This is a genomic window from Marinomonas ostreistagni (assembly GCF_016461785.1).
Classification (GTDB): Bacteria; Pseudomonadota; Gammaproteobacteria; order Pseudomonadales; family Marinomonadaceae; genus Marinomonas; species Marinomonas ostreistagni_A.
On record NZ_JAEMUH010000007.1, the window covers coordinates 1 to 57671 of the forward strand.

At 45.0% G+C, this 57671-nt stretch carries 60 protein-coding genes (1 of these 60 running past the window's edge); 13 read left to right on the forward strand and 47 right to left on the reverse strand.

Features of this window, described 5'->3' with window-relative positions:
* Nucleotides 1-75: 75 nt before the first annotated feature.
* The 17 genes from accA to rpsB all read right to left on the reverse strand — a co-directional run bounded on the left by accA (nt 76) and on the right by rpsB (nt 18708).
* A complete protein-coding gene (accA, locus tag JHD44_RS08290; protein WP_199462292.1) occupies nt 76-1023 on the reverse strand; it encodes an acetyl-CoA carboxylase carboxyl transferase subunit alpha in 948 nt (315 codons plus the stop codon).
* Between the two features lie 113 nt (nt 1024-1136).
* Complete coding sequence (gene dnaE, locus JHD44_RS08295) at nt 1137-4607, reverse strand: DNA polymerase III subunit alpha (protein ID WP_199462293.1); 3471 nt, start codon at nt 4605-4607, stop codon at nt 1137-1139.
* 5 nt (nt 4608-4612) lie between these two features.
* Nucleotides 4613-5221 (reverse strand): ribonuclease HII, encoded by a 609-nt coding sequence (gene rnhB, locus JHD44_RS08300; RefSeq protein WP_199462294.1) that lies wholly within the window; start codon nt 5219-5221, stop codon nt 4613-4615.
* Nucleotides 5214-6350, reverse strand: a complete 1137-nt coding sequence (gene lpxB / locus JHD44_RS08305) for a lipid-A-disaccharide synthase (protein ID WP_199462295.1) — start codon at nt 6348-6350, stop codon at nt 5214-5216. The genes rnhB and lpxB overlap by 8 nt, the downstream gene beginning before the upstream one ends.
* Before the next feature lie 69 nt (nt 6351-6419).
* Entirely contained in the window at nt 6420-7196 is a 777-nt protein-coding gene (gene lpxA, locus JHD44_RS08310) for an acyl-ACP--UDP-N-acetylglucosamine O-acyltransferase (RefSeq protein WP_199462296.1), read from the reverse strand.
* Nucleotides 7197-7634 carry a 3-hydroxyacyl-ACP dehydratase FabZ gene (gene fabZ / locus JHD44_RS08315; protein WP_199462297.1) on the reverse strand — a complete coding sequence of 146 codons (438 nt, stop codon included), beginning with the start codon at nt 7632-7634 and terminating at the stop codon, nt 7197-7199.
* A 7-nt stretch (nt 7635-7641) separates the two neighbouring features.
* A complete protein-coding gene (gene lpxD, locus JHD44_RS08320; RefSeq protein ID WP_199462298.1) occupies nt 7642-8676 on the reverse strand; it encodes a UDP-3-O-(3-hydroxymyristoyl)glucosamine N-acyltransferase in 1035 nt (344 codons plus the stop codon).
* A 3-nt stretch (nt 8677-8679) separates the two neighbouring features.
* Nucleotides 8680-9174 carry an OmpH family outer membrane protein gene (locus JHD44_RS08325; RefSeq protein ID WP_199462299.1) on the reverse strand — a complete coding sequence of 165 codons (495 nt, stop codon included), beginning with the start codon at nt 9172-9174 and terminating at the stop codon, nt 8680-8682.
* Nucleotides 9175-9191: 17 nt separating this feature from the next.
* Nucleotides 9192-11501: an outer membrane protein assembly factor BamA gene (gene bamA / locus JHD44_RS08330; protein ID WP_325097063.1), complete on the reverse strand. Its 2310-nt coding sequence runs from the start codon at nt 11499-11501 to the stop codon at nt 9192-9194.
* A gap of 10 nt (nt 11502-11511) precedes the next feature.
* Nucleotides 11512-12858 (reverse strand): RIP metalloprotease RseP, encoded by a 1347-nt coding sequence (gene rseP, locus JHD44_RS08335; protein ID WP_199462301.1) that lies wholly within the window; start codon nt 12856-12858, stop codon nt 11512-11514.
* Nucleotide 12859: 1 nt separating this feature from the next.
* On the reverse strand, nt 12860-14032 hold the full coding sequence (gene ispC, locus JHD44_RS08340; RefSeq protein ID WP_199462302.1) for a 1-deoxy-D-xylulose-5-phosphate reductoisomerase: 1173 nt from the start codon (nt 14030-14032) through the stop codon (nt 12860-12862).
* On the reverse strand, nt 14029-14832 hold the full coding sequence (locus tag JHD44_RS08345) for a phosphatidate cytidylyltransferase (protein ID WP_199462303.1): 804 nt from the start codon (nt 14830-14832) through the stop codon (nt 14029-14031). Before JHD44_RS08345 ends, ispC begins: the two co-directional genes overlap by 4 nt.
* A gap of 5 nt (nt 14833-14837) precedes the next feature.
* Nucleotides 14838-15566 carry a polyprenyl diphosphate synthase gene (gene uppS / locus JHD44_RS08350; protein WP_199462304.1) on the reverse strand — a complete coding sequence of 243 codons (729 nt, stop codon included), beginning with the start codon at nt 15564-15566 and terminating at the stop codon, nt 14838-14840.
* A 48-nt stretch (nt 15567-15614) separates the two neighbouring features.
* Nucleotides 15615-16172, reverse strand: coding sequence for a ribosome recycling factor (gene frr / locus JHD44_RS08355; RefSeq protein WP_199462305.1), 558 nt, complete (start codon nt 16170-16172; stop codon nt 15615-15617).
* 7 nt (nt 16173-16179) lie between these two features.
* Nucleotides 16180-16902 (reverse strand): UMP kinase, encoded by a 723-nt coding sequence (gene pyrH, locus JHD44_RS08360; RefSeq protein WP_199462306.1) that lies wholly within the window; start codon nt 16900-16902, stop codon nt 16180-16182.
* 119 nt (nt 16903-17021) lie between these two features.
* On the reverse strand, nt 17022-17882 hold the full coding sequence (gene tsf, locus JHD44_RS08365; protein WP_199462307.1) for a translation elongation factor Ts: 861 nt from the start codon (nt 17880-17882) through the stop codon (nt 17022-17024).
* A gap of 91 nt (nt 17883-17973) precedes the next feature.
* Nucleotides 17974-18708: a 30S ribosomal protein S2 gene (rpsB, locus tag JHD44_RS08370; RefSeq protein WP_199462308.1), complete on the reverse strand. Its 735-nt coding sequence runs from the start codon at nt 18706-18708 to the stop codon at nt 17974-17976.
* 324 nt (nt 18709-19032) lie between these two features.
* Here rpsB and map point away from each other — a divergent pair, with 324 nt between their 5' ends.
* From map to JHD44_RS08395, 5 genes are all read left to right on the forward strand, one after another.
* On the forward strand, nt 19033-19890 hold the full coding sequence (gene map, locus JHD44_RS08375) for a type I methionyl aminopeptidase (protein ID WP_199462309.1): 858 nt from the start codon (nt 19033-19035) through the stop codon (nt 19888-19890).
* A 29-nt stretch (nt 19891-19919) separates the two neighbouring features.
* The gene (gene glnD, locus JHD44_RS08380) at nt 19920-22619 is read left to right on the forward strand and encodes a [protein-PII] uridylyltransferase (RefSeq protein ID WP_199462310.1); all 2700 of its coding nucleotides are present in this window, start codon (nt 19920-19922) and stop codon (nt 22617-22619) included.
* Between the two features lie 5 nt (nt 22620-22624).
* Nucleotides 22625-23818 carry a succinyldiaminopimelate transaminase gene (gene dapC / locus JHD44_RS08385; RefSeq protein ID WP_199462311.1) on the forward strand — a complete coding sequence of 398 codons (1194 nt, stop codon included), beginning with the start codon at nt 22625-22627 and terminating at the stop codon, nt 23816-23818.
* Between the two features lie 27 nt (nt 23819-23845).
* Complete coding sequence (gene dapD, locus JHD44_RS08390) at nt 23846-24883, forward strand: 2,3,4,5-tetrahydropyridine-2,6-dicarboxylate N-succinyltransferase (RefSeq protein ID WP_199462312.1); 1038 nt, start codon at nt 23846-23848, stop codon at nt 24881-24883.
* A 91-nt stretch (nt 24884-24974) separates the two neighbouring features.
* Nucleotides 24975-25322 (forward strand): ArsC family reductase, encoded by a 348-nt coding sequence (locus JHD44_RS08395; protein WP_199462313.1) that lies wholly within the window; start codon nt 24975-24977, stop codon nt 25320-25322.
* A gap of 2 nt (nt 25323-25324) precedes the next feature.
* On the opposite strand, the gene JHD44_RS08400 is transcribed toward JHD44_RS08395, so the two are convergent.
* Complete coding sequence (locus tag JHD44_RS08400) at nt 25325-25537, reverse strand: hypothetical protein (protein ID WP_199462314.1); 213 nt, start codon at nt 25535-25537, stop codon at nt 25325-25327.
* A gap of 65 nt (nt 25538-25602) precedes the next feature.
* Here JHD44_RS08400 and dapE point away from each other — a divergent pair, with 65 nt between their 5' ends.
* The 4 genes from dapE to panD are packed head-to-tail and all read left to right on the forward strand — an operon-like array spanning nt 25603 to nt 27821.
* Complete coding sequence (dapE, locus tag JHD44_RS08405; protein ID WP_199462315.1) at nt 25603-26742, forward strand: succinyl-diaminopimelate desuccinylase; 1140 nt, start codon at nt 25603-25605, stop codon at nt 26740-26742.
* A gap of 7 nt (nt 26743-26749) precedes the next feature.
* Nucleotides 26750-27025, forward strand: coding sequence for a hypothetical protein (locus JHD44_RS08410; protein WP_325097064.1), 276 nt, complete (start codon nt 26750-26752; stop codon nt 27023-27025).
* 4 nt (nt 27026-27029) lie between these two features.
* Nucleotides 27030-27404, forward strand: coding sequence for a hypothetical protein (locus tag JHD44_RS08415; RefSeq protein ID WP_199462316.1), 375 nt, complete (start codon nt 27030-27032; stop codon nt 27402-27404).
* A 36-nt stretch (nt 27405-27440) separates the two neighbouring features.
* Entirely contained in the window at nt 27441-27821 is a 381-nt protein-coding gene (gene panD / locus JHD44_RS08420) for an aspartate 1-decarboxylase (RefSeq protein ID WP_199462317.1), read from the forward strand.
* A 70-nt stretch (nt 27822-27891) separates the two neighbouring features.
* Here the strand turns inward: panD and tpx are convergent, their stop codons facing one another.
* Both tpx and JHD44_RS19085 read right to left on the reverse strand, forming a co-directional pair.
* Nucleotides 27892-28389, reverse strand: coding sequence for a thiol peroxidase (tpx, locus tag JHD44_RS08425; protein WP_199462318.1), 498 nt, complete (start codon nt 28387-28389; stop codon nt 27892-27894).
* 40 nt (nt 28390-28429) lie between these two features.
* Nucleotides 28430-28858: a cold-shock protein gene (locus JHD44_RS19085; RefSeq protein WP_199462319.1), complete on the reverse strand. Its 429-nt coding sequence runs from the start codon at nt 28856-28858 to the stop codon at nt 28430-28432.
* A 287-nt stretch (nt 28859-29145) separates the two neighbouring features.
* Here JHD44_RS19085 and JHD44_RS08435 point away from each other — a divergent pair, with 287 nt between their 5' ends.
* Nucleotides 29146-29367, forward strand: coding sequence for a SlyX family protein (locus tag JHD44_RS08435; protein ID WP_199462320.1), 222 nt, complete (start codon nt 29146-29148; stop codon nt 29365-29367).
* Here JHD44_RS08435 and JHD44_RS08440 read toward each other — a convergent pair.
* From JHD44_RS08440 to cysM, 10 genes are all read right to left on the reverse strand, one after another.
* Nucleotides 29364-30152, reverse strand: coding sequence for a class I SAM-dependent methyltransferase (locus tag JHD44_RS08440; protein WP_199462321.1), 789 nt, complete (start codon nt 30150-30152; stop codon nt 29364-29366). The two genes, JHD44_RS08435 and JHD44_RS08440, sit on opposite strands and share 4 nt — an antisense overlap.
* Complete coding sequence (locus JHD44_RS08445) at nt 30139-30426, reverse strand: hypothetical protein (RefSeq protein ID WP_199462322.1); 288 nt, start codon at nt 30424-30426, stop codon at nt 30139-30141. The genes JHD44_RS08440 and JHD44_RS08445 overlap by 14 nt, the downstream gene beginning before the upstream one ends.
* A 3-nt stretch (nt 30427-30429) precedes the next feature.
* Nucleotides 30430-31239 (reverse strand): undecaprenyl-diphosphate phosphatase, encoded by an 810-nt coding sequence (locus tag JHD44_RS08450; RefSeq protein ID WP_199462323.1) that lies wholly within the window; start codon nt 31237-31239, stop codon nt 30430-30432.
* A 3-nt stretch (nt 31240-31242) separates the two neighbouring features.
* Nucleotides 31243-31950 (reverse strand): tRNA (adenosine(37)-N6)-threonylcarbamoyltransferase complex dimerization subunit type 1 TsaB, encoded by a 708-nt coding sequence (gene tsaB, locus JHD44_RS08455; RefSeq protein ID WP_199462324.1) that lies wholly within the window; start codon nt 31948-31950, stop codon nt 31243-31245.
* Nucleotides 31951-31957: 7 nt separating this feature from the next.
* Entirely contained in the window at nt 31958-32614 is a 657-nt protein-coding gene (gene adk, locus JHD44_RS08460; protein WP_199462325.1) for an adenylate kinase, read from the reverse strand.
* A 226-nt stretch (nt 32615-32840) separates the two neighbouring features.
* Complete coding sequence (gene ppc, locus JHD44_RS08465; protein ID WP_199462326.1) at nt 32841-35474, reverse strand: phosphoenolpyruvate carboxylase; 2634 nt, start codon at nt 35472-35474, stop codon at nt 32841-32843.
* Between the two features lie 42 nt (nt 35475-35516).
* Complete coding sequence (mazG, locus tag JHD44_RS08470) at nt 35517-36329, reverse strand: nucleoside triphosphate pyrophosphohydrolase (RefSeq protein WP_199462327.1); 813 nt, start codon at nt 36327-36329, stop codon at nt 35517-35519.
* The gene (gene relA, locus JHD44_RS08475) at nt 36326-38572 is read right to left on the reverse strand and encodes a GTP diphosphokinase (RefSeq protein ID WP_199462328.1); all 2247 of its coding nucleotides are present in this window, start codon (nt 38570-38572) and stop codon (nt 36326-36328) included. The genes mazG and relA overlap by 4 nt, the downstream gene beginning before the upstream one ends.
* A gap of 24 nt (nt 38573-38596) precedes the next feature.
* A complete protein-coding gene (gene rlmD / locus JHD44_RS08480; protein WP_199462329.1) occupies nt 38597-39925 on the reverse strand; it encodes a 23S rRNA (uracil(1939)-C(5))-methyltransferase RlmD in 1329 nt (442 codons plus the stop codon).
* 63 nt (nt 39926-39988) lie between these two features.
* Nucleotides 39989-40879, reverse strand: coding sequence for a cysteine synthase CysM (cysM, locus tag JHD44_RS08485; RefSeq protein WP_199462330.1), 891 nt, complete (start codon nt 40877-40879; stop codon nt 39989-39991).
* A 141-nt stretch (nt 40880-41020) separates the two neighbouring features.
* On the opposite strand from cysM, the gene JHD44_RS08490 reads away from it, so the two are divergent.
* Both JHD44_RS08490 and JHD44_RS08495 read left to right on the forward strand, forming a co-directional pair.
* Nucleotides 41021-41245, forward strand: a complete 225-nt coding sequence (locus JHD44_RS08490) for a hypothetical protein (protein ID WP_199462331.1) — start codon at nt 41021-41023, stop codon at nt 41243-41245.
* Between the two features lie 29 nt (nt 41246-41274).
* Entirely contained in the window at nt 41275-44124 is a 2850-nt protein-coding gene (locus tag JHD44_RS08495) for an ATP-binding protein (RefSeq protein WP_199462332.1), read from the forward strand.
* Here the strand turns inward: JHD44_RS08495 and acpS are convergent.
* From acpS to lepA, 6 genes are read right to left on the reverse strand one after another with little or no spacing between them, the layout of a single operon-like run.
* Nucleotides 44063-44446 (reverse strand): holo-ACP synthase, encoded by a 384-nt coding sequence (gene acpS, locus JHD44_RS08500; RefSeq protein WP_199462333.1) that lies wholly within the window; start codon nt 44444-44446, stop codon nt 44063-44065. The genes JHD44_RS08495 and acpS overlap by 62 nt on opposite strands.
* Nucleotides 44443-45201, reverse strand: a complete 759-nt coding sequence (gene recO / locus JHD44_RS08505) for a DNA repair protein RecO (protein ID WP_199462334.1) — start codon at nt 45199-45201, stop codon at nt 44443-44445. Before recO ends, acpS begins: the two co-directional genes overlap by 4 nt.
* A 3-nt stretch (nt 45202-45204) precedes the next feature.
* Entirely contained in the window at nt 45205-46119 is a 915-nt protein-coding gene (era, locus tag JHD44_RS08510; RefSeq protein WP_199462335.1) for a GTPase Era, read from the reverse strand.
* On the reverse strand, nt 46120-46797 hold the full coding sequence (gene rnc / locus JHD44_RS08515) for a ribonuclease III (RefSeq protein ID WP_199462336.1): 678 nt from the start codon (nt 46795-46797) through the stop codon (nt 46120-46122).
* Between the two features lie 14 nt (nt 46798-46811).
* The gene (gene lepB, locus JHD44_RS08520; RefSeq protein WP_199462337.1) at nt 46812-47636 is read right to left on the reverse strand and encodes a signal peptidase I; all 825 of its coding nucleotides are present in this window, start codon (nt 47634-47636) and stop codon (nt 46812-46814) included.
* Between the two features lie 52 nt (nt 47637-47688).
* On the reverse strand, nt 47689-49491 hold the full coding sequence (lepA, locus tag JHD44_RS08525) for a translation elongation factor 4 (protein ID WP_199462338.1): 1803 nt from the start codon (nt 49489-49491) through the stop codon (nt 47689-47691).
* Between the two features lie 223 nt (nt 49492-49714).
* Here lepA and JHD44_RS08530 point away from each other — a divergent pair, with 223 nt between their 5' ends.
* Complete coding sequence (locus JHD44_RS08530) at nt 49715-49984, forward strand: hypothetical protein (RefSeq protein WP_199462339.1); 270 nt, start codon at nt 49715-49717, stop codon at nt 49982-49984.
* A gap of 33 nt (nt 49985-50017) precedes the next feature.
* Here JHD44_RS08530 and JHD44_RS08535 read toward each other — a convergent pair whose 3' ends face one another.
* The 11 genes from JHD44_RS08535 to JHD44_RS08585 form a co-directional block, all read right to left on the reverse strand.
* Nucleotides 50018-50833: a DNA adenine methylase gene (locus JHD44_RS08535; protein ID WP_233401930.1), complete on the reverse strand. Its 816-nt coding sequence runs from the start codon at nt 50831-50833 to the stop codon at nt 50018-50020.
* Entirely contained in the window at nt 50769-51092 is a 324-nt protein-coding gene (locus JHD44_RS19090; protein ID WP_325097065.1) for a Com family DNA-binding transcriptional regulator, read from the reverse strand. The genes JHD44_RS08535 and JHD44_RS19090 overlap by 65 nt, the downstream gene beginning before the upstream one ends.
* 36 nt (nt 51093-51128) lie before the next feature.
* Nucleotides 51129-52169, reverse strand: coding sequence for a contractile injection system protein, VgrG/Pvc8 family (locus tag JHD44_RS08545; protein WP_199462342.1), 1041 nt, complete (start codon nt 52167-52169; stop codon nt 51129-51131).
* Nucleotides 52160-52372 carry a tail protein X gene (locus JHD44_RS08550; RefSeq protein ID WP_199462343.1) on the reverse strand — a complete coding sequence of 71 codons (213 nt, stop codon included), beginning with the start codon at nt 52370-52372 and terminating at the stop codon, nt 52160-52162. The genes JHD44_RS08545 and JHD44_RS08550 overlap by 10 nt, the downstream gene beginning before the upstream one ends.
* Nucleotides 52356-52745, reverse strand: coding sequence for a phage tail protein (locus JHD44_RS08555; protein ID WP_199462344.1), 390 nt, complete (start codon nt 52743-52745; stop codon nt 52356-52358). The genes JHD44_RS08550 and JHD44_RS08555 overlap by 17 nt, the downstream gene beginning before the upstream one ends.
* Before the next feature lie 20 nt (nt 52746-52765).
* Nucleotides 52766-54919 carry a hypothetical protein gene (locus JHD44_RS08560; RefSeq protein WP_199462345.1) on the reverse strand — a complete coding sequence of 718 codons (2154 nt, stop codon included), beginning with the start codon at nt 54917-54919 and terminating at the stop codon, nt 52766-52768.
* 120 nt (nt 54920-55039) lie between these two features.
* Nucleotides 55040-55354 carry a phage tail assembly protein gene (locus JHD44_RS08565; protein ID WP_199462346.1) on the reverse strand — a complete coding sequence of 105 codons (315 nt, stop codon included), beginning with the start codon at nt 55352-55354 and terminating at the stop codon, nt 55040-55042.
* Nucleotide 55355: 1 nt separating this feature from the next.
* A complete protein-coding gene (locus tag JHD44_RS08570; protein ID WP_199462347.1) occupies nt 55356-55859 on the reverse strand; it encodes a phage major tail tube protein in 504 nt (167 codons plus the stop codon).
* Complete coding sequence (locus JHD44_RS08575) at nt 55859-57073, reverse strand: phage tail sheath subtilisin-like domain-containing protein (protein WP_199462348.1); 1215 nt, start codon at nt 57071-57073, stop codon at nt 55859-55861. The genes JHD44_RS08570 and JHD44_RS08575 overlap by 1 nt, the downstream gene beginning before the upstream one ends.
* A gap of 95 nt (nt 57074-57168) precedes the next feature.
* The gene (locus JHD44_RS08580; RefSeq protein ID WP_199462349.1) at nt 57169-57567 is read right to left on the reverse strand and encodes a hypothetical protein; all 399 of its coding nucleotides are present in this window, start codon (nt 57565-57567) and stop codon (nt 57169-57171) included.
* Nucleotides 57564-57671, reverse strand: partial view of a DUF4376 domain-containing protein gene (locus JHD44_RS08585; RefSeq protein WP_199462350.1) — the 3' end only. It continues 465 nt past the right edge of the window; 108 of the gene's 573 nt are visible here — the last part of the coding sequence; its start codon lies beyond the right edge, outside the window; it ends in the stop codon at nt 57564-57566. The genes JHD44_RS08580 and JHD44_RS08585 overlap by 4 nt, the downstream gene beginning before the upstream one ends.

Consider the following 57671-nt stretch of genomic DNA (forward strand, 5'->3'; position numbering starts at 1 on the left):
TCCATGGCCCTGAAAGCAAAAAGCCCGCTACTTATACAAGTAGCGGGCTTTTAAAGTCCATGCCATACAGTTTAATTATAGGCCGTAAGACATTAATCGACTGTAACGTCGCTCTAGAAGCTCATCAGTTGAAAGGGCTTCTAGACGATCAAGAACTTCTAATACACCTTCTTTATAGCGCTCAGCCATAAGATTGTGATTGGTGTGCGCGCCACCAAGTGGTTCTTCAAGAATGGTATCCACAAAGCCAAGCTCTTTTAAACGATCTGCAGTAATACCCATTGCTTTCGCAGCGTCTGATGCACGCTCAGCACTCTTCCATAAGATGGAAGCACAACCTTCAGGAGAAATTACCGAGTAAGTTCCGTACTGAAGCATCATTAGCTCATCACAAACACCGATTGCTAATGCACCACCAGAACCACCTTCACCAATAACGGTAGAAATGATTGGGGTTTTAAGTCGAGACATAACAGCTAGGTTATAAGCAATCGCCTCACTTTGACCGCGTTCTTCAGCACCGATACCAGGATATGCCCCAGGAGTATCGATTAAAGTAACAATCGGCATTTTAAAACGCTCTGCTGTTTCCATCAATCGAAGTGCTTTGCGGTAGCCTTCTGGACGAGGCATACCAAAGTTACGCATGACCTTTTCTTTAACTTCACGTCCCTTTTGATGGCCAATTACCATTACTGGACGACCATCAATGCGAGCGACACCACCAACAATAGCACGATCATCAGCATAGTGACGATCTCCGTGCATTTCTTCGAAGTCAGTGAACACATGCTTAATATAATCTAGTGTATAAGGACGTTTAGGGTGACGTGCCAACTGAGATACTTCCCACGCGCCCAAGTTGCTGAAAAGGCTTTGCGTTAGAGTAATCTTTTTCTCTTCAAGTCGGCTGATCTCTTCACTAATGTTCAGATCATTATCGTTACCAACAAGACGTAACTCTTCAATTTTTTGTTCGAGCTCAGCAATTGGCTGCTCAAAAGGTAAGTAATCTAGATTCATTTTTTACACGCTGCTATTTAGTTGCCTGATTATTCTACAGAAAGTTCTAGCTTCGAACATCCCATCGCGCCGTTCCATTGACGATACGCGAGTGTAAGAATGATAAAATGGCGCTAAGTATACACTAACTGCACCTTTTGTTTACCGTATTGTTTTTGAAGTTCATGAATTAATTCGTCATCTGGTCGAATTTTCCATTGTGGTCCAAGTTTGACATCTCCTGTCGCTTGATTTGTCTCAAACCCAATTACTACATCACAACCATCACCCCGATAAGGAGCTATATGGTTTGCCAATGCATCAATATTTTGCTGTGTAACTTCTTCTTCCTGCCAATCAATACGTAATGCTTCAACATACCGAATGCGAGCTGTAGCCATATCCAATACATTGCGAGCGGATACTTTTTGTCCGCCGCGAAATTCATCGATACTAATTTCCCCTTCGACGACCACCACCTGATCTTTCACCAAGTACTGCTTTACGTTTTCAAACACATCAGTAAAGACTGCTACTTCAATTCGAGCAGATCTGTCATCTAAAGTAATAAAAGCAATGTTTCCACCACGTTTACTCTTAGTGATTCGCATCTCAACAATCAAACCCGCCATGACTTGAGTTTCACGCTTGGGCTGAAGATCAACAATTCGCTGACGAGCAAAACGACGAATCTCTTTTTCATAGTCGTCAATTGGGTGACCCGTTACATACAGTCCTAAAGTATCTTTCTCACCATCAAGACGCTTACGGCCATGCCATTCAGATACAATGCCAATTTCATCGTAAGCATTCTCAGTCGACTCCTCGACCGCAATACCAAACAAGTCCATCATCCCAGCATCTTCATTCTTAGCATTTTGATCTGCGCGTTTAAGTGCCTCATCAATACTGGCAAATAACGTCGCACGATTTGGCCCAACCGTATCAAATGCACCGGAGCGAACCAGCGCTTCCATCACACGCTTATTAACCTTACGACCAACACGTTCACAGAAATCAAAAATATGCTTAAAGGGCCCCTCTTTACGCGCCTCAACAATGGCTTCAATTGGACCTTCACCCACGCCTTTAATCGCACCTAATCCATACACAATGGCGCCTTTACGATTAACCGCAAACTTGTAGACTGACTCGTTAACATTCGGCAGATCCACGGTGAGGTTCATGGCACGACACTCTTCTACGAAAATAACGATTTTGTCAGTATTCTGCATATCGGCAGACAATACCGCCGCCATAAATGGCGCTGGGTAATGATGCTTCAACCAAGCAGTTTGATAAGATACCAAAGCGTACGCGGCAGAGTGGGATTTGTTGAAACCGTATCCCGCAAACTTCTCCATCAAATCAAAGATATTGCCCGATAGGTCCTTATCAATATTGTTCTTCGCAGCGCCTTCCATGAAGATCAAACGCTGCTCTTGCATAACCTCTGGTTTCTTCTTACCCATAGCACGACGAAGTAGATCGGCCCCACCGAGGGAAAACTTCGCTAACACCTGAGCGATTTGCATTACCTGTTCTTGGTACAAGATAATACCGTAAGTTGGTTCCAGCACAGGAATAAGGTCATCGTGTTGGTAATCTGGATGAGGAAAGGCAAGCTCAGCACGACCGTGCTTACGGTTAATAAAGTCATCCACCATGCCTGATCCTAACGGACCTGGACGGTAGAGAGCTACCAAGGCGATGATATCCTCAAAGCGAGAAGGCAATAGCTTCTTTATCAATTCTTTCATACCACGGGATTCAAGCTGGAATACCGCTGTAGTTTCTGCTCGCTGAAGGAGGTCAAATGTCGCTTTATCTTCTAAGTCAATCAGGGCAATATCTAGTGGATCTTTCCCTTCTCGGGCATGTATTTCATTGATGGTTTTTAACGCCCAGTCAACAACCGTAAGCGTTTTCAGACCCAAAAAGTCAAATTTAACTAAGCCTGCTTCCTCAACATCATTCTTATCATATTGTGTAACAAGGCCTGTCCCGTCTTCTTCACAATATAACGGCGCGAAATCCGTGAGCTTTGTTGGCGCTATTACGACACCACCAGCATGTTTACCAAAGTTACGTACCGTCCCCTCTAATGAGAACGCCATGTCCATGACTTCAGCGGCCGCTTCGTCACCTTCGATGAACTCAACCAAAGCCGGCTCCACTTCAAGCGCCTTTTTAAGGGTCATCCCGATTTCGAATGGAATCAACTTGGAGAGCTTGTCACCTAAGCTGTAAGATTTGCCCTGTACTCGCGCTACGTCTCGCACTACCGCCTTAGCGGCCATCTGTCCGAAAGTAATAATCTGAGAGACAGCATTTCGACCATAACGACGCGCCACATAATCGATTACTCGATCACGGTTGTCCATACAGAAGTCGATATCAAAGTCAGGCATGGAAACACGTTCGGGGTTCAAGAAACGTTCGAAAAGCAGATCATATTCAAGCGGATCTAGGTCCGTTATTTTCAAGGCATAGGCCACCAATGAGCCTGCACCAGAACCACGCCCAGGCCCCACTGGAATATCATTATCTTTTGACCATTGAATGAAATCCATCACGATCAAGAAGTAACCAGGAAAGCCCATCTGGTTAATAATATCCAGTTCGAAATTTAGGCGATCAATATATTCTTGGCGACGAGCGAGTATGCGCTCTCCGTCTTTTTTAACGAGGATCCCAAAGCGCTCTTCAAGCCCCTTATGGGATAGTTCGCGAAAATAATCTTCCATAGTCATTCCTTCCGGAACAGGAAAGTCCGGCAGGAAGTATTTACCCAATAGAACATCAACGTTACAACGCTTGGCTATTTCAACTGTATTTTCAATCGCTTCAGGCAGATCAGAAAACAGCTCAGCCATTTCTTCAGAGGATTTAAAGTACTGCTCTTCGGTATATTTATGCTCTCGTCGAGGATCTTCTAAGGTTACACCGTCGTAGATACAAACACGGGCCTCATGAGCTTCAAAATCCTCTCGTTTGATGAAACGAACGTCATTTGTTGCAACAACTGGACAGTTAAATTCAGCTGCGATTGGCACCATTGCATGGATATAGTCCTCTTCACCCGCTCTAAATGTTCGTACAACTTCAGCATAATAACGCCCAGGAAAAGTATCCATCCAACGTTTTAAGTAGTCCCGTGCTTCAACCTCATGCCCTTTTGCCAAAAGCACACCTACATCGCCATTTACACCACCAGAAAGCGCAATGACGTCCTCATTGTGTTCTGCCACCCACTCACGTTTGATGATCGGCCTACCTTCTACCTGGCCTAACTGGTATCCCTTAGAAATGACTTCGATGATATTTTTATAGCCAAGGTTCGACATCGCTAAAAGTGTCATTCGTGTACGCTGTTCGAGCAAGCCTTCTGCTTCAAGAACAATATCCGCACCACAAATAGGCTTAATACCTTTGTCCATCGCCCCTTTATAAAAGCGCACAAAGCCACATAGATTATTCTCATCAGACATCGCTACTGCTGGCATTTGCATTTTTTCAGCTTGCCCGATCAGACCTTTGATTTTGACCAAACCATCAACAAGGGAGAATTCTGTGTGGACTCTAAGGTGGATAAAGGAAGACATGGAGATTAACCTTCTAAAATTCGTTTAACTGGCCCAAAGCTACGACGATGGATGTCGCACACACCGTACTTTTGTATCGCTGCCAAGTGTACAGCGGTTGGATACCCCTTATGCTTTGCAAAATTATATTGTGGGTATTTCGCATCAAGGGCAACAATTTCTCGGTCACGCGTGACTTTTGCCAATATCGATGCTGCTGCGATTGCAGCATGACGCGCATCACCTTTCACAACCGCTTCGGCCGGACAAGATAATTCTTTGGGTATCCGGTTACCATCAATAAGTACGTGCTCCGCAGAAATTGGTAGCGAATCAATCGCTCGCTTCATCGCCAACATACTGGCATGAAGGATATTGATCTCATCAATTTCTGCAACGGACGCACGAGCGATACTAAACGCTAAGGCTTTTTGCTGAATTTCAGCGAATAGAGCTTCACGCTTTTTTTCAGATAATTTTTTTGAATCGTTTAAACCTACAATAGGCTTTTCAGGATCTAAAATTACTGCTGCGGCAACAACGTCACCCGCCAAGGGCCCACGACCAGCTTCATCAGCCCCTGCAATCAAATTGCCTTTATATTGCTCACTAATGAAAGGCTCTAATTCAGTCATGAGCTACCTCTAAAGCAATAGCACTTGCTGCAGCTTCGCCTGCATTTTTGCGCAACATTTTGTGTAACAATAAAAACGTTTCCTGCATTTGTGTGTCTTGTTCATAATCCTGCCACACAGATACTATCGTACTAGCAAGCTTCTCAGGTGTCGCGTCGTCTTGCAGTAACTCTGGCACTAAACGTTTTTTTGCCAGAAGATTGGGCAACGAAACGTAAGGTACTCTTATCATGCGTTTCATAATGGCATAGGTAAGCTTTGTAAACCGATACGCAACTACCATTGGACGTTTGACTAACATAGCTTCTAAAGCAGCGGTGCCGGATGCTAATAAAATCGCCTCACCTGCCGCCATCACATCACGAGATTGCCCATCAACCACTGTTGCCTGCACATTTTTTTCGAGCAAAATAGCCTCAATCTGTACTCGGCGTTCTTCATTTGCAGCAGGTACCACAAATTTGGCATTAGCGACTCTTTCCTGAATGAGTTTCATCGCCTCAGCAAATACAGGCATCAAACGACTCACTTCACCACCACGCGACCCTGGAAGAACCGCAAACCAATTCTCATTAGTAGAAATCCCTAATCGCTGTCTCGCCTGTAGTTTATCACTTGATAAGGGCACTTCATCAGCCAAAGTGTGGCCGACACAAACTGCTGGCACCTGATGCTCTTGGTAAATTTCCAGTTCAAATGGAAATAATGTCAACATTAAGTCGACCGATTCTTTGATTTTAAAGATGCGTTTCTGACGCCAAGCCCAAACAGAGGGACTAACATAGTGGATCGTTCTCACCCCCTTTTGGCGTAACTTACGCGCTAAAGGTAGATTAAAATCAGGCGAATCAATGCCAATAAACGCAGTAATGTCGTTTTCCAAGCAATGAGTTATCATCGCCTTGCGAATACTTAGCAGCTCTCGTAATCGACCTAATACCTCAACTAACCCCATCACAGACAAGCGTTCCATTGGAAAGTAGCTATGGAAACCTTTCTCAATCATTAATGGTCCACCAATCCCCTCAAAGACTGCGTCGGGAAAGCGCTGCTTTAAATGCTCAATTAAATTAGCTCCAAGAATATCCCCAGATGCCTCACCAGCAACAATGACAAATCGTTTTTGCATAAAATACAGTTTTCCTTCATAAAAAAACCCCGACTGAAATCGGGGTTCTTTTTGCAATCAGTCAAAGTACTAACGCACAATACCGCGATTAGATTGACGAATAGAGAGAACGAAGTCAGCTACTTCTTGAATTTTAGCGATGTCTGTCGCTTCAATTTCACTTAGAGCTTGCTCTAGCGGCATCCCCTTGATGTACACCATTTTATAAGCTGTACGTAGAGCTTTTATAACGTCAGCAGGAGTACCACGACGGCGCATACCTTCGAAATTCATACCGTGAGCTTTAGCAGGGTCACCGGAGACCATTACATAACGTGGCACATCTTTCGTTACCATTGAGCCCATACCACACATACTGTATGAGTTCACCTGACAAAATTGATGGATACCAGTGTAACCACCAAGAATCACCGAATCTCCAACCGTTACATGTCCAGCTAAAGCTGCATAGTTGGCAAGAATATTGTTATCACCGACGATACAATCATGACCTACATGGGTACTTGCCATAAATAGGTTACCGCTACCAATCTTTGTAATACCTTGATCTTGAACTGTACCCCTGTGAATCGTAGCATTTTCACGAATCACATTATGATCACCAATCTCAAGTTTGGTCGGTTCACCTTTATATTTTTTATCTTGATTCACTTCACCTACAGAGGCGAATTGGTAAATCTCATTATGCTTGCCAATGATGGTATGACCATTTAAAACAACATGAGATTTCAATTCAGTCCCTGCCCCAATTTGTACATCAGGTCCGACGATACAAAATGGGCCAATTTTCACATCACTGTCTAGTTCAGCTTTTGGGTCAACTATCGCAGTTGGATGTATCAACACTTAAAGTTTCCTGTCTGCACAAAGAATGGTAGAAGAACAAACAAGCTCACCTTCAACGGTTGCTTTAACCTCAAACTTCCATATACCACGACGCTCTGTCAAAATCTTTGCTTCTAATTGAAGACGATCACCAGGCACAACTGGACGCTTAAAGCGTGTGTTATCGGCTCCAACAAAATAATAAATAGAGCCATCTTGTGGAGTCTTATCCATCGTCTTGAAGCCAAGAATACCGGCTGCTTGTGCCATCGCTTCAATAATCAAAACACCAGGCATTACTGGATGATCTGGGAAGTGGCCATTAAAGAAAGGCTCATTTACCGTCACATTTTTGTACGCGACTATCGACTCACCACTTGTCAGTTCGACGACACGATCGACCAGTAGAAATGGGTAACGGTGAGGTAAGTAACGGCGAATTTCATTCACATCCATCATTTATGCATTAACCTTTTGTTAAAAGCGTATTAACTTGTTTTTCCAATTTAGAAATATGAGCAGCCATACTCTCAATTCTACGCAAACGAGCAGCAGATTTGCGCCACTTTGGAGTTGAGTCTATAGCTGTTCCTGAAGAGTACGATCCAGGTGTATCCAATGAGCGGGTCACTAAGCTCATAGCCGTAATATGAACATTGTCGGCCAACGTGATATGCCCAGCCAATCCTGCACCGCCAGCGATTGTACAATTTTTTCCAACCACTGAGCTTCCTGCAATGCCAACACAACCCGCAATCGCACTATTATCACCGATTACGACATTATGAGCAATTTGAACAAGGTTATCTATTTTAACACCATTACCAATGAGAGTGTCATGAATTGCACCGCAATCGATCGTAGTATTGGCACCAATTTCGACATTATTTCCGATTTGAACACTCCCTAGCTGATGGATTTTCACCCATTCACCAGCATTCGGTGCAAAACCAAAGCCATCGGCGCCAATCACTACCCCACTATGGAAAATGCAGCGACTACCGATTCTAACTCGGTCATAAAGCGTTACATTTGCAGCCAAACGGGTTTGTTGCCCCAACACAACATTTTCACCAATAAAAGAGCCCGCACCGATAATACAGCCATCGCCAATCTTTGCATGAGCCGAGATCGTAACATTAGGAGCAACAACAACACCCTTTCCGAGTACAACAGAATCATGAATTATTGCTGATGGATGAATGCTCGCTTCCCAGCCTTGCTCTTTTACTACAAATAGCTCACTAGCCCGGGCAAACGCCAAATAAGGGTTTCGCACAACAATTGCGTTTCTAACAAGGTCTACATCTGATTCATTTCGAAGGAGTACAGCACCTGCCTCAGATGAAGCAAGTACACTGGAAAGCTTAGGATTAGATAAGAAGCTCAGTTGATCAGCATTTGCATGCTCTAAGCTTCCTAAAGACGATACCATGTATTCAGGGTCGCCAAATAGCTCGCCGCCGACAACGGCGGCTATTTTAGAAAGGGGGTAACCCATTCACTATTTCTCTTTATTCAGTTTTTCAATCAACTCGGCAGTGATATCAACCGACTCGTTAGTAAAAATAGCAGCTTGACGTGAAATCACCGCATCAAGTTTTTTCTCTTTAATTAGCTCTTTTAAAGCGCTTTCGCCTTTTGGCGTTAAGTCTTTAATTAGCTGCTGCTCCATTTGCTGAGCTTTCTGCTGCATCGCTGCGACCATTTGACGCAACTGAGCTTGTTTTTGATTTATTTCTGCACGTCGTTTTTTTAAATCATCAGAGGATAGAGTCAGCTCATCCCTTTTTAAAGACTCAATCATGTCTTTAAGTGTTTTATTCTCTTGATCTAAACGCGCCTTCATCTGATCTACTTGCTCACGAGGTGCCTTGGCAGCCTCCTGACCAGCTTGGCTTTGTAGCAGCGCAGCTCTAAAATCCAACACAGCTATTTCAGATGCCAGTGCTTGCACACTAAACAAAGCAACAAAAGCAAAAGAGATAATTTTTTTCATAACATATCCTTAACAGATTAGAAGGTTGTACCTAATTGGAATTGGAACACATCAGTGTCATCCCCTTCTTTGTCATTCAAGGCTTTAGCGATATTGAACGATAACGGCGCTATTGGCGTAATCCACGTCCAGTTGAAACCTACACTGTAGCGAATCTCACCCGCATCAAAACCTTCTTCACAACTTGTACTACCCGAATAACAGTAGTCAGTAAACACATTACCAGCATCTAAGAAAATGGATGTACGAACGGAGCTATGATCCTCGACCATTGGCAATGGAAAAATAATTTCCGCCGTTGCCGCAACCAACATATTGCCACCAATGGAATCCGTTTCGGTATCGTCGTTATAAGTGTTACGAGGTCCCAATGAAGAAGCACTGAACCCACGAACTGTATATACACCGCCAGCATAATAGTTTTCAAAGAAAGGAAGACTATCCGTGTCGCCATAGCCAAAACCATAGCCTGCTCTGCCTTTCAAATGAAGCAGCCACAAATTATCTTCACTAATATTCCAATAACCTTGAGAAAGTGCACCAATCTTAGCGTACGTTTGATCGCCAACTGGGGTAGCCACATCCAATGTCACACGATGGCTCACACCACCAGTTGGTAAGAGTCCACCTATAATATCGTTGTCAGTCCAAACAACGTTTGCAATAACATCGTCAAAGGAATCACCGTACTCATCTAAGTAAGCTTGTGTTTCTAAGGAAGGGTTGGCACCTAGATCAACACCGGTATTTTTGACAGTGACACCAAAGCTTAAACGCTGAGTATCCGTTATTGGATAACCAAAGTTTACCGAAGCCCCAATTCGATCCAAATCATAGTCTTCTACATCATCCTCATCATGATCACTGACTTGATAGAAAAGACTGTAACCGCGGCTGACACCATCGACAGTGAAATAAGGGTTATCATACGAGAGAGTGTAATCTTGCGTTTGGTTCGTACGGCTCATGTTGAAAGCCAACTTATTACCCGTACCTAAAAAGTTACGCTTAGATACACCAAAGCCGAGAACTGTACCTTCAGACTGCGAATAACCAACACTGGCTTGAATACTCCCTGAAGGTTGCTCCTCCACAATGACGCTAAGATCTACCTGATCTACTGTTCCCGGTACAGGCTTAGTTTTTAAATCTACTTTTGAAAAGAACCCTAACCGCTCAATCGCTCGTTTAGATGATTGAATTTTAGTATGAGTGGCCAACGCCCCTTCAAACTGAGTCATCTCGCGGCGTAATACTTCGTCCTTTGTTTCAGAGTTACCACTGAAATTTATGCGTCGCACATAAACCTGTGGGCCAGGCGTAATATGATACGTCAGATCTACTTTATGGTCAGGCAATTTAGTAGGAATGATATTTACACCAGTAAATAAATAACCATCATCCCCCAACTCACTTGAAACAGCCTCCATTATCTCAGTTGTCTGTTTACGTGAGAAAACATCACCTGCTTTCTGATTAATGTGATTCCATATACGATCTTCTGAAATAGGTAAGGAACCACTTAGGGAAACATCGTTAATAGTATAAGAAGAGCCTTCATTGATATTAACGACTACGTAAACTTCACGCTTATCAGCAGAAACACTCACCTGATTGGAAATCAGTTCGTAATCCAAATAACCGCGATCCAAATAGAAGCTTCGTAATGTTTCTAAGTCCCCTTGAATCTTTTGTTTTGAGTACTCATCCGCTGAGCTAAAGGGGTTAAAGTAGCCCGTTTCTGCTGACTGAAAGTTGTCCGTTAACTCTTCGTCTGAGAAGTTTTTATTACCCACAATATTAATATGGACGATTTTAGCGGTGACGCCTTCCTCAATATTAATATTAAGAGCAACTCGGTTACGCGGTAACTCTTCAACGTCCATTTTTACTTGAGCACTGTAGCGGCCTAGGGCGTAGTATTGACGCTGTAACTCTTGTTGAATCTGATTTAAAGTCTCTGGCTTGTATAACTCACCTTCCTCTAAGCCAGACAAACGAAGACCTCTTTGCAAGTCCTCTGTAGAAATCATGTCATTACCTTCAAGCTCGATACGGCCAATTGTTGGCCTCTCTACCACCTTGAAAATCACCACATCATCTTCTTCAAAGACATCTATATCACTGAAATATCCTGTTGCAAAAAGATTACTAACGGCCTCATGAACACGAGAAGAATCGTATCCTTGTCCTTGCTGAAAACCTATCGTTTCAAATGCACGAGTCGGGGACATCTGTAGCAACCCATCGACACGCACATCAGCCACTGTCTTCGCATAACTTTGAGCACTACAAATCGCTAACACTGATGCTACAAAGACTTTCACATATACCTCTCTACAAGCGGGCAATATCATTAAACAAAGCTACGGCCATCATCGCGAACAAAATTGACGCGCCGAAGCGATAAGCAAGGCCTTGAATTCGTTCAGAAACTGGCTTTCGTCGAGCAGCTTCTATACCAAAAAACAACAAATGCCCACCATCTAACATTGGGATTGGAAGTAAATTCAATACACCTAGACTTACACTTAAGTAAGCCATAAATTTAAGAAAAGACTGCACTCCAGAATCAGCCGATGCACTGGCCACCTTGGCAATCGTAATAGGCCCCGAGAGATTATCAAGAGAAATTAAACCTTGAATCATTTTACCGATCGATGAGACAGTCAAAGCAGTCATTTTCCAAGTTTGCTCGACGCCATAAGCAACCGCCCCAAATAAACCAAACTCTCGAGTACGTAAATCTTCTTGTGACAAAATAGGCGGCTGCACTGCCAAGCCAGCATAGCCTACTGCTACGCCATTAACATCACGAGAAGCAGGCGTTAAATACAACGTCTTAAGTTGCCCAGACCGCTCAACAGTCACATCTAATTCAACAGAAGGACTTTTTTGCACCCAAACAACGAAGGACTGCCAGTCTGGTACATCATCTGTATTGACTTGAAGAACAATATCGCCGATTTCAAAACCTGCTTGTTGGGCCGCACCACCATCAACCACCTCAGCAATACTAGGCACAACCGTCGGACGCCAAGGGACCACACCGAACTGAGTAATCAAATTACTTGGTTCACCACCGACTAACCAACGATCTAGTTCAAAGTCACTCTCTTCTTCAATACTGCTATTTTCTGGCAGATAACGAACACTATAACGACCGCTTTTACCTATCAAGTCTGCTAACGCTAAATTTACTTCTTCCCATGATTGTGTACGAACACCATTCAGTCGTGTAATTTCTGCCCCATTTTCGATTTGGGTTTGGGCCAAAGGAGAGTTCGCTATAACTGAATCCACTTTGGGAGCAACTGACTGAATACCCATCCCTGCAACTAATCCATAGATAGCAATGGCTAAAATAAAGTTTGCAATCGGGCCCGCGGCAACAATCGCAATTCTTTGCCAAACAGTCTTATAGTTAAAAGCTTGGCTCTTTAGCGCGTTGGGAACATCGTTCTCTCGACCATCAAGCATTCGAACATAGCCGCCAAGCGGAATCATTGCTAACGTAAATTCAGTACCTGACTTTGCAGTATATTTATAAATCGGCTTACCAAAACCTACAGAGAAACGAAGCACCTTAACGCCACACAAACGCGCTACAAAATAGTGCCCAAACTCATGGAAAGTTATTAACACCCCTAACGCAATAATGATAGATAAGGCATTTTGAATCATTTTAAGAAAACTCCGAAGCAATCAATTGTTGTGCGAGAGTTCGAGCCCGCTCATCAGACTCAAACACCACATCAAGATCATTGACAGCTTTAATGTCTGAGCGTTCAAGAACCCGCTGATTAAGTCGAGCAATATCTAAGAATGAAATTTTTTCGTCTAAAAATGCTGCGACAGCTACTTCATTTGCAGCATTAAGACACGCCATTGCCGTACCACCCAAATACCAAGCCTCACTAGCTAACCGAAGATTAGGAAAACGTTCCAAGTCAGGCTCTTCAAAATTTAGTTGCGCTACTTTAAAAAGATCCAATGACTCCACGCCGGCTTCGATACGATCCGGCCAAGTCATACCATAGGCGATCGGTATTTTCATATCTGGATTGCCCATTTGAGCAATCACAGAACCGTCCTTATAAGACACCATGGAGTGAATTATGCTCTCAGGGTGTACCACAACTTGCACATCAGCGGGTGTCACATCAAACAGCCAACAAGCCTCAATCAGCTCCAGACCTTTGTTCATTAAGCTTGCTGAGTCAACAGAGATTTTTCGCCCCATTGACCAATTTGGATGCGCACAGGCTTGCGAAGGTGTTACATCTAACATTTGCTCAGCAGAAAAGCTTCGAAAAGGCCCACCGGATGCGGTTAAGAGAATCTTGTCAACATCACGCTTGCTAACTCCCGCTAGCGTTTGCGGCAAGCACTGGAAAATCGCATTATGCTCACTATCAATCGGCATAAGCGTCACATCGTGATTTGCCACCTCTTCCATGAAAAGCCGACCAGCCGTAACTAAACTCTCTTTATTGGCCAACAAAACGCGCTTACCAGCACGAATAGCCGCAAGAGTCGGACGGAGACCAGCAAACCCCATAATTGCTGCCATAACTTGGTCACAATTGTCGCTTGCAATGTCCTCCATAGCTTCACTTCCGAACTCAAACTCGATATCTAAATCAGCGCACAAAGCCGCCAACTCATCACGAGCCTGCTTCGACCCCATTACTGCTCGCTCAGGCTCAAATTGGCGACAAATGTCTGCCATTCGCTCAACATTTTTGTTTGCAGCAACACTGCTAAGCTTATAACGTTCTGGATATTGGCTTATAACGTCTAGTGTGCTGCGACCAATTGAGCCCGTCGCTCCAAGAAGGCAAATTCTCTGTATCATACCCAACCCGCAAAGCTCAGTAACAAGACATAAATTGGAGCTGCCGATGTTAAACTATCCACCCTATCCATCACGCCACCATGGCCTGGTATTAGCTGGCTTGAGTCTTTTAAGGACTCATGACGTTTAAATAAACTTTCTGTAAGGTCACCAAGCACAGAAGTAAAAACCGTAACCACGGAAATACCAGCCAACAAAACCCAGCTTAAGAGGGAAAAGTCGTTATAATAGGCGAATGTAGCAACACCTATTTGAGTCAGTACAACACCGCCAACAACACCTTCCCATGACTTACCAGGGGAGACGCTCGGAGCTAATTTACGTTTACCAAAGGCTTTTCCTGAAAAGTAAGCACCGGAGTCAGCTCCCCATATCAACCCCATTAACAACAAAAGCCAAACAATGAACTCACTAGACTCTCGTAGTACAACCATTGCCGACCAAGTGGTCATTAAAACCAAAAGGCCAAACACAACTCGAGCAAACCGAGACTGCCACAACCTTTCCTTTGGGTAACAAACTACCCAAGACAGAGCCATAAACCATAAAATAGGCGCAATCCAAAGAACATCTTTTTGCAAATCAAAGATAGCAACTCCGAAACAAAGAGTGCCAACCAAGCCAGCAAAAGCAAGACGCCCCTGTTGACGAGTAATGCCTGACAATCGTGCCCATTCCCATGCCGCCAGAAGAACCACTAGCCCAATCGCAATCTGAAAACCTTGAGCACCCAACACAAATACGGCATACACAAAAAGTAGGCCCATAATTAATGCACTTATAATTCTAGGTAAAAGCATAATTACTACCGCCCACCATATCGGCGTTGGCGCTGCTGATAAGTCGCCAAAGCCTCCTCAAAATGATCACCACTAAAGTCAGGCCACAACACTGGCATAAAAATGAATTCAGCATATGCCAGCTGCCATAAAAGAAAGTTACTAACGCGCTCTTCTCCAGAGGTTCGGATAATTAGATCCAACTCGGGCAACCCAGCTAAGCAAGTAAACTGTCCCAAGCTCTCTTCGGATATGTCATCAATCTCCATTTCACCAGCAGAGACTTTTCTGGCAAGCTCTTTCGCAGCCTGAGCAATATCCCAGCGCCCACCGTAATTTGCAGCGATGGCCAAGACCATCCCGTTGTTTTCCGCTGTAGCCTGTTCGGCTATGTGTATTTGATCTTGAAGACTCTTGCTGAAACCACTTTTATCACCCACTACCACTAATTTAATAGAGTGTTGATTGAGTCGTTTTGCTTCTTTCTTAAGAGAGCGCATAAAAAGCCCCATCAAACCATCAACTTCAGCTTGAGGACGCTTCCAATTTTCACTTGAAAAAGCAAACAAGGTCAAAACCTTTACACCACTGCGCGCGGCTGTTTCAACTGTTTTTCGGACAGCTGCAGCTCCCGCTCGATGACCGGCGATACTGGGTAAATGCTTCTTTTTTGCCCAGCGATTATTGCCATCCATAATAATAGCAACGTGAGCAGGAACGGATTGGCCATCAGAAGCCAACGTTTGGTTCGACATAGAATTACCTAGTCAGAAAAAAGGCAGGTGCATACCTGCCTTTTTTATTTAGATTTCCATTAGATCTTTTTCTTTCGCAGACAAACGCTCTTCAATTTGAGCAATGTACTTATCTGTTACTTTTTGAACTTGATCTTGACCACGACGCTCGTCGTCTTCTGAAATCTCTTTCTCTTTCACTAGGTCTTTTAAGCTGTTATTTGCATCACGACGAATATTACGAATAGCAATACGGCCGTTCTCAGCTTCAGATTTCGCCTGTTTAAAGTAGTTACCTCGAGTCTCTTCCGTAAGAGCAGGCAAAGGAATACGAATTAAGTTACCTGTTGTAGAAGGGTTCAAACCCAAATCAGACTTCAAAATTGCTTTTTCAATCTCAGGAACCATGTTGCCTTCCCAAGGAGAAATCCCCAAAGTTCGAGCATCTTCTACCGTGATATTTGCCACTTGGCTAAGAGGCGTATCGCTACCGTAGTAGTTAACCTTAATTGGATCTAAAAGGCTTGGGTGCGCACGACCTGTACGAATTTTTTTAAACGCATTATCAACTGCTACAACAGCCTTACCCATGCGCTCTTCAGCATCTTTTAAAATCTCGTTAATCATTATTTCCTCACTTAATAACGGTACCTTCGTCGCCACCGGTCATGATATTAATCAGAGCGCCTGGCTTATTCATGTTAAATACTCGAACTGGCATTTGATGGTCGCGAGTAAGACAGATAGCAGTTAAATCCATGACACCTAACTGTTTTTCCAAAACTTCATCGTAGCTTAATGTAACATATTTCACTGCATTTTGATCCTTCATTGGATCAGCAGAGTACACACCGTCTACTTTGGTTGCTTTCAGAACCACATCCGCGTCAATTTCGATACCGCGCAAACATGCGGCAGAGTCTGTCGTAAAGAACGGATTACCAGTACCAGCGGAGAAAATCACAACATCGCCATCTTTGAGGTGACGCATTGCACGACGACGATCATACGGCTCTACGATCCCAGTCATTGTAATAGCAGACATAACGCGGGTAGAGATATTTGCACGCTCTAACGCATCACGCATTGCTAACGCATTCATAACCGTTGCCAGCATACCCATATGGTCACCAGTCACCCGATCCATACCAGCTTGACTAAGCGCCTGACCGCGGAATAAGTTACCTCCACCGATAACAATCCCGACTTCCACACCGATCCCGCGAAGCTGACCAATCTCTAGTGCAATACGGCTTAGTACTTTTGGGTCAATACCAAAGGTCTCATCGCCTTGTAGCGCTTCGCCACTTAATTTCAACAAAATGCGTTTGTATTTTGGATTCGTTTCTTTAGGCATTTAGAACCTCCGGTAATGGTGAGAAGTAATTATTGAGGCGAATACAACGCTACCTCAATAGGCTATTCATAAAAAGGGGCAGTCTAGCTGCCCCTTATCATACTCAAAACTTTTAGCGATTAGCCTTTAAGTTGAGCAGCAACCTCAGCAGCGAAGTCTGTTTCTTCAACTTCGATACCTTCACCTACTTCGATACGAACGAAAGAAGTAACTGTTGCGCCAGCGTCTTTCGCTAGTTGGCCAACTTTAACTTCTGGGTTCTTAACGAATGGCTGGTCATTTAGGCTGTTTTCAGCCAAGAATTTCTTAATACGACCACCGATCATTTTGTCAACGATCTCAGCAGGCTTACCAGCCATATCTGGCTGAGCACGGATGATCTCTTCTTCTTTAGCAAGAACTTCTGCCGGCATGTCTTCACCACGAACAACACGTGGGTTAACAGCCGTTACGTGCATCGCAACGTCTTTAGCAAGCTCTTCGCTACCACCTTCTAGCTGAACTAGAGAAGCGATCTGACCGTTGCTGTGTAGGTAACCTGCAACCAAACCACCTTCAACAACTACTGCGCGACGTGGAGTGATGTTTTCACCGATTTTCTGTACAAGCGCTTCGCGAGCTTCTAGCATTTCACCAGAGATCACAGCAGCCATGTCAGTTTCTTTTGATGCAAAAACAGCGTCAGCAACTTTATTAGCGAAAGCAAGGAAGCCTTCGTCACGTGCTGCAAAGTCAGTTTCAGAGTTAACTTCAACCAATACACCGTAAGAGTTATCATCAGCAACTTTCATGATGATAGTACCTTCGGCAGCAGTACGACCAGCTTTCTTAGCTGCTTTCATACCACTAGATTTACGTAGCTCTTCGATCGCTACTTCAATGTCGCCACCAGCTGCAGTTAGAGCTTTTTTACACTCCATCATGCCTAGGCCAGTACGTTCACGTAGTTCTTTTACCATTGCTGCAGATACTGCGGCCATGTCAATTCCCCTTGTACGATAACAAAATTTAAAAAAAAGGAGAGAGCTCACTCTCTCCCTTTTATAAAAACAAACTCGTTAGAGCCGTCTATTACGCTTCAGTAGCTTCGCTTACTTCAACAAACTCGTCAGCACTACCAGCTGCTGCCGCACGACCTTCTAGAGATGCGTCAGCGAATGCAGAAACGTACAACTGAACTGCACGGATTGCGTCGTCGTTTGCAGGAATTACGTAATCAACACCATCAGGATCGCTGTTAGTATCAACGATACCGATAACAGGGATACCAAGCTTGTTAGCTTCTTTAATCGCAATACGCTCGTGATCAACGTCAATTACGAAAAGAACGTCAGGAAGACCGCCCATGTCCTTGATACCACCTAGAGAACGCTCTAGCTTTTCAAGTTCACGAGAACGCATTAGCGCTTCTTTCTTAGTTAGCTTTTCGAAAGTACCATCGTTTTGCTGACCTTCAAGATCACGTAGACGCTTGATAGAAGCGCGAATCGTTTTGTAGTTAGTCAACATACCACCTAACCAACGGTGGTTAACGTATGGCATACCAGCGCGAGACGCTTGCTCAGCAACTGTTTTAGATGCAGCGCGCTTAGTACCTACGAACAAAACTTTGTTTTTGTTCTCAGCCATTTTTTTAACTAGCTCAAGAGCTTCGTTAAGAGCTGGCACTGTGTGCTCAAGATTGATGATATGGATCTTGTTACGAGCACCAAAAATGAAAGGCTTCATTTTTGGGTTCCAGTAACGAGTTTGGTGACCAAAGTGTGAACCAACCTGAAGCAGGTCGCGCATAGAAACTGTAGGCATTTTACTATCCTTCAAATTTTGGGTTAAGTTAACTTGTTAGCCCTAGCCACTCAGCCGTATGAAATTTAAAGCAATTTCAGGCACCCCAGAGTGTCTATTTTTAAGTAGGCAACAAGGTCGTTAGATTGAATAAATTTAGCTTACACTTCACAAAGAAGCTAAAGCGGGCGTTTTATACCACAAAACTGCATTATACAAAAGCAGTTAATCCTTGCTCTTTTATTCAATGTTCATGTTTTTTTCTAAAGTCAGGGCGAATAACATGAGCAAGTCATGTAGAATATTGTCATTCTCAGATTATTAAAGTTTCAAGACAGTTTTATTATGAGCAACGAAATTCTACAGAAAGTAAAAGAACTAACAAAAAACGGCCGCACTGAAGTCCCTCACTGGACTCCTCGCACTGCTGCTACTCGCTTTACCGACATCAGTGATATTGAAGGCATGCGCATTGCTGGAAAGCTAGCAGGCGAAGTACTTACTATGCTAGAGCCGTTTGTTGTACCTGGCGTTACCACTGATGAACTGGATATCATTGCGCACAACTACATTGTCAATGAACAGGGGGCGATCCCTGCACCGTTAAACTACCACGGCTTTCCTAAATCTTGTTGCACATCTGTAAACGATGTTATCTGCCACGGCATTCCCAACGACAAAGCGCTCAAAAAGGGTGATATCGTTAATATCGATATCACCATCATTAAAGATGGCTACTACGGTGATACGAGCAAGATGTTCTTTGCAGGCCCTGCTCTACCCCATGCTGAGCGCTTATGCAAAATCACTCAAGAAAGCCTTTATCTAGCCATCAAAATGGTTAAACCGGGCGTTCGTTTAGGCGATATTGGTGCTGCAATTTCTGATTTCGCACACAAAAACCACTACTCAATTGTTGAAGAGTACTGTGGACACGGTATTGGAACCACCTTTCATGGAGAGCCTCAAGTTGCTCACTACGGTCGCCCAGGAACCGGCGTCATTCTGGAAGAAGGCATGACCTTTACTATCGAACCAATGGTTAATGCTGGTAAAAAACAGGTTAAGCACACTGGTCCAGATAACTGGATCGCAAAAACCAAAGACGGTCGTTTATCCGCCCAATACGAACACACCTTAATGGTTACTGCTGAAGGAGTAGAAATACTTACCTTACGCCCAGATGACAACATTTCTCTGTAACGAAAGTATTTCTAACGAAGAGGCCTGACATGGACTTTCCTGCTTTTCCTGATGCACCACCTTTGTTTAGTGATAATGAAAAAGAAATATTGGCGTCCACAAAAACCAATGCCAAACACTTTCGAGAGCTCATCACTGAAAAGACAAAGGCTTACAATGATCTTTTCCATGATCTTTATCCCATCGAGAAGCTTGTAAAAGGGTTATCAGGCCTCTATGACGAGGTCATGAGCGCAGCATGGATACGTGCGGGCTTACATAAAGCCTCGTCAGTCGCAATGATCGCTGTAGGTGGCTACGGACGCAGTGAACTTCACCCTAAGTCAGACATTGATCTACTTATATTATTGAAGGACGACTGCGCGCCCCCCACTGAAGAGATAGAAGCGTTTATCACATTCCTTTGGGATCTCAAGCTGGATGTTGGTCATGCAGTTCGCACCATTACAGAATGCGCAGAGCTAGCCGCAAGTGACATCACAGTGATCACCAACCTTATCGAATCTAGAACTTTATTCGGTGATTCTGAGCTTCTAGCAAACCTTAAGTTAAAGATCGATGTGAACCACATGTGGGACGGCCAATCTTTTTATCGTGCAAAGCTAGCCGAGCAAAAAGAACGCCATGCCAAGTATCAAAACACAGCATACAACCTAGAGCCGAACCTAAAAGAATGCCCTGGCGGCCTTCGCGATATGCAAGTCATTGACTGGGTAGCAAAACGCCACCTGCATACCCATCGCCTTAGCGCATTGATCGAAAAACAATTTCTGTCAGAAGATGAATACACCCAAATCAAGGGTGCCGTTTCTCATCTTTGGCGTATTCGCTGGGCCCTTCATACCATCGTAGGACGAAAAGAAGACCGTCTGCTGTTTGATCACCAACGTACATTAGCTAAAGAATTTGGCTTTGATGATGAAGACTTGAAACGCAATGTCGAACGCTTCATGCAAGGTTATTACCAAAGTGTTGCAGCAATCCAGCAACTTAACGACTTGTTATTACAACATTTTGAAGAGTCTTTTTTAAGCCTAGAACCTACTCCAAGCATTGAGACCATTAATGAGCGCTTTCAAATAACCAATGGTCAGCTAGAAGTACGTGATAGCGAAACGTTCACCAAAACGCCATCTGCAATGCTAGAAATGTATAAAATCATGGGCGAGCGTGGAGATATTACTGGCATTAGAGCCAATACAATGCGCGCTCTTAGGGATAACCTTGATATGGTGGATGAGTCTTATCGTAATGACCCAGTAAATACCGCCCTATTTCTCGACATTGTAGCCAGCCGCTACCGCATGACAAGCGTTCTACGCTCAATGAAGCATATTGGACTTTTAGGTCGCTACCTACCAGAATTCGGCGCCATTATTGGCCAAATGCAGCATGACCTTTTCCATATTTACACTGTCGATGCTCACACCTTACAACTCGTCGAAAACCTGCGCCGCTTTTGGTTACCTGAAAGTCGCTCATTATTCCCTATTTCCTCTCAGGCGATTCGTCACGTTGCCAAAGTCGAGCTACTTTATATTGCGGGGCTTTACCACGACATAGCAAAAGGACGAGGTGGAGATCATTCGGAACTTGGCTGTGTGGACGCAAGGGACTTCTGTGAAAGACATGGGTTAAGCAAACATGAAACAGAGTTAATTGAGTGGCTAGTTCGACATCACTTATTAATGTCGGTCACTGCACAACGTAAGGACATTTCTGACCCTGAGGTAATCTGGGAATTCGCCAGCATTGTTAAAAATCAGGAGCGGCTGGACTACCTTTTCTTACTGACCGTAGCGGACATAAACGCGACCAACCCGACTATGTGGAATAGCTGGAGAGCATCTCTAATGCGACAGCTGTACCTAGAAACAAAACGCGCTCTACGCCGTGGATTAGACTCCCCGATTGATGCCGATATGCAAAGCGATGAACATAAACAACGTGCGCTAGAGATACTGATCGAGCGTAATGTTGACATTATGGAAGCTGAAAAAATCTGGGACGATATCGAAGATGAATACTTCATTCGCTCAAATGGCGAGGAAATCGCTTGGAACACAGAAGCGATTCTACTTCATCGCCCAAGCACCAAACCATTGGTTGCCATTAGCCCTCTTGGTGGACGAAACTTCTCAGGAGCCAGCAAGGTTTTCATTTATACACCTATAGCTAGTCACCTATTTGCTGTCACTGCCGCATTGTTTGAACAAATGGGGCTAAATATTTTAGATGCAAAAATCAGCACCACAACAGACAATTACAGCCTCGATACGTTTGTTGTAATGGATAGCTCTGAAAGCAATGATGTGAATTTGCACCTTGATCATGAGCGTATTGAACTCATGAAAAAAACCCTAATTGAGCAACTTGATTCACCTTCATTGTACGAAAGTGTGATTAAGCGTTTTACACCTAGACACTTAAAAATATTTAACGCGCCTTCTACGGTTCAATTTGTTAGTCAACCTGAAGAAGTGTGGTCTGCTTTAGAGGTCACAGCTCCGGACCGCCCTGGCCTACTCGCACTTATAGGCCAATTCTTTATGGAGCATGACCTGATGCTGCATAAAGCTAAGATTGCTACGCTGGGCGAGCGAGTAGAAGACACCTTCTACATTACCGAAGAGAATGGTGATTTAATCGCAGATAGCGTACGAATGATGCACATTTGTGAAGCCCTAAAAAACAGTATTGACCGTTTTTCTCAAGCTACGGAACACTAAATTACATGAACCCCCTGATCCATTCTTTACACCCATACCCATTTCAGAAGCTTGCTGATCTGCTTACTTCTGTCACACCTAACGCTGACTTACCATTGATTAAGTTAACCATTGGCGAGCCACAACACGATGCTCCAAGCATCGTGCTAGAAACTCTTAAAAATGCATTGGATGGCGTGTCAAAGTACCCATTGACGAAAGGGGAGAGCAGCCTTCGTGAAGCCATCTCTAGCTGGGCCATTAAACGTTTCAACTTGAACGAGCTAAACGCAGATACGCAAGTACTACCTGTAACCGGTACAAGGGAAGCACTGTTTGCCATTACTCAGGCCCTAGTCGGTGAGAAGCAAAGCCCTCTAGTAGTGAGTCCGAATCCGTTCTACCAAATTTACGAGGGCGCTGGAATACTTGCTGGTGCTGAGCTGCATTACTTACCATGTGATGCAGAAAATCAATACAAAATCGACTATCAAGCAGTTTCTGAGGACGTGTGGGCACGCTGTGAAGTGCTATTCGTTTGCTCTCCTAACAATCCTGCAGGCTCAGTAACGACACTAGACGAATACCGTTTCCTACTCGAAAAAGCCAAGCAATTCAATTTTGCCATCATTGCCGATGAATGTTACTCGGAGATTTATTTTGAAGAGAAACCACTTGGACTACTGGACGCCTGCGTGCAGCTTGGCAATGACGATTACGACAATTGCCTAATCTTCCAATCGCTATCAAAGCGCTCAAACCTACCTGGACTTCGTTCAGGGTTTGTTGCTGGGGACGCAAAACTGCTTAAGCCATTTTTGCAATACCGTACTTACCATGGCTGCGCGATGCCTCTTCATCATCAAATGGCTTCCATCACAGCATGGAACGATGAAGAGCATGTTGCCAATAACCGCGAAATTTATGGCCGTAAATTTGATCAAGTATTAGAGATTCTCACACCTGTTATGGCTGTCGAGAAACCAGAAGCTGGTTTTTATCTGTGGCCCAAACTGCCGATGAGCGATGAGGATTTCTGCATCAAACTTTACCAAGAAGAATCTGTTTTAGTTCTTCCTGGTAGTTACCTTGGTCGCGAAGTAAACGGCCGAAACCCTGGGCAAAACCATGTCCGCATGGCTCTTGTCGCGGAAGAATCTGAATGCGTTGAAGCTGCTCAGCGCATTGCACGTTTTATGAAAAAACACCAAAACCTTTAATATCTATTTTTAGGAGCACTTACTCTAATGAGCGACTCTACTTTTGCAATTGGCCTTGGCATTGGCACACAAAACAAAGAAGGTACTTGGTTAGAAGTTTTCTACCCATCGCCACTTGTTTCTCCAGAGCAAAGCATCATTGCTGCAGTGAAAGAAAGCACCAACTACGAAGGTGGCAACGCTACACTAGTACTAGACGAAAGCGACCTAAACCGTCTGCACCTTGCTTTACTTAAAGCTGGCCACATTGAATTAGCGGAACGTGCATCACGCCTTAAGCCTTCTTCACAGCCAGTAGTTCTTTGTGTATTAGACACAGATGAAGCGCCAGCTAACCCAGCTGAAGTGTACTTGAAACTACAGCTAATCTCACATCGCCAAGTTCAACCACACAACACTAAACTTGACGGCATGTTTGGCCTTCTAGTGAATACTGCATGGACCAGCGAAGGCCCTATCGATGTACGTGAATTGGCTGATCGTCAACTAAGCGCTCGCATGGAAGGCCGTACTATCGAGGTATTCAGTGTAGACAAGTTCCCTAAAATGGCGAACTTCGTCGTACCTACAGGCGTTCGTATCGGTGATGCAGCTCGCATTCGTCTTGGTGCTCACCTTGGTGAAGGCACAACAGTTATGCACGAAGGCTTCGTAAACTTCAACGCAGGTACTCTAGGTACTAGCATGGTTGAAGGTCGTATTTCTGCGGGCGTTGTTGTGGGTAACGGCTCTGACCTTGGCGGTGGCTGTTCAACAATGGGCACACTTTCTGGTGGCGGTAACATCGTGATCGCAGTGGGTGAAGAATGTCTAATTGGTGCAAACGCTGGTATCGGCATCGGTCTTGGTGATCGCTGTACAGTGGAGTCAGGCCTTTACATTACTGCTGGCTCTAAGGTTGCGGTACTAGATGAAAACAACGAAGTCGTTTCTGTTGTTAAAGCTCGTGAGCTATCTGGTCAGTCTGATCTTCTATTCCGTCGTAACTCAGAAACAGGTGCGATCGAATGTAAGACAAACAAAACAGCGATTGCTCTAAACGAAGCACTACACGCACACAACTAATACCATTAGTTCATACCAATGGCGAAGCTCTTGTAAGAGCTTCGCCATTCTTTTGACTAAAGAGAAGCATGGCGAATAATAGGACTAGAACATGACTACTATTTACGGCATCAAAAACTGTGACACCATGAAGAAAGCATTTCGCTGGCTTGATGAACGCAATATTGAGTATACCTTTCATGATTACCGTAAAGACGGCTTAGATCGAGAGTTACTAACTCGCTGGATCGAGCAACTTGGCTGGGAAGCGATTGTAAATAAACGCGGAACCACTTGGCGAAAGCTAACACCAGAAACGCAAGCCGCTATGAGCGATCAGACAGCAGTAGAAGTATTACTTGAGCAACCAGCCATCATTAAACGGCCACTGCTTGATCACAATCAGTCTCTAACTCTAGGCTTTAAAGAAGCTGACTACAACGCTATCTTTAAACAATAACCTTATTCAGTAATCACCGGAATATAATAAGCTCTCTCAGATGTATTCGGGGCGTCTGAACGATGAACTGGGTAGGCTTTAGGTGCCATATTCGTAGGTCGATCAGAAGTAACAACAGGAACATAATATGCTTCCTGAGTGAGGGACTTTGACCCGCCAAGCAATGAGCATCCGGCCAACAAACACGCTAGCAAGCCAAGCAAACTGAATTTCATTATGTCATCCTTATCAGGCTCTGAGATACTTGGTAAGGTAACCAAACATGTTGCAAAGGTAAAGAATGACTCAACTTACGCCAACACTAGAACTTGCACTAGATTTAATTTCACGACCATCTGTCACACCTGAAGACGCAGGCTGCCAAGACCTGATGATCGAGCGTTTAGAAAAAATTGGCTTTAAAATTGAACGCATGCCGTTTGGTGATGTGAAAAACTTTTACGCTAAACGTGGCTCAGATGGCCCTAACCTCTGCTTTGCTGGCCACACAGATGTGGTACCAACAGGCCCCGAGTCCGAATGGAAAGTATCTCCATTCAAGCCAGAAATCATAGATGGCGTACTTTTCGGTCGTGGCGCAGCAGACATGAAAGGCAGTCTTGCTGCAATGGTTACAGCGGTAGAAAACTTTGTAGCAGAACATCCAAATCACAATGGTCAAATTTCATTTTTGATAACAAGTGATGAGGAAGGCCCGTTTGTAGATGGTACAACCCGCGTTGTGGATGCACTCATGGCACGCGAAGAAAAAGTGGACTGGTGCATTGTTGGCGAACCTTCTAGCACCAAAACGCTAGGCGATATTATAAAGAATGGCCGTCGCGGCTCATTCAGCGGAGACCTAACTATCTATGGTAAGCAGGGTCATGTCGCCTATCCGCACCTTGCCGTTAATCCAATTCATCTAGCCTCGCCAGCACTAGCAGAGTTTGCCAGCACAAAATGGGATGATGGCAATGACTTCTTCCCACCAACTAGCTTCCAAGTTTCTAATATTCATGCCGGTACTGGTGCAACCAATGTTGTGCCTGGCAAGCTTAACGCTCAATTCAATTTCCGCTTTTCCTCGGAGCTTACTTTCGATGATTTGAAGGGAAAGGTAACCGACATTCTAGATAAACATGAGCTTAAATATGACGTCGAGTGGACTTACAACGGCCTACCATTCCTGACCAAACCAGGCGAGTTAGTCGACGCGATTGTAGACGCTGTTCAAAACACGGTAGATATCACTCCAGAACTTTCAACTTCAGGAGGCACATCAGATGGACGCTTTATCGCAAAAATGGGTACACAAGTCGTCGAATTAGGTCCAATTAACGCCACAATACATCAAATCAATGAATGCGTTGATGCGGAAAGTTTGAATCAACTTTCCCTAATTTATCAGCGCATTTTAACGAACTTGATGGCAAAATAGGCCCATCGTGAGCAAAGCAACCTCCTTCATTCATTCTTTGGCCATGAAGCTTGGCAGAAACCCTAAGCTAGCACTTATTAAGTTGATTCAGGGAGGCTTGCTGTTTGCATTCGGTGTACTCATGATATTCGTCGCTAACAATCTCGTGGTTGACTCCATTCAACGTGAAATCATTGCTCTAGTTGGTCTGGCCTTAGCTGCTGCCGGTGTACTTTGGTCATTGGTTGGCTATCTATCCATGAGTGTTTTACGCATCTATCACATGTTAAATAAGAAGGATTAATCCGATGCAGCCTGATATCGAAATCTATCTGCTGTCCTGCCCGACTGATCGCATCATACGTTGGCTGGAACAAGACTTCTCTGTAAATGAGGTGCGTACTTCCAGCGACGCTTCCATCAAAGTAACACTTACCTTTAATGGACACAGTATCCCCGTCACAATATTAGAGAAAGCTGCTGGAAAACGCTTTACATCCATATGGTTTGATTCTGATCGAACCCCATGGGAGAGCGATATGGATTGCGCAAGGTATGCTTTTGAAAAACTTAATTGTGAAGTGCGATGCAACTATCAAGGATGGCAGGAAGACGGTCAAGACGACCCTGACCTTTGGTGGCGAATCAACGATCATGGTGAAGGCCCTTACATTTGGCGCTAATCCAGCCACGAACACATCCAGAATAAGAGAATTTTTATGCAAATTACTATGCTGAAAGGCAAACTTCACATGGCATCTGTAACCCAAGCTGAGCTATGGTACGACGGCTCATGTGCGATCGATAGCGACTTGGTGAAGCTTGCGGGTTTACGTGAGTTTGAAAAAATTGATATCTATAATGTAGATAATGGTGAGCGCTTCCATACATATGTAATTTTAGCGGAGGCCGGTTCAGGGACAATTTCTATGAATGGCGCCGCAGCAAGACGAGTACAAGTTGGCGATCGAGTGATTATCGCTGCCTACGCACAGATGGATGAAGCAGAAGCAAACAACTTTAAGCCCAAATTAGTATATTGCAACAAAGACAATACGGTTGAACGCACGGCGAATACAATACCTGTTCAAGTCGACTGATAATCGACCATAACAGAAATAAAAAAAGGTCGCTAAAGCGACCTTTTTTGTCATATGCTGCTAATGAGGCTTATTTAGTCGCTGCCAATGCCGCTTCATAATCAGGCTCTTCTGCTGTCTCAGCTACCTGCTCAGTGTATACCACCTCACCTTGCTCATTGATTACAACTACCGAACGAGAAAGCAACCCAGTCAATGGACCTGTTGTAAACTCTACACCGTAGTCTTTACCAAACGAAGAGCGGAAGCTTGAGCCTGACTCTACGTTTTCCAGACCTTCTGCGCCACAAAAGCGTGCAGCAGCAAAAGGAAGGTCTGCCGACACACAAAGAACTACAGTATTCTCAAGACTTGATAATGCTTCATTAAACTTACGTACAGATGTAGCACAAACACCGGTATCGACAGATGGAAAAATATTAAGCACTAGTTTCTTGCCAGCGTAGTCAGCAAGAGAAGTTGTAGATAAATCCGTTTTAACTAGTTCAAAATTGACTGCATTTGAACCCACTTTAGGTAATTCACCGATTGTTTCAAATGAGTTACCTTGTAATGTTACTGTTGCCATAATGTCCTCTCTTAAGATGATGCGATTCACTGCATCGTTTTTAACTTTTTACAATGGAAACGTTTTCCGCTTGCTTACCTTTTTCACCTTCTGTAACGGTGAAACGAACTTTCTGCCCTTCGATCAGGAAGCGTCGACCACGACCTCGGATTGCACGGTAATGCACAAACACATCATCACCGTTATCCATCGTAAGGAAACCAAATCCCTTAGAAGAATTAAACCACTTAACTGTACCTAACTCACGATCGTCATTTTCTTCCTCAGTGTGCACGTCATCAGAAGATTCTGAACGCTCACCCGCACTGGCATTAGACAACACTGAACCAAGGTATACGGTAATGAATGTCACAAGAAAATAAATAACGTAATACTCTCCAATTTCAGCCTTAACCAAAGGCGCAATAATTAGAGGTGTTACAAGGGCAAATATAAGACTGACTAATAAAGCACGTACTGATAAAAACATGGTAGTTCCTTGAATATGTTTACTAATTTTTTGTTATAAATTCCTAAATGTATACTGACTTAGTGTAGCAGTGCACTTAAATTAAACTCCAAACAATACTCACTATCAAAAAAGAGCCTACTATCCATTGAAATTTAATCAAGACATCACCATAAACAACTTATTAAAGCATAGAAATGTCAGCAAAAATCACGCCAAAATACTTATATGACACATACCAGAAATCTGAATTGGTAAAGATTATTAAGTACTTAGCACATTAGAAGACTACCATATAGCAGCCATCTATGAATACCTTAGACTTATTAAACAAAATCGACGAACTTGAAATCAAAAGCCAATTTCAAGAAGAAACGATTGACGAACTAAATAGCGCCTTGACTCGACAGCAACAAGATCTTCTCCTGCTGAAAGAACAAGTCAAACTGCTTGCCAAGCGACTAGAGGACCAAAGACAAAATTCGGGTTCAGGCATTAACAGCGCCATCGAAAAGCCACCACACTATTAATTATGATCTAGCGAGCGCTTTACATAAATATCAAAACGTCCGGATTTGCCATCTAAGCGAAAAGATGGCTCTTCGCCATTCAGGTAAGGGGCACCCTTTGGCCGCTTTACGACCACTCGATATCGCGCCAAAAGCATCGCTTTTGGCAATAAACTGTCTGCATCAGCATCATGACCCACGAGATCTCTGAAAAAAGCCATCTCTTTTTTAACCGCAGCAGACGACTTATCATTATGAGGAAACATTGGGTCTAAATAAACGACGTCAACGCACTCCTCCTCTTCAACCTCAAATATCGTATCTAGAGCCAAGCTGATACGCTCCATAATATCAGCAATATCAACTACCATCTTTGCTCGATCTACACCATCACAAAGCAATTCTCTGACAAACCCGACTCGCTCATAAAGAGTAACGTTGCACCCTAAACTCGCCAGCACAAATGCATCACGTCCAAGCCCGGCTGTTGCATCAAAGATGGTTAAACCTTGACGCTTAGTTAAACCACATGCTTTAGCAATATCTTGGCCTTTGCCACCGCCAAATTTACGTCGATGATCCACCGCTCCACTTGCTAACTCAACCGAGACAGGCTTTGGTGCTCCCTTGCCAGTTTTCGCTATCACCAGTGCATCATCTTGATGCATCAACAGGTAATCATAATCAGTAACAAACTTAAGCTCACTCGTTAACCGATATTTTGGTAACTGTAAGCGCTGCGCTAAGTCGCGAATGTGCGTTTCTGAATTGCGATATGCAACGGCAAGAGTACTAGGCGTAAACATCGATACCTATTAATTGGTGACGTGGGTTATTAGGAGATAATGCTTCTGTCGATTGGTATGCAGTGATTGCTTGCTGAGCAAAAGCACTCATGCCATCAACTTTAAAAAAGCGCGCAGAGTCTGAACTTGAAGCTTGCTCAAAACTCTCAATCGTACTGGGTAGCAAGCTGCCACTGCTAGATTTCCCCTGACTAGCAACCGTTGAAGTTTGAGAACGAGTGGTATAGTTGGTGTTAGTTTGGGGGATGATAGGAAAATTGCTACCAACATTCATAAATCAACTCACCTTTACCAGCCAAAGAAGGAATCCACCCAAAGCCAATCGATATAACATAAATGGCAGGAACCCTATTTGGTTGAGCCATTTCAAAAACAGATGTATACAAAGATAGGCGCTTAACGCAGAGAGCACAACACCCCAAAAGATGATATTCCAATTAGCAGCATGTAATGCATCTCCACTTAAAAGTTCAATACCTTTGAATGCTCCGGCGGCCAAAATAATAGGTATTGAAAGAAGGAAAGAAAAGCGCGCTGCAGAATCTCTATCAAACCCCATAAATCTTGCTGCGGTCATGGTTATCCCTGAGCGTGAAGTACCAGGTACTAAAGCTAAAGCCTGTACTATACCAATCGTGACAACATTAGACAGTTTTAAATCTTCCAATTTTTTTGACTTGCTAAAAAATTGGTCGGATAGCCATAGCAATACACCAAACCCAATGGTGCTGTAGGCAATCACCTCAATAGATCTAAGATTATTTTCAATTAGTCCATTTAGAGTTGCGCCTGCAATCATTGCAGGCACACTGGCATAAATAACCCACCATCCTAAACGACTGTTATCCGTTTTAGCACTTCCCGTTAACGAGCCTACCCAATCTTTTAGAATTGAGAAGATATCACTCCAGAAATAACTTACTACTGCTATCAGCGTTCCAACATGAACAGCCACATCAAACGCCAATCCCTGATCAGGCCACGCCAATATGTGAGAAGGTAAAATTAAATGCGCGGAACTAGAAACAGGCAGAAACTCAGTTAGCCCCTGAATTAAAGCAAGAAATACTACATGATACCAAAACATCAACTATCGCTTACCAATTCGGGCAGGTTGCTTTTCCCAAGTAATTTCGTCTCGTAGGTAAACGGGTAACGCTTGCTCCGCAGAGACAGTTTTACCTTGAGAAAAGTCAAACGCGGCAAGCTCTGCAATACATGCTGCACGTGGCGCAATATCCTGCAAAACGTCCGTTGCAGGTGTTGCTAGCACTTCATTTAAACGATCTTGATACAACCAACCAGAACCAACGCCTTGGTATGCCTGTTCAATAGCCATCAAATTATCAGGTGCGATCACTCGTTCAGCAAACGTTTCCTGAGCCACCCAAAAGTCATTTTGTTTCTCAATGTGATAACCACCAACATAGATTTCGCCCATTCGTGCATCTAAAGCTGCAAGCCAATCGTTATGGTAAGTCGCTTGATGCGCCTCAAGAGCCATAGCCGCCAAGGTAGAAACCGGCACAACAGGTAAATCTGCACCATAGGCAAGACCCTGAACGACACCAGCACTGATACGTAAACCGGTAAAAGAACCAGGACCACGACCGAATGCAATAGCGTCCAGCTGAGACAGTGTTAAGCCAGCTTGTGACAACAGCTGATCCACCATAGGTAGGATCAAATCATTATGTTGACGCGGAGCCATGCGGAAATCTTCCAGCACAGCACCATTTTGAATCAACGCCACGGAACAAGCTGGCGTTGAAGTATCCAAAGCAAGAATTGCGCTCATTACGAGATTAAGCCTTAAGTGCTGCTAGCAAACCTTGTTTGATTTCGTTTAGATCGCCAACACCGTTCACTTTCACGAACTTAGGTGCTGTCGCTGCATCTTCTTGTTGCCAAGCTTGGTAGTAACCAATCAGAGGCGCTGTTTGATCGTGGTAAATAGACAAACGCCTACGCACTGTTTCTTCAGTATCGTCTGCACGCTGAATCAGGTCTTCGCCTGTTTCATCATCTTTGCCTTCCACTTTTGGTGGGTTGTACACCACATGGTAAGTACGGCCTGATGCTTCATGTACACGACGCCCACTCATACGCTGAACGATCTCTTCATCCGCAACGTCGATTTCAACAACATAGTCGATCGCAACGCCTGCTTCTTTCAAAGCATCTGCTTGAGGAATTGTGCGCGGAAAACCATCAAATAGCGCACCGTTTTCACAGTCAGCTTCTTGAAGACGCTCTTTTACTAAACCGATAATAATATCATCAGACACAAGCTGACCTGCATCCATTACCGCTTTTGCTTTCAAGCCAAGCTCAGTGCCTGCTTTTACTGCTGCACGAAGCATGTCGCCAGTTGAAATTTGTGGAATACCAAACTCTTCAGTAATGAACTGAGCCTGAGTGCCCTTACCTGCGCCTGGCGCTCCTAACAAAATAACTCGCATAATTTATCTCCAATAGTCTGCGTAAAGTCGGCACGGCGAGTAATAAACCAGGGCTATTTATAGCACTGGCAAGCGTAAAAACAGAAAGCGACCTCTCACGCAATTACCCGCTAATTATAATTTTGAGGCCGCTAGAATACCGAAGCCTACACAAAATTTGCAAACGAACTTGTCGTTTTGTGGTTTTAAGGCAGGCTATATTACGTATTTTTGATATTTTTTCCAGTTAGCCCGTATTTTGCATGCCACTGGCAATGCCTGCCATTGTAATCATTAATGCCTTATTGACTGCTACATTCTCATCATCCAACCGACTACGATGCAATAATTCCGCTTGCAGATAATGTAATGGGTCAATGTAAGGGTTGCGAACATCAATAGATTGTCGAATGGTTTTGTTATCTTCTATAAGACGTTCTTGTTGCTTCACTTGCTTGACCAGCTCTCTAACTTGAGAAAGTTTACGACGTAACAAATAGCCTAAACCTCGAAGTTCCTCTGGCACTAAACGCTTCTCGTAGTACTCTGCGATATCAGGCTCTGCTTTTGCTAGCACCATATCCAACATATCCAGATAAGCACCAAAAAAGGGCCACTGTTTATGCATTTCACGCAGACGATCTAAGTTACCGGATTCAACACTTTGCTGTAACGCACTCTCAGCGCCAAGCCACGCAGGCAGCATCAAGCGGATTTGCATCCAAGCAAATATCCAAGGGATCGCCCGCAAACTTTCAACGCCACCGTCTGAGCGACGTCGTGCAGGTCGAGAACCAAGTGGCAGCTTCGCTAACTCTTGCTCTGGAGTGATGGTACGAAAATACGGTACAAAATCCTCATGACCTCGAACGATGGAACGGTATTGATTCATTCCTTCTTCCGCCATTTCATCCATCAAAGCTCGCCACTCTTCCTTCGGCGCTTGTGCTGGTATCAAAGAAGCTTCCATCACAGCGGAACAATAAAGCTCCAGTGAACGTACAGCGATATCCGGAATACCAAATTTAAAGCGAATCATTTCTCCTTGTTCGGTAACACGAATGGCACCTTGTACCGAGCCTGGCGGCTGAGAAAGAATAGCAACATGAGCTGGACCACCACCTCGTCCCACTGTGCCTCCTCGGCCATGGAACAACGTTAATCTCACACCATGTTTTTCACACAGACGGGTCAGCGCTTCTTGTGCGCGATACTGTCCCCAAGTCGCCGCTATCTGACCCGCATCTTTCGCCGAGTCTGAGTAGCCAATCATGACTTCTTGATACCCCGCGATGTAAGACTTGTACCATGGCATTGAGAATAGCTGCTCAATAACAGGCTCGGCATTATCTAAGTCTGCCAAGGTTTCAAACAAAGGCACAATGCGCATATTGAAGCGCACACCAGACTCTTTCAGAAGCAAGGCAACAGCCAGTACATCTGAAGGCGCGCTGGCCATGGAAATAACATAAGAGCCAAATGAATTCTGGTAGCCATTGGCTATGGTTCGAAACGTTGACAGGACTTCTTCGACCATCGGCTCGGGCGACCACTCAGATGGCAACAAAGGACGTTTTGAATTTAATTCCGCCAACAGAAAGGCTTGTCTCGACGCCTCATCCCACTCAGCGTAATCCCCTAAGCCGTAAAAGCGCGTGATCGCTGACAACGCTTCAATATGCTTGGACGCGTCTTGACGAACATCCAAACGAACCAGTGTCATACCAAAAGTGGCAACACGTCGAATTAAATCTAACACTGAACCATTCGCGATCACCTTCATGCCGCAGTCCAATAGCGACTGGTAACATAACGTCAAATCCGCCATCAGTTCAGTATTATCGAGCAGCACGCCTTGATCAGAGACTGATTGACCTTCTAAGCGGGCACGAGCCCATGCTTTTGTGGCTTCCATTTTTCGTTCAAGACTGCGGATGACTTCACGATAAGGTTGCGTACTATCTCCAACTCGTTCACGTAACGCGGCATTGCACTCTGTCATGGAGAACTCTGCTCGAAGCTCTACTAAGTCCTTAAGATATAAGTCGGTCGCCATCCAGCGCGCTAGTAGGACAACTTCCTCTGTGACTTGATGGGTAACGTTTGGGTTACCGTCGCGATCTCCCCCCATCCACGTGGCAAAACGAATAGGCGCTAAATCCAACGGCAGCCGCTCTTCGCCTGTGTATTGTTTAAACTGCTCGTCTAAGTGACGGAAGAACATTGGTACCGCTTGCCATAAGGATTGCTCTATGACGGCAAATCCCCATTTAGCCTCGTCTACAGGCGTCGGCCGCTGGTCACGAATTTCATCGGTATGCCATGCTTGAGTAATGATTTCATTCAATCGACGCACATGCTTTTCTTGCTCAAGCGGTAGAATATTGTCTTTATCAAGCGCTTCAAGCTCATTAGAAATATTGTCGTATTTCCGAATTAAAGAGCGACGGACCACTTCCGTAGGATGCGCCGTTAAGACAAGGTCTATTGCCTGATCTCGCAACGCTTCGACCATTTGTTCAGAGGTAAAGTTTTGCTCTTTTAGGCGTAGTAAAAGATCCCCGACAGGATTCTTGTATATCCCTTTACTTTCATTAGAGCGACGACGATGAACACGGTGATATTGCTCTGCAATATTAGATAGGTTTAAAAACTGGTTAAACGCACGAGCGACCGGAACAATGTCACGATCATCAAGCGCTTCTAACGCTTGAATTAAGGCACTGGAATCGCCACTTTGACGACCATCTTTAGATAGACGACGAATGGTTTCTACCGTGTCTAAAAAGTCTTCCCCCAAATGATTGCTCATGGTTTCCCCTAAGCAATCCCCTAACAAACGCACGTTTTCTCGTAATGAAGCCTGACGATCGGTCACCATACGTCTCCTTATAGTGTATGCACTCGATGAACGAGCTTGGCGCTATAAACCAGAGGCTTTAGCGTCATCCCATAATTGATCCAACTCTTGTAAAGTACAGTCAGTCAAGCAAACCTCTCGTTCGCGTAACTGGGTTTCGATGTAAGCAAAGCGGCGGCGAAATTTCACATTGGTTTGCATTAAGGCTTGCTCTGGTGCAATAGACAGATGGCGCGCCAGATTTGACACAGCAAACAGCACATCACCAAGCTCGGCCTCGGCTTCAGCCTTAGAAAGATGCTGAATCGCCTCTTCTAATTCATCTAATTCTTCTCGTATTTTATTGAAGACTGGTGCCGTATCAGACCAATCAAAACCCACTGTGGCGGCTTTTTTCTGCAACTTCACTGCTTGGGTCAACACTGGCACACTGTTCGATACGCTGTCTAATAAACCTTGATGATGTTCGCCTTTCGCCTTTTTTTCTTGTGCCTTGATAATTTGCCATTGCGCATTGATTTCGTCTTCGGTTAAACGATTCGGGCTCGCATAACTGTCAAATGTACCATCAGGAAAGACATGCGGATGACGGCGAAGCATTTTCTCAACGATCGTTTGAATCACATCAGAGAAATTAAAGGCATTTTCTTCGCTGGCCATCTGAGCATGAAAAACCACCTGAAACAAAAGATCACCTAGTTCATCCTTCAGATCATCTCGATTACCACGAACAATTGCATCCATTACTTCATAAGCTTCTTCCAAAGTATACGGTGCAATCGTGGCAAAGCTTTGTTTCTGATCCCAAGGGCAACCATATTGCTTGTCACGCAGCATGGTCATCAGCGCTAGTAAATCATTTAAGGTATATTTCAATTATCTCGCTCCCTAAAGACATCTAGCACATTAGGCAACTGGTTGATTCGGTGAAGTAAACGAGACAGGGAACTGATTTCGCTCACCTCAATGGTAAACCGTATTGACGCAGTATGATCGGCTTTTGCCGAGATTGTGTTCATGGACAAAAGGTTTACTTTCTCATTCGCCAACAACGATGTGATATCGTTTAAAAGGCCAGTACGGTCATAAGCTTGGACTCGAATGTTAACCGGATACAGGTTATCAACTTCCTCGCCCCAGCTCACTTGAACCATACGTTCTGGTTCTTCTAGCTGTAATTGCGCTGCATTAATACAATCTTGGCGGTGGATGGAAACACCACGGCCTTGGGTGATATAGCCAATAATGTCGTCTCCAGGAATAGGAGAGCAACACTTCGCCATTTGCGTTAGCAACTTACCTACACCTTGGATATGAATGTCATTATCCGAGGTTTTATGACGGCTTTTCTTAAGGCGAATAGGTCGAGCAACTGGCTGGCCATCTAAACCATGAATATCATCAATGACACGTAACACACGGGACAGTTGAATATCACCAGCGCCCAACGAAACGTAGACATCATCACCATTAGAGAAATTAAAACGCTCGGCGATCGTAGAGAAATCTAATTTATTTTCTTCAATACCCAAACGTTTCAGCTGCTTGTCTAATACCGTGCGACCCGCCTCTAGATTCTTCTCACGATCTTCTCTTCTGAACCAACTTTGAATTTTGGCACGCGCACGGTTGGTATTGACATAGCCTAGAGTCGGATGCAGCCAGTCGCGGCTTGGACCACCTTCTTTGGTAGTTAGAATCTCAACCTTATCGCCGGTTTTAAGATGCGTCACCAAAGAAATGATCTTGCCATTCACTTTAGCACCTCGGCAACGGTGGCCAATTTCCGTATGCACTCGGTAAGCGAAATCGACTGGTGTCGCATTGACTGGCAAGTCGACAACATGTCCATCAGGGGTGAACACATAGATGCGATCCTGCTCAATGTCGTTCATTACCTGCTCACTCAATGACTCCAAGTCACCTTGCACTTCATGGAAATCCAGGATCGTGCGCAGCCATTGCAACTTCTCTTCATAACTTGAGCTGTTGGAACTTAGATCGGTCCCTTTGTACTTCCAGTGAGCACAGACACCTAACTCAGCATCTTCATGCATTTTATGAGTTCGGATTTGAATTTCTAATACACGACCTTGAGGTCCTACTACGGCAGTGTGCAGAGACTGATAACCGTTTGATTTAGGATTACTAATGTAATCATCAAATTCTTGTGGGATAGGCTTCCAAAGGTTATGAACGATTCCGAGCACGCCATAACATTGCATTGGTTCATCAACTAGGATTCGGACCGCTCGAACATCATACACCTCGTCAAAAGCAATGTTCTTGCGGCGCATTTTACGCCAGATGCTATAGATGTGTTTGGCACGCCCCATCACATCTGCATGAATATCAATCGCTTCCATACGTTCTTTAAGCACTGTAATAACGTCATCGATAAACTGTTGACGGTCTAGGCGCTTTTCATCCAATAGCTTGGCAATGCGTTTATATTCACCTGGGTACAAATACCGGAAGGAGAGATCTTCAAGCTCCCATTTTATGTGACCAATCCCTAGCCGATGTGCCAAGGGTGCATAAACACTTTGAACTTCCAACGCAACCGCTTCTTTGCGTTGATCACTTTGGTGTTTTGCTTCTTTGATCGCACATGCACGTTCCGCTAACTTAATGAGTACGACACGCACATCATCTATGATCGATACGAGCATTTTACGCAAAGACTCTAGCTGATTTTCATGACTTCCCAGCACTTCAGCCGTGGTATCTTTGGACAAGTTCTTAGAAACTTCTCCCATTCGAATGACACCTTCAATCAAAGATGCAACTTTACGGCCAAACATGTCGCTTACTTTCGAAAGTACCAGTTGGTCCTCGCGAACAACTCGATACAAAGCAGCAGCGATTAATGAATCTTGATCTGCACGAAATCCCGCCAGTATTTCGACCATTTCAAGGCCAGCTCTAAAAGTACTGGCCTGGGGGCCCCAATAAGATGATCTACCCGATACAGCTTCTGCTTGCCTCGCTAACTCACAAGCCATCCTAAGTGGGACTCGACTAGCTTCATCGACTTTATCGGCAAACTGTGACATCCAAGCATCAATATCTACTGAGCCATCAGCTAAAACAGGGTGATCCTTTCTTACTGTAACCATCTCAACTACCCTTCTGGTAACATCTTATTTCTGCAACAACATCATTGCTTCTACATGTGACGTTTGTGGAAACATATCCATCATACATACTTTTGTCACACGATATCCATTCTCAACCAAATACTGAGCATCCCTTGCTAACGTTGAAGCGTTGCAAGAAACATACAAAATTTGGCTTGGCTTGAGTCTTACCAACGTTGGTAAAAACTCCAAAGCGCCTGCTCGTGGTGGATCTAATAACGCCTTAGTAATCTTGGCTTTCTTTAAACGATTCGGTGGTGGCAATGTTAAATCGGCGGCTAAAAAAGCTGTATTGTCCAGCCCTGCTGCCGTGGCATTCGCTTGCCCCATTTCCACCATACTCTCAATCGCTTCAACAGCAAGCACCTGTCCGGCTCTTTTTCCTAGTGGAAGAGAGAAATTCCCAGCACCACAAAACAGGTCAAGCACAACATCATCCTGCATCAAATTGAGCCACTCCATTGCTTGCTCAACCATCGCATCATTGATTTGTGCATTCACTTGGATGAAGTCTTGTGGGTGAAAGTTCACTTTTAACCCATCAACTAAATAATGACGCGGCGCATTCGCTTGCACTTTAGATTGGTCTGGTAATTGCCAATACACATCAATGTCATTGGATATCGTCCATTCCGACAGTTGCTCTTTTTCCGTTTCAGGAACATCTCGCGTTTGACGTAGCACACAAGCTACGCCTGAATTATCCAGCAATAGCTCAACATGACCAAGCTTCGCAACCAAAGAGCTTTGCAGAATATAAGACCTTATACTCGCATAAGCTTCCTGTAGAGCTGGAGCCAAAACCTGACACTGTTCAACATCAACAATGGTATTAGATGCCTTTGCCCGAAACCCCATGCTAACTTGCTGATTTTTAGCAAAAATCGATAGGCGCGCTCGGCGTCGATAACCAAACTCTTCACCTTGTAACTTGGTTATTTGGTCAGGCAGCTCTAATTTACGAAATTGATTACGCAACCACTCTGTTTTTAAATCACGTTGAGCCTCAATATCCATATGTTGTAACTGGCAGCCACCACATTGCTCAAAGTATTTACAGCTCGGTGATCTTCTGGAAGGACTGGTATGAATACGCTTCAAGGTGGTTGCTTGATTAAACTGGCGTCCTTCTTTGATAAGGCGTGCTTCAACTTGCTCGCCAGTTATCGCACCTTCAACGAACGTTACTTTACCTTGATCCCTAACCACCCCATGACCTTCATGGGTCATGCTCTCGATGGTAAAGGTTCGAATGGGAGATGAGATAGGCTTGCCCTGATGCGCTTTAGGGCGACGGTTCGATCGGTTTTTCAAGATAACATCTCTATTCATGGTATAGAGCCCAAATAATACCTTATCTATGCATTCCGACCTAGGGCAAGCTAGTAATTAGACTTAGTTGAATACGCCTGTTGATAAGTATCGGTCACCACGGTCACAAATAATGACAACAATCGTTGCATTTTCAACTTGCTCAGACAAAGCCAGCGCAGCACTCACCGCCCCACCTGAAGACACTCCACAGAAAATACCTTCTTCCTTAGCTAAGCGACGCATAACGACTTCTGCATCCAGCTGTTCAACATCCATCACACGATCAACCCGAGAAGCCTCAAAGATTGTTGGCAAGTACTCTTCAGGCCATCGACGAATACCAGGAATACTACTTCCCTCAGAAGGCTGCAAACCGATGATTTCTATATCTGGATTCTGCTCTTTTAGAAAGCGGGATATCCCCATAATGGTCCCCGTCGTTCCCATCGAGCTTACAAAATGAGTTACCTCACCTTGTGTTTGATGCCAGATTTCAGGCCCAGTAGAAATATAATGAGCATTAGGGTTATCTTGATTTCCAAATTGATTGAGCACTTTCCCTTTACCCGCAGCTTGCATCTCTAATGCAAGATCACGAGCACGCTCCATACCTTCCTCTTTACTCACTAGATGAAGAATAGCGCCGTATGCTGTCATTGCAGACTTACGCTCCTGACTCATATTGTCAGGCATAATAAGATGCATTTCATAACCTTTAATCGCCGCTGCCATTGCTAGAGCGATTCCAGTGTTTCCACTCGTTGCTTCAATCAGACTGTCGCCAGCCTGAATATCACGACGCGCTTCTGCCTGTGCAATCATATTCAGGGCGGGTCGATCTTTCACTGAACCAGCAGGATTTTGACCTTCCAGCTTCAATAAAATTGTATTGCTCGGATTGGGGTTGATACGCTGTAGTCTAACAACTGGCGTATTGCCTATAATTGATTCAATAGTTGGATATTCGATCATAAAACTCAGACACTTGAGACATTATATAAATTAATGGTTTACGCTTTTTTACTAGATCGTATTAGAATGCAGATCAATTAGATAATAAACTACAAACTAGTTATAAATTTAAGCCTATTGTTGCACTAGGAGTGACAGACTATGCATAAGTCCCTAAAAATCGGCGTACTAATTGCCGCAACCTCATTAGTAGGCTGCGATATGTTTGGTGGCCCTTCAGCAGATATTCCTGATGCAGAGCTACGCAAAAAGTGGCGCGAATGCAAAACCATCAGCAATCCATCAAGAACAAAAGTTCTTGCATGTGAAAACTATGAACGTGAATGCGAGCGCCGAAAGGGTAAAGGTAACATAGCTTGCTACTAAAGTTGTTGTAGAGAAATAGGAAATGAAAAATGCGCGACACCGATAGTTCTTTACTTCATAAGACTTTATGGAAAGCCATTTTTCTACCTGTTGCATTCGTCATTTTCATAACCTGTATCTTTTTGCTTATCAATGAGATTGTGGAAACGCGTAAGCAATTTGAGTACCTCAATAGCTACCAAACAGAGCAAATTGCAGATGCCAGTGAATACGCGCTCCTATTCAACGATCGCAACCTGATAAATAACAACATTCAGAGTTTACTAAAACAGCCTGACATTATTGGTGTCACTTACTACAACAACCAAGGTGAAGAAATTGAAAGCATTGGCCAATTTACCCTTACCGTCAATTTGCCTCATGTTGCCACACATGAATACAGTGACAACGATGATTTCATTTCTATCGCCCCGATTTACTACAACAACGATAATCAAGCAAAAGACTTAGAAGACACGCCTTTCAATGTCCCAAATAGTGCTATCTTGGCGGATGCTATAGGACTCTCTAATCCCCCCCAACAAGAACTGCTTGGTTGGGTTCAAGTGACCTCCAGCACCCAAAGAATTCAACTTAAAAACATTATCATGGGCTTAACATCATTTGCCTACTTTCTGATCGCTACATTCCTAGCAGGCATTTTGAGCTGGCGCTACACAAAAAAAATATCAACCCCCTGGTTAAATATCGCCAAACGCATTAGTCTAATTTCTCAAAACGAGTTCGAAAAAGCAGACCTACTTCTTCTCCCAGACGAGATGGCAAAACCCCAAGAGGCATTGCAACACATAACTGAACGTCTTCGAAATTACCGCACAGAACTAGAAAATGAAATAGACCGTGTAACCAAAGAAACACGTGAAAATTCAACCTTGTTAGAAGAGAAAAGTGCTCAACTCCATATCGCCAACAAAGAAGCAATGGAGTCTAACCGCTTAAAAACACAGTTTTTAGCTAATATATCCCATGAGATTCGCACGCCGTTAAATGCAATCCTAGGCTATACAAATTTATTGAAAAAAGATGAGCTACATTCTCAACAACGAAGCTATGTTGAAACCATAGCTCAATCAACAAATGACCTATTGGCTACAATAGGCAATATTCTTGACTTTTCAAAAATAGAAGCTGGTAAAACGGTTGTCCTTGAAAAAGAAGATTTCAATATAAAAGATACTATTAATGATGTCTTGCACTCGCTCTCTTCAACTTTGACTAGCGAAATTAAAGATATCGATTTAATCCCTGTATTTTCTGAAGAGCTACCAGATTGGGTCAAAGGCGATAAAACTAGGTTACGCCAAATTCTTAACAATCTGGTCGGCAATGCCATCAAATTCACGCAAGACGGCACGATCCATATATATACTCACTGTAAAGCTATCACACAAAAACAGCTCAATATCAATATTCAGGTAGTGGATACAGGCTGTGGCATTGACAGCGAAAAGCTCAATCAGCTCTTTAAACCATTTTCACAAGTCGATTCGAGTCATACAAGAAGCTATGCAGGAACCGGCTTGGGGTTAGTAATTACAAAGAAACTGATTGAGCAAATGAACGGTTCAATCGGAGTAAGTAGCGAGCTTGGCAGAGGCTCTAACTTTTTCTTTGATATTAAACTCGAACCCTCTTTTAAGAAGTCAAAGACGATTACCAAGATCGAGCAAAAATGGATTATATTGGAACCCAATACACGCTACAGAGGCTATCTAGAAAGCTTATTTGATCAAATCGCGCCACGCGCTACTTTCTGCAGCACCATTGAACAGTTCATGTTCGATTTACACAATACGGATGAAAACTATTTTGGAGCCCTAGTCTGTGTGAGTGATGATAGAATGGGAGCAGAAGACGCAAATGAGTTGTGCAAATATTTATATAATCGCTTCAAGCTGCCATGTTTACTTCTGTGCAAGCCACTCAGCTATTTGGCTCAAAACTCTCAGCAATACCAACTGTGCCATGAAATCTTACAAAAACCAGTTTCGATAAGTCGTCTTTATACTGCCCTGACTGGCGAAAGAGACAAAGGGCTTCCTACTCTTAACCATAAAGGTGATACAAAAACAGAGAATGAATATTCTCACCTTGAGCAACTTCAAGTTCTCGCTGTTGATGACACAGCCATCAACCTACAACTTCTAGGCCACTGGTTAGCCCCTTATAAAATCAACCTAACCTTGGCTTATTCAGGCTCCGAGGCAATTGAGCTAGCTAAGAAGCAGCGCTTTGACCTAATTTTAATGGATATTCAAATGCCTGAAATGGATGGAATGGAAACAACTCGACGCTTGAGGCTGTTATCTGAGTATTCAGAAATCCCTATCATCGCGTTAACCGCCCATGCTCTCGCCGAGGAACAAGAGTCTATTCTAGCAAGCGGAATGAACGCCTACCTAACAAAGCCTATTAACGAAGAAACATTGCTTAGCACGTTGGATAAGTGGTGCACTTCAGACGTAAGTTTAAGCCAGCAAGTTGCAGAACAACTCGAAGAAGTATTTGATTTAAACAAAGCTTTATCCATGGCAGGAAACCGATCAAATGCAGCGAAAGATCTTTTCGAAATGCTAATGAAGTCTCTTATAGAAGATCAACGACTCCTAAGCCATCACTACCAGAATAAAGATCTAGAGAAGCTTATAGCTACCGTTCACCGAATTCATGGTGCAAGCAAATATTCAGGCACTGTTGAGTTGACTAAACATGCCAATTTCCTAGAAACGCACTTAAAAGAGCTGGGCTTTGACGAAGTGGATGAAGTGTTCCAAGACTTTATGGAGAGCCTAGAACGTCTTAAAAGCAGGCAGGACCTTATACCCTGGCCTCAAGCGTCACAAACGCCAGAGCAAAGCTCTGCTCATCAGACAAACTAAGGTGCCAATTTACTGGCTGCCCAATCATTTCAACAATAACGTTATCTACCTCTAACGTTGGCTTGCCAGAAGGCAAATTCACCACCGTGAAGTGTTGGAAGCTAACCCCTACACCAATCCCCGTTCCCAAAGCCTTAACTGCCGCTTCTTTGGCTGCAAAACGCTTTGCAAGAAAAGAAATAGCTCGCTGAGAATTTAGCAAATCATACTGCGCCCGCTCATGAGGCGTCAGAATACGATTGACAAATCGATCACCAATTCGTCCTACAGAGTCTGCAATACGTTGTATTTCAATAATGTCAGTACCGATTCCTAAAATCATAATTTACTCGGATGCGATCTATATAACTGAAACAATGGCACTTGCCATAAGCGTTCACCATCATAAGGTTTAGACGGCAGCAAAGAGCGCGATTTTAAAGGTTTTCCACCTAACGCGATGTCTAGCCAAGCTCTATGCAACTCTTTAGCGAGCAACAACACTGGCTTGGAGCCCCAATCTCCTTGTGCATATGCGGTGGCTGCCGCTCCATCTACAAAGACAATCGGCTTTACTTTAGGCCGTTCGCCATAATAGGGACGCAGGCCAAACTTATGATGCAATTGATAAAGTTGTTGTGACTCAAGCACCTCACCTCGACCTGTTGCTGACATATTAACTTGCATACCAAGCTCTTCAAACAAACCAAGTTCAAACCGCCTAAGTAGAGGTGCGGCTGGCGCCTCACCATTTAAATGGCTTATCAGCCATCGATATAGAATATAAAGAGGCTCAAAGGGTAAGTTAGTAGGTAACAACCTCTCGATGAGCTCATGTACATAAAAAGCGCTGTACAATGCTGTACCTTGAAGAACAACTGGCGCTTCGAGCGCTTCGGCAGTTCGAATTGTCTTCAACTCACCTCGACCAGAGAGCTCAAATTCCAACAATAAAAAAGACCCGGGGGACACCCGAGCCTCTTTCGCTTTTTTACGCCAAACTCCTCGTATTAAGCCCGCTTCACGAGTCAAAATGTCCACTAAGACTTTGTCATCTTGAAAGGGACGAGTATGTATTACGTAGCCTTGGACGCGCACAAATTAATCGTCTTGATAACCTAAACTGGCAAGTGCTCGTTCATCATCCGACCAGCCAGAGCGCACCTTAACCCACAGATTCAACATTACCTTTTGCTGAAACAAGTTTTCCATATCGATGCGAGACTCTTTGCCAATCAGTTTAATCTTGGCACCTTTATCACCAATGATGATGCGTTTTTGGCCATCACGCTCGACTAAGATCAAAGCACTGATGTGAATAGTGCTACCTTCAAAAACAAACTCTTCGATTTGCACCGCCACTTCATAAGGCACTTCTTGGCCCAGCTGACGCGTAATCTTTTCACGCACAATTTCAGCGGCCAAAAAGCGTGAACTGCGGTTGGTGATCTGGTCTTCAGGGTAATACTGCACACCCTCTGGAATGTAACTTTCGACCAACGCCTCTAAACGGTCTAAGTTTTTGTTACGCAATGCCGAAATCGGTACGATTTGTGAAAAATCCATTTTCTCTGAAAGAGACATCATGCGCGGTAGCAACTCGTCTTTCTCTTCCAGCTTATCGACCTTATTAACCACCAATACTACTGGACACTCTGCATGACGGACTTTTGCTAAAACATTATCGTCTTCTTCGGTCCAGCGCTCCGCATCAATAACGAATAAGACAACATCCACGTCTTTTAGAGCTTGGTTAGCCGTTCGGTTCATGTAACGGTTAATGGCTTTGTCCTGCCCTTTATGCAACCCAGGCGTGTCCACGTAGATGGTTTGCATATAACCTTTGGTTTGCACACCTAAGATTTGATCACGCGTCGTTTGTGGCTTTCGCGATGTAATAGACAATTTTTGACCAAGAATGTGGTTCATTAACGTTGACTTACCAACGTTAGGTCGACCAACAATAGCGACAAAGCCACAATGGGTAATTTCTTGGTAATCTTCTTCGTGATGCATTTAGTTTTTTTCCAACTGTTTAAGCGCTTTGGCAGCAGCATTTTGCTCGGCAATTCTTCGGCTACTCCCTTTGCCTTCGATTGGCGCATCGAACAACTCAATTTGGCAGTGGACAAAAAACGTTTGAGCATGAGGCTCTCCCACTATATCCACCACATCGTAATTTGGTAGAGAATGCTTACGCGCTTGCAGGAACTCTTGTAAACGTGTTTTAGCGTCTTTTGTTACCACTTTTAATGAGGTTGCGTTAAGACGCTCTTTGTACCACTCCAAAATGTGCTGACGACATACATCCATACCAGCATCCAAATAAATGGCGCCTATAATCCCCTCGACAGCATCGGCTAGAATTGAATCACGGCGAAACCCACCACTCTTCAACTCACCTGCGCCTAGCTTCAAGAAATCCCCCAATTGGAATTCACGAGCTAACTCGGCCAAGGTGTCGCCTTTCACAAGGGACGCACGCAGTCGACTTAACTCGCCTTCTTTAGCTTTTGGAAAGCGATGGAATAGGTCTTCAGCGATCACATAATTTAAGATCGAGTCACCTAAAAACTCCAGTCGCTCATTATTTTTTCCACCATAACTACGGTGCGTTAAAGCCAACTCCAACAGGCCAAGATCGGCGAAAAAGTAGCCAATGCGTCGACTCAGTTTTTCATAAAGAGAGCTCAAAATTTCTCCAAAAATTATTCAATTAAACCGTTATTCTTAAAACTTGGGAGACTAAAGAACTCGTCCCAATGAAGCCATACATAGAATGCTCGGCCTTTTAAATTCTCTTCCGGAACAAAGCCCCAGACTCGGCTATCCGCGCTGTTATCGCGGTTATCGCCCATCACAAAATATTGCCCCTCAGGCACTACCCAGTCACCTTCTAAGGGGTTGCGTCGGTAACTTTTGTAAATTTGATGCGATACGCCATCTAGCTCTTCCTGAAATACCGCTACCGGCTCACGACTTGGGTTTAGAGAAACAGGTAACTCAGCCAATAGTGACTCATCCATCAGCTCCCCATTAATCATAAGCCGCTTGTTATGATAGCTAATCACATCGCCTGGTAGACCAATCATGCGTTTAATATAGTTCAAGCTTGGGTTTTCAGGGTATTTAAAGACAACAACATCGCCACGCTTTGGCTCTGTCGTCGGGATAATGGTTGAGTTCAAAACGGGAAGACGAATGCCATAATCCATTTTATTTACTAAAATGAAGTCACCAATCTCAAGAGTCGGCAACATAGATCCGGACGGGATCTGAAACGGCTCCGCAACAAATGAACGCAGACCAAAGATTACTGCGATAATAACGAAGTAAGATTTAACCTCTAGCAACCATTTCGGCGTATCAGCAAGATTCTGCTTAACGTTTTTATCAAGGGCGGCCACTGCCTCTGGCGCCATTTGCGACAAAATGTATTTGCGCTTTGGCGCAAAAACAATCCGATCATATACCCATGCAGCAAACGTAATTAAAAACGCTATAGCTAAGATGAGCTCGAAATCAAAATCCATACTTACTCTCCAAGTAAAAGAGCCGCACTGGATGCGGCCCTATCTTTCCGGCTTAGCTATCAACTTTAAGCACTGCTAAGAATGCACTCTGAGGCACTTCGACGTTACCGACTTGCTTCATGCGCTTTTTACCTTCTTTCTGCTTCTGCAGCAGTTTCTTCTTACGACTCACGTCACCACCGTAACATTTCGCTGTTACGTTTTTACGCAACGCTTTTACGGTTGTACGAGCTATCACTTTCGCACCCACGGCACCTTGGATAGCCACATCAAACATCTGACGCGGAATCAGGTCTTTCATCTTCTCACACAATGCACGACCTTTGGTTTGCACGTTGTCACGGTGCATAATCAGAGCCAACGCATCCACACGCTCACTGTTGATCAAGATATCCAAGCGAACCAATGGCGCAGCTTCAAAGTGATGGAAAGAGTAATCCAACGAAGCAAAACCACGGCTACAAGATTTAAGACGATCGAAGAAGTCCAATACCACTTCATTCATCGGCAAGTGGTAACGAAGCTGAACTTGGCTACCAACGTATTGCATGTCTTTTTGGATACCACGTTTCTCAACACACAGAGAAATAACGTTACCAAGGTAATCCTGTGGCACAAGAATGTTAGCTTCTACGATTGGCTCACGCATTTCGCGAACCGTGCCTGGATCAGGCATCTTCGATGGACTATCAACACTGATCACTTCGCCACTATTTAGTTCCACTTCGTAAACTACCGTTGGCGCTGTGGTAATCAGATCAAGATCATATTCACGCTCCAAACGCTCTTGGATGATTTCCATGTGAAGCATACCTAGGAAACCACAGCGGAAACCAAAACCAAGGGCGTCAGATGTTTCTGGCTCGAAGAATAGTGAAGCATCGTTAAGCGTTAGCTTATCAAGCGCTTCACGGAAATCTTCGTAGTCATCAGAGCTCACCGGGAATAGCCCTGCATAAACCTGTGGTTTTACTTTTTGGAAACCAGATAACTGCGGCACATCAGGCGTTGCGATGTGAGTAATTGTGTCACCCACTGGCGCACCATGAATATCTTTGATACCCGCAATGACATAACCCACTTCACCTGCCTTTAAGACGCCAGTTTCTTTGCGCTTAGGCGTAAAGATACCAATGTTATCTACTGGGTAGGTTTGCTTGGTCGACTTAATGAAAATCTTATCTTTCTTACGAAGTGTGCCTTGTTTAATACGCACTAGAGAGACAACACCTAGGTAGTTATCAAACCAAGAGTCGATGATCAACGCTTGTAGAGGGGCTTCAGTATCGCCCTCTGGTGGTGGGATCGTAGCCACAAGACGTTCTAGCACATCTTCTACACCCAAACCTGTTTTCGCCGAACACGTCACTGCATCCGTGGCATCAATACCGATGATTTCTTCGATTTCCGCTGCAACACGAGTTGGCTCTGCTTGAGGTAGGTCGATTTTGTTCAAAACCGGCATGACTTCAAGGCCCTGCTCAATCGCTGTGTAACAGTTCGCAACCGACTGCGCTTCCACACCTTGCGCGGCATCAACCACCAATAATGCACCTTCACAAGCCGCAAGAGAGCGTGACACTTCGTAAGAGAAGTCTACGTGTCCTGGTGTATCGATAAAGTTAAGTTGGTAGGTATTACCGTCTTCGGAATGGAAATCAAGGGTTACACTTTGAGCTTTGATGGTGATCCCGCGCTCACGTTCGATGTCCATTGAGTCCAACACTTGGTTGGCCATCTCACGCTCAGACAGACCTTCACATTTTTGAATAAAACGGTCAGCCAAAGTCGACTTACCATGGTCAATGTGCGCGATAATAGAGAAATTGCGTATGTGCTTGAGATTATTGGACATTTTGCCCCTCAATAATTCCGTTGTGCGATTTTATGTACTCATACATGTACTAAAGTTCGCAGGGTGCAACGGGTAACAATGAATATAAACGAAATAATTGCGCGGGATTATACTAGGACTGGGCGCGAGTTGATAGCGCAAAGCATGAAAGCAATTGCGTAGTTTGGATGGATGCTTTGCAAGGGTTAAGATATAAGCTCATTTCACAGCATGGGCACAAATCATGAGCTTTAGAAAAGAAAGTGTCGGAATTTTCTACACAGAAAACACGGGGCAGCCTGTACAAGTAATTGCCTGGATTAAACAAATCACTCACCGCTCAAACTTTGGTGTCAGAACACTAGATGGAACAGTGGACTATAAGACAAGCACAAGCGATGAGCTTAACCCTTCTGGGCCATTTGTTAGAGGCGAGCATCCGAAAGAATTTGAATATCTTTATAGCGCCGCTGATGGATCAAAGAAATTACTCTCAGAACCCCCAACCACTTAAACGCAAAAAAGCGCCCCAATTAGGGGCGCTTTTTTAGAAGAGGTCGTCCTGCCCCTTCCTGCTTTCATCAAAATCCCAGTTGCCATAGATCAACTCAACACAGTCTGAGGCTTTATCGCTTCCTCCCACTGTGTACTGGTAATCGACCTCTTTGACTTTCAGGTCTTTGAACACTTCACGGATTTCAGGGTGATCATTAATTGAAATAATCATTTTCCCTTTGATCGTTTTAGCAAGCTCTGCCATGCGTTCGTATTGGTCGAATCCAAACGGCACGCCGTAGCCCTCTGTTTCCCAGTATGGCGGGTCACAGTAAAACAGTGCATCAGGCCGATCGTATTTTTCGATCGTTTTTGCCCAGTCTAGGTTTTCGATCGTGGCCGATGCCAAGCGGAAGTGCGCGTCGGCAAGGTCTTGTTCAAGTGTGAAGATGTTGAAACGCGGTCGGGAGGTGGCAGAGGTGCCGAACGTTTGACTCTCGACTTTGCCACCAAAAGCCAGTTTTTGAAGATATAGAAAACGTGCGGCGCGCTGAATATCAGTGAGTACATGCGGCGGTGTCTCCTTTAAGGTTTTCCAGTTTTCGCGGCTTGTTAATGTCCATTTGAATTGCCGATAGAGCTCTTCAAGATGATGTTTAACCACTCGATATAGATTGACGAGATCACCGTTTACATCGTTGATGATTTCCGCTTTGGATGGTTCTTTTAAAAAGAAGATTGCCGCCGCACCGCAAAACGGCTCAACGTAGTTTGTGTGTGCTGGGAACAACGGCAGAATGTGCTCAGCGAGCTTCCGCTTGCCCCCGATCCATGGAATGATTGGTTTTGCCATGGTCTGGTACCCCATGAGTGGGGCTCGAGGCCCTCTCATTTAGGAAAGAACAGCGCGGACATTTGATCTCCATCGAGACAAATACGCCTCGCGCTAATAGTTTATTACATCGTGTGCATCGTATTTCTTGCATTGTGAACCTACTTAAAAAGCTGTAGACTCCCGCCCGCTGCGCAGCAGTGGGAGAGCCTTGGGTTGGTTCACGTAGCCTGGTTACGTGCTCTGACGGCTTGACCGGACTGGTACTCTGGCCAAGTCGCTCTTTCATTACCATCGAGCCCGCTCAGTCATTTTGATTGAGCGGGTTTATTTATATCTGCTTACACTGCACTCCGCAGCTGTAGCCGCCTCGTTTCGTTATTTCGTGCTCTACCCGATCGATTAGCCATTTGCCATTGATCCCCGATCGAAAGCCGCTGACGTTGATGGCACCACCGGCGACGAGGTAAGGGTTGCCGACAACATCCAGTTCTAAACGCTGCTCATTGCGCTGACTGCGTTTGTATTCTGCATCCGCTGCGGCTTGTGCTTCGTCTTCGGTACCATACGTTTTAGTAAGTCGTTTGGCGGGTTCGCCAGTACCTACTTTGATTTCGAGCGTGCTGGCCGTGGGTATATCTCGATACCGCGCTATGACGCTGCCGGATTTAACGCGTCGGCTGATAAGTAATCGGTGACCACCTGTTTTATCTCGAGAATAATCCACATCGGGAATACTGGTACCACTGGGCGTGGTGAGGTCGCCGCGCTTTGCGAATACGAGATAATCCCCGCTTGGCTTGGCGATCGCGTCGTATTGCTTGGATAGACGAGTGAGCAATGCCATATCGGATTCATTCACTTGATCCACATGGGGCAATACGATTGAGCTTAGGTCGCTAGCGATCGTTGGCGTAATACCGTGTTCTGCGCCGATCGTCTGAATCATTTCACCCAACGTGGTACCGGCTTCCCATGATCGCGTTTTTTGCGTAGTCATGAGAATCTTGGAACCTTGGGCGCCTTCCGTTTGCACGACTGCTCGAGCACGGATATTGACTGTATCCGGTGGCCCGCTGATCTCAATTTCGTCAATGATATATTTACCCATCTCAACGAGTGTGCCGTCGTAGCCTAATGACACCTCAAGCTCAGTGCCAGGATCGGGAATTGCCAGCTCTGTTTCGCCATGATCCGATAATGCAATATCGACTTCGTCAGCGTTATCGCCCGACTCGTCCGTAAGTCGCAGGCTAATAAAACGCTCGTTAAGCTTATTGGTAATGTCAGTGCCGTTGGCTTTGACTTTGAATGCTGGGGCAACATCGACACCGCCAATTAATCCCTGTGCGATTTGTTCAATTAAGTCCATAAACGCACCCCTTGCGTTGTAGTGGTTAGATCAAGATCTGGGAGATTAATCACGACACCTGCAGGCAGCACAAGCGGCTGACGAGCTAGATGCGGATTGGCATCAAACACTCGCTCAACCACGCGAGCAGACTGCGTGCCGTAGTGCTTCCAGACGATGTAATCCACTGTGTCGTTTTCGACAGAACTATAAGAAGCTGGCAAAACTTAAGCCCTCCTGATAGCGCTTTAATTCCATTTTGAACGTCTGCTTACGCGGTGCGCCGCGTTCAAAAAATGGTCCCTGCTCTTCTTCCACTGACAGCACGATCCACTTACCCATGGGCACACCAGCACCGCTGACCATGAGCTGAGGCAAGCCGCTGTCACCGATCGCACGTAATGCGGCCAGTTGCACGGGACCACCGGCATAGTGCGGATACACTACGCCTTCAAGGGAGATAATTTCCTCTCCTGGCCCCATGTATTGTTGGGCGTCACGTTGCCCGGTCAGAGCTTGGGTTTGCCAGTCCCACGACTTACGGCGAGTGAGCTTCTGATACGCGGCGGTATCAATCGAAAATGGAAATATTCCCAAAACCATCATGATATCTGGCATTAGAATGCTCCCGAGGGTTGATCAGATAAAGAACCGCGCATTTTCTGACGCAAGATGCGCTCGATCTCTGTTGCGAGTTCGCGGGCGTTTTGCCCTGGCTGTTGATTGACAACGATTTGATTAGACACTTCGTAACGGTTTTCCGTTTTCGTTGACGCTGTGTTGTGTGTGTTGTTAACTGATTGAGCAATACGACGAGCATTAGCGACACGTGGTGCCGCCGGTGCAGGTGATTCATCATTCTTGCCGAACCAATCACCACCACTCTTTTGCTTGGGCTCTTCTTCGTCTTCACCAAAACCAAAGAAATTGCCTACTGACTTACCTAGGCTAACAATGCCCTGAAATTTGGCTTTGATCTTATCGACTGCAGCCCCAACACGAGCAGGGATCGAGTCGAAGAACGCGACAACACCGTCCCAAATTGATTTCGCCGTATCACCGATATAACGAAACGCCCCATCCACTGCATCACGGAACCACTCGACTTTGTTGTACGCCGTGTACAATGCCGCACCGATACCAACGACAGCACCGACCACCAAACCAATGGGATTGAGTAGCATGGCAAACCTTCCGAACGTAAATACCAACTTACCAACAGTTAGGAGCATTGACCCCATGCTTCCAGCGAAGGAAACAACCGACATAATGGCTTTCCCTGCAAACACGGTACCGACGATCATGCCAAGGTTCTCATAGCCACCGACCATGTTAGCGATCGTTGCGGTTACCGAGCCGATCGTTTTAGCTGTAGTGGTTAGCCCTTGGACCACCTGACCGATCACGGGCACAGCATCACGTAAGCCAGAAGCAAGGCGTTGAGAAAACTCAACCACTTGACCACGGTTTTCACGCATCCATGCAGACATTTCGCCCATCATATCCGTGATCACGGGCATGATTGCGGAGCCGATCGTGTTCTTAAAGCCAGCCATACCAAGCTTGGCGTTAAGCAATGAGTCTTGGAACGCCTCAGCATCACGCGCCGCTTGTTCACTGAGCACATAGCCAGTATCACGAGCATCCTTTCGTAACTGCTGTAATCCCGCACTGCCATCCTTTAGCATGTTCACCATGCTTACGCCTTCGGAATCAAAGAATTTAAACGCGAGACGCACACGATCGGACTGACTTTTCACCCCTTTCAATGCGTCTGCGATTTCGTTCATCGCTTCATCTGGCGTCATGCTAGTAAGCGCTTGAGCCGATAAGCCTAATTCCTCCAACGCTCCTTTGGCTTCACCTGAACCATTTTTTGCTTCGGCTAAACGACGCACCATCCGTTGCATGGCCATATCGAGCGTATTTGATGACACGCCCGAGCGCTCTGCGGCATAACGCAGCTCTTGCAAGGCACTGATCTGCAAGCCCAACTTATCCGCTGTTTTAGCGGCTTGGTCGCCCAGCTCACTGGTTGAGTTCGCCACAGCAAATAGACCACCGCCAACAATACCCAAACCAACTGACGCAGTGCGGGCAAATGAGCCCACTTGGTGCGTCATATTGCCGAACGTATCACCCACTCGCCCCAAGCTTTTCTGGGTTTTCTCCAGCAAAGCTTGGCGACGCTGTAGTCGCGCGGTTTCGTCAGCCAGGTTGCGAGTATCAACCCCCATTTCCTTAAGCGCATTTTTTGCTGACTTGGCCGCTTCTCGTTGCTCATTAAACTGACGACTTAGCTTGTTCGCCTCGCTTTGTGCACCGAGCATTTGCGTTTGCAGGCCACTGGTTTCCTTTTTAGCGGCTTTGAACTCTCGCTCTAATCGCGTCGCTTCCCGCTTCGCTTGATCCAGCTCGTGAGCCAGTGCGCCTGTCGGATCCTCCGCCCCTTTCATCTCGCGAGCCATATCATTGACGCGCTCGGATGCACGACGATAAGCAAGCCCTGCTTGGTGGGATTTCGCTTTGCTCTTCTCGATTTCATCCGATAAACCGGCGATGTTGTGTTCAACACCGCGCAGTTTTTTGCGAGTCTCACGAAGGCCCTTGATATCAAAGCGTTCGATTTGATCTTGCTTGCGCTTGATCGTGTCCATCGCCCCGCCGATGCCTTTCAGCTGGCCTCGCGCCTTGTTGGTCGCGCCGAAGAGCGTGCGCGACACCGCTCCGCCAATTTCAATGACGGTATTTAATCGTTGATTAATCGCCATGTTTTGGCAGTCCTTCTATAAACCAGAGAAATTCAGAAGTGCGTAGAGATTGGATCTCGGACCATGACCAGCCCGTGTGACTCGCAAGTGCGAGCGAGAGAGTGCGGATGTCGTCGAGGCTTAGTCTAAAAAAGACGAGTACGCGGTTTGTAAACGTTGGTAGTTAGACAGCTTCATAGTGTTCACCACATCTGAAGGAATGCCGCAAAGATTAGCAAACAGTTGAGTTTCCATATCAACGTTTGTTTTGGCGTTGTTCTGAGCAAGTTTCTGATCTAAGACCGTCGGCTCACGCATTGTGAGCGTTTCGACTTTCTGGCCATCCACTTCGATCGGCTTTTTCAATGTAATGACCATTGATTCACCATCGTCAGATTCGTTTAGCCATGCTAGCGCTTGGCTTTCATGGTTTTGGTTTTGTGTTTGTTGTGTCATGTTATAGTCCCAGCGCCGAGCGCATTGCTGCTAGTTGATCTGTACCGTTGATATTGCGCACAGAGCCTTTGATGTCGATTTCCGTAATCACAGTTGAGCCGTGGGTGATTTTGAAATACTTAGGGCGCACCGTGAACACGACACCAGAACGCTCACCAGCTTTCCATGCCTCTTGCTCCATCTTAGTAATACGACCTGTCATGTTGTGAATAATCGACGTATTCACACCGTCTTGGTCCTGCAGCCACCCACGAGCAGTTAATGGAATCGATGAGCCTTGCCCTACACCCCACAAGGCCATGGTCTCTAGGTCATAACCGTTCATTTTGAACATAACCTCAATCGGAGCCATACCCATATCGATATCGTCTGCGGAGTCCATGCCACCGCCGCGATACTCTTCGGTCAGTATTTCAAATGTAGGTGGCGTGTACTCGTCGATCGCACCAACTTCACCACGGCCATCAACTGTTAAGTTGAAGTTTTTCAGGATATTAATAGCCATTAGACAATCACCTCACTGGCGTAATCGTTCACTAGAGTTGAGCGGAATGTGATGCGCTCTGCTGGGAATGTTGGTGTGAAATCGAAGTCAATATAAAGCTGACCGCTCTGAATAGACTCCGGCGTATTCAGATCAGTATTGCCCCAACAGCTACCACCAAGAATTTGACCTTTCGTCGTCATTTCACGCAGTACGCCATTAACCCCTTCGACGATATCCGAAACAAACGTGCTAGTAATGCCGCGATCCACAGCCCATAGATGAGACACACGCATTGCATCATTGATGACATCTGCAGTTCGACGGACACACAAGTATTTCCACTTGGAGTCATCTGATAGGGACATGTTGCCCCATAGACGGTAGCCATCTTGATAAACGATGGTGGCTACTTTTTGCTCGTTAAGTAAGTTTGCACGCGAGCTGGTATCACCCAGTTTGAAATCCACAGGACGAGCTGTACCCGAAATACCATTGATAACCTGATTCGAAGGCGAACGATGAAAGCCTTCTTCATAGTCTGTACGGGCGATAACGCCAGCAACACGAGCGGATGCAGGCTCTGCGACCACCTCACCATCATCATTAAAAATCGTTACCCAAGGATCAACGACATAGATTCGATCAGAGCCAAAATCACTAGCATACAAAACCGCAGCGTCGTCATTTGTGTTCGGACCATCAGCCACAATGATTGCTGTTAATCGCTCAGCGATGCTGATTAACTCAGCGACCACTGGATTAGCCGTCGGATTACCGTCACCATCATTTGGACGCTGGTGCGTAAAGCCTGGTGCACAAATAATACGAGGAACCTTGCCATTCACTGACTCCGACGCCAACAGTGCATAAGCCCCTTCATATTGCCCCGTTTGCGCATCTACGCCACCGCGAACATTGACCAGCGTGTCGGTCTCTTGAGTTTCCTCTTCGACACGCACGACGATAACCGTGGCACCAATTTGGTCAAAAATACCGTCTAACGCTGCCGGCAACGTACCTCCACCGGTACCATCCGTTGTGACATCCAGTTTCGCTGCTTCATAGCTCGACCCCGCCACCACAACAGGTGTATTCAATGGGAATGCAACCGGATCGGCACCGGGTGCAGTCCCTACAATGCCAATTATTGACGAACTGACGGACTCGATCGGGCGCACACCGTTCGCAATTTCTGTTACTTCAACACCGTGAAGAAAACCACTACCAGCCATCTTTTGGCCTCCTGAAACGAAAAAGCCCCGCAGATGCGAGGCTTGTTAGTGAAATTTAGATACAAAAAAACCGCTTTCGCGGCCTGTGGGTTTGATTAGTTGATTAGAAAGTCTTGCGGCCCGAGCTTGTCGACGAACCAGCGATAAATGGGGCGCAGCGGAAATTGATCGCGCTCCATGACATCGTTGAATATTTGCGTGACCGCGCGCTTGCTGATCGCGATTTTGTCGCGGAACTGGCAAAGCGCATCGTGAATCAAAGATGCGTAGTACGTCCAAGGCTTGCCGAGGCGTAGAATGCCGTCCGGCACCCCAACCCACCAAACGCCAAAAACCGACCATTTAGGCGTGCAACCGTCCCATGCGTAGCGAGCTTTCACTATGAGCGTTCCGTTACTGATCTTGATCCATGCGTTTTCAAACTCGATGCCACGTAGCTGCGGGTGCTTGTAGCTGTAATCTCGATCTAACTGATAGAGCCATGGCTTACTCATGCGGCCTCCTGCTCTAACGATGCCACGGCAACATTAAACAGCTGCTCGATATCAACATTTTGCAGTTCATCAAAAGTCATATTTTCAAGCTGCTCGCTAACAAT

Coding starts and splice junctions, on each gene's coding strand:
- tsf (WP_199462307.1), bottom strand. CDS start 17,882: ATGGCCGCAGTATCTGCAGCAATGGTAAAAGAACTACGTGAACGTACT.
- JHD44_RS08445 (WP_199462322.1), bottom strand. CDS start 30,426: ATGAATGTTGGTAGCAATTTTCCTATCATCCCCCAAACTAACACCAAC.
- ppc (WP_199462326.1), bottom strand. CDS start 35,474: ATGGTGACCGATCGTCAGGCTTCATTACGAGAAAACGTGCGTTTGTTA.
- rnhB (WP_199462294.1), bottom strand. CDS start 5,221: ATGACTGAATTAGAGCCTTTCATTAGTGAGCAATATAAAGGCAATTTG.
- JHD44_RS08545 (WP_199462342.1), bottom strand. CDS start 52,169: ATGGACTTAATTGAACAAATCGCACAGGGATTAATTGGCGGTGTCGAT.
- lpxD (WP_199462298.1), bottom strand. CDS start 8,676: ATGGGTTACCCCCTTTCTAAAATAGCCGCCGTTGTCGGCGGCGAGCTA.
- relA (WP_199462328.1), bottom strand. CDS start 38,572: ATGGTTACAGTAAGAAAGGATCACCCTGTTTTAGCTGATGGCTCAGTA.
- JHD44_RS08565 (WP_199462346.1), bottom strand. CDS start 55,354: ATGACACAACAAACACAAAACCAAAACCATGAAAGCCAAGCGCTAGCA.
- JHD44_RS08450 (WP_199462323.1), bottom strand. CDS start 31,239: ATGTTTTGGTATCATGTAGTATTTCTTGCTTTAATTCAGGGGCTAACT.
- dapC (WP_199462311.1), top strand. CDS start 22,625: ATGAACCCCCTGATCCATTCTTTACACCCATACCCATTTCAGAAGCTT.
- JHD44_RS08395 (WP_199462313.1), top strand. CDS start 24,975: ATGACTACTATTTACGGCATCAAAAACTGTGACACCATGAAGAAAGCA.
- JHD44_RS08345 (WP_199462303.1), bottom strand. CDS start 14,832: ATGCTTTTACCTAGAATTATAAGTGCATTAATTATGGGCCTACTTTTT.
- JHD44_RS08560 (WP_199462345.1), bottom strand. CDS start 54,919: ATGGCGATTAATCAACGATTAAATACCGTCATTGAAATTGGCGGAGCG.
- tpx (WP_199462318.1), bottom strand. CDS start 28,389: ATGGCAACAGTAACATTACAAGGTAACTCATTTGAAACAATCGGTGAA.
- lepB (WP_199462337.1), bottom strand. CDS start 47,636: ATGGATTTTGATTTCGAGCTCATCTTAGCTATAGCGTTTTTAATTACG.
- dapD (WP_199462312.1), top strand. CDS start 23,846: ATGAGCGACTCTACTTTTGCAATTGGCCTTGGCATTGGCACACAAAAC.
- glnD (WP_199462310.1), top strand. CDS start 19,920: ATGGACTTTCCTGCTTTTCCTGATGCACCACCTTTGTTTAGTGATAAT.
- fabZ (WP_199462297.1), bottom strand. CDS start 7,634: ATGATGGATGTGAATGAAATTCGCCGTTACTTACCTCACCGTTACCCA.
- rpsB (WP_199462308.1), bottom strand. CDS start 18,708: ATGCCTACAGTTTCTATGCGCGACCTGCTTCAGGTTGGTTCACACTTT.
- JHD44_RS19090 (WP_325097065.1), bottom strand. CDS start 51,092: ATGGTAATGAAAGAGCGACTTGGCCAGAGTACCAGTCCGGTCAAGCCG.
- JHD44_RS08325 (WP_199462299.1), bottom strand. CDS start 9,174: ATGAAAAAAATTATCTCTTTTGCTTTTGTTGCTTTGTTTAGTGTGCAA.
- dapE (WP_199462315.1), top strand. CDS start 25,603: ATGACTCAACTTACGCCAACACTAGAACTTGCACTAGATTTAATTTCA.
- lepA (WP_199462338.1), bottom strand. CDS start 49,491: ATGTCCAATAATCTCAAGCACATACGCAATTTCTCTATTATCGCGCAC.
- panD (WP_199462317.1), top strand. CDS start 27,441: ATGCAAATTACTATGCTGAAAGGCAAACTTCACATGGCATCTGTAACC.
- ispC (WP_199462302.1), bottom strand. CDS start 14,032: ATGATACAGAGAATTTGCCTTCTTGGAGCGACGGGCTCAATTGGTCGC.
- dnaE (WP_199462293.1), bottom strand. CDS start 4,607: ATGTCTTCCTTTATCCACCTTAGAGTCCACACAGAATTCTCCCTTGTT.
- rseP (WP_199462301.1), bottom strand. CDS start 12,858: ATGATTCAAAATGCCTTATCTATCATTATTGCGTTAGGGGTGTTAATA.
- JHD44_RS08495 (WP_199462332.1), top strand. CDS start 41,275: ATGCGCGACACCGATAGTTCTTTACTTCATAAGACTTTATGGAAAGCC.
- JHD44_RS08580 (WP_199462349.1), bottom strand. CDS start 57,567: ATGAGTAAGCCATGGCTCTATCAGTTAGATCGAGATTACAGCTACAAG.
- era (WP_199462335.1), bottom strand. CDS start 46,119: ATGCATCACGAAGAAGATTACCAAGAAATTACCCATTGTGGCTTTGTC.
- map (WP_199462309.1), top strand. CDS start 19,033: ATGAGCAACGAAATTCTACAGAAAGTAAAAGAACTAACAAAAAACGGC.
- accA (WP_199462292.1), bottom strand. CDS start 1,023: ATGAATCTAGATTACTTACCTTTTGAGCAGCCAATTGCTGAGCTCGAA.
- JHD44_RS08535 (WP_233401930.1), bottom strand. CDS start 50,833: ATGGGGTACCAGACCATGGCAAAACCAATCATTCCATGGATCGGGGGC.
- JHD44_RS08435 (WP_199462320.1), top strand. CDS start 29,146: ATGAATACCTTAGACTTATTAAACAAAATCGACGAACTTGAAATCAAA.
- JHD44_RS08530 (WP_199462339.1), top strand. CDS start 49,715: ATGAGCTTTAGAAAAGAAAGTGTCGGAATTTTCTACACAGAAAACACG.
- cysM (WP_199462330.1), bottom strand. CDS start 40,879: ATGATCGAATATCCAACTATTGAATCAATTATAGGCAATACGCCAGTT.
- pyrH (WP_199462306.1), bottom strand. CDS start 16,902: ATGCCTAAAGAAACGAATCCAAAATACAAACGCATTTTGTTGAAATTA.
- JHD44_RS08415 (WP_199462316.1), top strand. CDS start 27,030: ATGCAGCCTGATATCGAAATCTATCTGCTGTCCTGCCCGACTGATCGC.
- acpS (WP_199462333.1), bottom strand. CDS start 44,446: ATGATTTTAGGAATCGGTACTGACATTATTGAAATACAACGTATTGCA.
- JHD44_RS08575 (WP_199462348.1), bottom strand. CDS start 57,073: ATGGCTGGTAGTGGTTTTCTTCACGGTGTTGAAGTAACAGAAATTGCG.
- adk (WP_199462325.1), bottom strand. CDS start 32,614: ATGCGAGTTATTTTGTTAGGAGCGCCAGGCGCAGGTAAGGGCACTCAG.
- tsaB (WP_199462324.1), bottom strand. CDS start 31,950: ATGAGCGCAATTCTTGCTTTGGATACTTCAACGCCAGCTTGTTCCGTG.
- JHD44_RS08440 (WP_199462321.1), bottom strand. CDS start 30,152: ATGTTTACGCCTAGTACTCTTGCCGTTGCATATCGCAATTCAGAAACG.
- JHD44_RS19085 (WP_199462319.1), bottom strand. CDS start 28,858: ATGTTTTTATCAGTACGTGCTTTATTAGTCAGTCTTATATTTGCCCTT.
- JHD44_RS08400 (WP_199462314.1), bottom strand. CDS start 25,537: ATGAAATTCAGTTTGCTTGGCTTGCTAGCGTGTTTGTTGGCCGGATGC.
- JHD44_RS08490 (WP_199462331.1), top strand. CDS start 41,021: ATGCATAAGTCCCTAAAAATCGGCGTACTAATTGCCGCAACCTCATTA.
- uppS (WP_199462304.1), bottom strand. CDS start 15,566: ATGTCGAACCAAACGTTGGCTTCTGATGGCCAATCCGTTCCTGCTCAC.
- lpxB (WP_199462295.1), bottom strand. CDS start 6,350: ATGCAAAAACGATTTGTCATTGTTGCTGGTGAGGCATCTGGGGATATT.
- frr (WP_199462305.1), bottom strand. CDS start 16,172: ATGATTAACGAGATTTTAAAAGATGCTGAAGAGCGCATGGGTAAGGCT.
- rlmD (WP_199462329.1), bottom strand. CDS start 39,925: ATGAATAGAGATGTTATCTTGAAAAACCGATCGAACCGTCGCCCTAAA.
- JHD44_RS08570 (WP_199462347.1), bottom strand. CDS start 55,859: ATGGCTATTAATATCCTGAAAAACTTCAACTTAACAGTTGATGGCCGT.